Annotated in this window: 46 protein-coding genes (1 of these 46 running past the window's edge); 23 read left to right on the top strand and 23 right to left on the bottom strand. The window is 63.6% G+C overall.

What is annotated here, in order from left to right; genetic code table 11:
• A protein-coding gene (locus ACH2DG_RS11465) for a DEAD/DEAH box helicase (RefSeq protein WP_395026220.1) crosses the window boundary here: on the bottom strand, window positions 1–486 show its beginning. It extends 1,287 nt beyond the left edge of the window; only the first 486 of its 1,773 coding nucleotides appear in the window; it begins with the start codon at window positions 484–486; the stop codon falls past the left edge of the window.
• A gap of 254 nt (window positions 487–740) precedes the next feature.
• Between ACH2DG_RS11465 and ettA the strand changes: the two genes are divergently transcribed.
• From ettA to ACH2DG_RS11420, 9 genes are all read left to right on the top strand, one after another.
• A complete protein-coding gene (ettA, locus tag ACH2DG_RS11460; RefSeq protein WP_224152001.1) occupies window positions 741–2,402 on the top strand; it encodes an energy-dependent translational throttle protein EttA in 1,662 nt (553 codons plus the stop codon).
• A 63-nt stretch (window positions 2,403–2,465) separates the two neighbouring features.
• Complete coding sequence (locus tag ACH2DG_RS11455; RefSeq protein ID WP_395026218.1) at window positions 2,466–4,412, top strand: DUF1631 family protein; 1,947 nt, start codon at window positions 2,466–2,468, stop codon at window positions 4,410–4,412.
• 440 nt (window positions 4,413–4,852) lie between these two features.
• The gene (locus ACH2DG_RS11450) at window positions 4,853–5,875 is read left to right on the top strand and encodes a Bug family tripartite tricarboxylate transporter substrate binding protein (protein WP_395026216.1); all 1,023 of its coding nucleotides are present in this window, start codon (window positions 4,853–4,855) and stop codon (window positions 5,873–5,875) included.
• A gap of 195 nt (window positions 5,876–6,070) precedes the next feature.
• Entirely contained in the window at window positions 6,071–9,721 is a 3,651-nt protein-coding gene (gene recC, locus ACH2DG_RS11445; RefSeq protein ID WP_395026214.1) for an exodeoxyribonuclease V subunit gamma, read from the top strand.
• A complete protein-coding gene (gene recB / locus ACH2DG_RS11440; RefSeq protein WP_395026213.1) occupies window positions 9,718–13,641 on the top strand; it encodes an exodeoxyribonuclease V subunit beta in 3,924 nt (1,307 codons plus the stop codon). The genes recC and recB overlap by 4 nt, the downstream gene beginning before the upstream one ends.
• 38 nt (window positions 13,642–13,679) lie before the next feature.
• Window positions 13,680–15,917, top strand: a complete 2,238-nt coding sequence (gene recD / locus ACH2DG_RS11435) for an exodeoxyribonuclease V subunit alpha (protein ID WP_395026212.1) — start codon at window positions 13,680–13,682, stop codon at window positions 15,915–15,917.
• A 529-nt stretch (window positions 15,918–16,446) separates the two neighbouring features.
• Complete coding sequence (locus ACH2DG_RS11430) at window positions 16,447–16,776, top strand: hypothetical protein (protein WP_395026211.1); 330 nt, start codon at window positions 16,447–16,449, stop codon at window positions 16,774–16,776.
• Between the two features lie 230 nt (window positions 16,777–17,006).
• On the top strand, window positions 17,007–18,527 hold the full coding sequence (gene rlmD, locus ACH2DG_RS11425) for a 23S rRNA (uracil(1939)-C(5))-methyltransferase RlmD (RefSeq protein ID WP_395026209.1): 1,521 nt from the start codon (window positions 17,007–17,009) through the stop codon (window positions 18,525–18,527).
• 191 nt (window positions 18,528–18,718) lie between these two features.
• The gene (locus ACH2DG_RS11420) at window positions 18,719–19,126 is read left to right on the top strand and encodes a heme-binding protein (RefSeq protein WP_395026207.1); all 408 of its coding nucleotides are present in this window, start codon (window positions 18,719–18,721) and stop codon (window positions 19,124–19,126) included.
• 404 nt (window positions 19,127–19,530) lie between these two features.
• Here ACH2DG_RS11420 and hemP read toward each other — a convergent pair whose 3' ends face one another.
• Window positions 19,531–19,728 carry a hemin uptake protein HemP gene (gene hemP / locus ACH2DG_RS11415; protein ID WP_395026206.1) on the bottom strand — a complete coding sequence of 66 codons (198 nt, stop codon included), beginning with the start codon at window positions 19,726–19,728 and terminating at the stop codon, window positions 19,531–19,533.
• Between the two features lie 173 nt (window positions 19,729–19,901).
• On the opposite strand from hemP, the gene ACH2DG_RS11410 reads away from it, so the two are divergent.
• Window positions 19,902–20,591 carry an L-2-amino-thiazoline-4-carboxylic acid hydrolase gene (locus tag ACH2DG_RS11410; protein ID WP_395026205.1) on the top strand — a complete coding sequence of 230 codons (690 nt, stop codon included), beginning with the start codon at window positions 19,902–19,904 and terminating at the stop codon, window positions 20,589–20,591.
• A gap of 91 nt (window positions 20,592–20,682) precedes the next feature.
• On the opposite strand, the gene ACH2DG_RS11405 is transcribed toward ACH2DG_RS11410, so the two are convergent.
• Complete coding sequence (locus ACH2DG_RS11405) at window positions 20,683–20,814, bottom strand: hypothetical protein (protein ID WP_395026204.1); 132 nt, start codon at window positions 20,812–20,814, stop codon at window positions 20,683–20,685.
• Window positions 20,815–21,073: 259 nt separating this feature from the next.
• Between ACH2DG_RS11405 and ACH2DG_RS11400 the strand changes: the two genes are divergently transcribed.
• Window positions 21,074–21,253, top strand: coding sequence for a hypothetical protein (locus tag ACH2DG_RS11400; protein WP_224152015.1), 180 nt, complete (start codon window positions 21,074–21,076; stop codon window positions 21,251–21,253).
• Between the two features lie 97 nt (window positions 21,254–21,350).
• On the opposite strand, the gene ACH2DG_RS11395 is transcribed toward ACH2DG_RS11400, so the two are convergent.
• A complete protein-coding gene (locus ACH2DG_RS11395; RefSeq protein WP_224152016.1) occupies window positions 21,351–21,605 on the bottom strand; it encodes a hypothetical protein in 255 nt (84 codons plus the stop codon).
• Between the two features lie 281 nt (window positions 21,606–21,886).
• On the opposite strand from ACH2DG_RS11395, the gene ACH2DG_RS11390 reads away from it, so the two are divergent.
• Both ACH2DG_RS11390 and ACH2DG_RS11385 read left to right on the top strand, forming a co-directional pair.
• On the top strand, window positions 21,887–22,477 hold the full coding sequence (locus ACH2DG_RS11390; RefSeq protein WP_395026203.1) for a lipocalin family protein: 591 nt from the start codon (window positions 21,887–21,889) through the stop codon (window positions 22,475–22,477).
• Window positions 22,478–22,878: 401 nt separating this feature from the next.
• Window positions 22,879–23,772 carry a nitroreductase gene (locus tag ACH2DG_RS11385; protein ID WP_395026202.1) on the top strand — a complete coding sequence of 298 codons (894 nt, stop codon included), beginning with the start codon at window positions 22,879–22,881 and terminating at the stop codon, window positions 23,770–23,772.
• On the opposite strand, the gene ACH2DG_RS11380 is transcribed toward ACH2DG_RS11385, so the two are convergent.
• The 10 genes from ACH2DG_RS11380 to ACH2DG_RS11335 form a co-directional block, all read right to left on the bottom strand.
• Entirely contained in the window at window positions 23,769–24,797 is a 1,029-nt protein-coding gene (locus ACH2DG_RS11380; RefSeq protein WP_395026201.1) for a Bug family tripartite tricarboxylate transporter substrate binding protein, read from the bottom strand. The genes ACH2DG_RS11385 and ACH2DG_RS11380 overlap by 4 nt on opposite strands.
• Window positions 24,798–25,198: 401 nt before the next feature.
• On the bottom strand, window positions 25,199–25,612 hold the full coding sequence (locus ACH2DG_RS11375; RefSeq protein ID WP_395026200.1) for an ExbD/TolR family protein: 414 nt from the start codon (window positions 25,610–25,612) through the stop codon (window positions 25,199–25,201).
• Window positions 25,613–25,614: 2 nt separating this feature from the next.
• Entirely contained in the window at window positions 25,615–26,340 is a 726-nt protein-coding gene (locus ACH2DG_RS11370) for a MotA/TolQ/ExbB proton channel family protein (protein ID WP_395026199.1), read from the bottom strand.
• A 23-nt stretch (window positions 26,341–26,363) separates the two neighbouring features.
• The gene (locus tag ACH2DG_RS11365) at window positions 26,364–27,095 is read right to left on the bottom strand and encodes an energy transducer TonB (protein ID WP_395026197.1); all 732 of its coding nucleotides are present in this window, start codon (window positions 27,093–27,095) and stop codon (window positions 26,364–26,366) included.
• Between the two features lie 97 nt (window positions 27,096–27,192).
• A complete protein-coding gene (locus ACH2DG_RS11360) occupies window positions 27,193–27,465 on the bottom strand; it encodes a bacterioferritin-associated ferredoxin (RefSeq protein WP_184707353.1) in 273 nt (90 codons plus the stop codon).
• A gap of 217 nt (window positions 27,466–27,682) precedes the next feature.
• Entirely contained in the window at window positions 27,683–28,822 is a 1,140-nt protein-coding gene (locus ACH2DG_RS11355; protein WP_395026195.1) for an alpha-hydroxy acid oxidase, read from the bottom strand.
• Window positions 28,823–28,960: 138 nt separating this feature from the next.
• Window positions 28,961–29,647: a Fe2+-dependent dioxygenase gene (locus ACH2DG_RS11350; RefSeq protein WP_395026194.1), complete on the bottom strand. Its 687-nt coding sequence runs from the start codon at window positions 29,645–29,647 to the stop codon at window positions 28,961–28,963.
• A 22-nt stretch (window positions 29,648–29,669) separates the two neighbouring features.
• Window positions 29,670–31,958 (bottom strand): TonB-dependent receptor, encoded by a 2,289-nt coding sequence (locus ACH2DG_RS11345; RefSeq protein ID WP_395026193.1) that lies wholly within the window; start codon window positions 31,956–31,958, stop codon window positions 29,670–29,672.
• A gap of 456 nt (window positions 31,959–32,414) precedes the next feature.
• Window positions 32,415–32,714 (bottom strand): SWIB/MDM2 domain-containing protein, encoded by a 300-nt coding sequence (locus ACH2DG_RS11340; RefSeq protein WP_184707359.1) that lies wholly within the window; start codon window positions 32,712–32,714, stop codon window positions 32,415–32,417.
• Between the two features lie 390 nt (window positions 32,715–33,104).
• Window positions 33,105–34,028, bottom strand: coding sequence for a DMT family transporter (locus ACH2DG_RS11335; protein WP_395026191.1), 924 nt, complete (start codon window positions 34,026–34,028; stop codon window positions 33,105–33,107).
• A gap of 518 nt (window positions 34,029–34,546) precedes the next feature.
• Between ACH2DG_RS11335 and aceA the strand changes: the two genes are divergently transcribed.
• The gene (gene aceA / locus ACH2DG_RS11330) at window positions 34,547–35,878 is read left to right on the top strand and encodes an isocitrate lyase (protein ID WP_224152027.1); all 1,332 of its coding nucleotides are present in this window, start codon (window positions 34,547–34,549) and stop codon (window positions 35,876–35,878) included.
• 128 nt (window positions 35,879–36,006) lie between these two features.
• On the opposite strand, the gene fabF is transcribed toward aceA, so the two are convergent.
• The gene (gene fabF, locus ACH2DG_RS11325; protein ID WP_395026189.1) at window positions 36,007–37,302 is read right to left on the bottom strand and encodes a beta-ketoacyl-ACP synthase II; all 1,296 of its coding nucleotides are present in this window, start codon (window positions 37,300–37,302) and stop codon (window positions 36,007–36,009) included.
• Window positions 37,303–37,397: 95 nt separating this feature from the next.
• Between fabF and ACH2DG_RS11320 the strand changes: the two genes are divergently transcribed.
• The gene (locus ACH2DG_RS11320) at window positions 37,398–38,057 is read left to right on the top strand and encodes a TetR/AcrR family transcriptional regulator (RefSeq protein WP_395026187.1); all 660 of its coding nucleotides are present in this window, start codon (window positions 37,398–37,400) and stop codon (window positions 38,055–38,057) included.
• A gap of 100 nt (window positions 38,058–38,157) precedes the next feature.
• Complete coding sequence (locus ACH2DG_RS11315) at window positions 38,158–38,529, top strand: cupin domain-containing protein (RefSeq protein ID WP_395026186.1); 372 nt, start codon at window positions 38,158–38,160, stop codon at window positions 38,527–38,529.
• Between the two features lie 133 nt (window positions 38,530–38,662).
• Here the strand turns inward: ACH2DG_RS11315 and ACH2DG_RS11310 are convergent, their stop codons facing one another.
• A complete protein-coding gene (locus tag ACH2DG_RS11310) occupies window positions 38,663–40,078 on the bottom strand; it encodes a sigma-54-dependent transcriptional regulator (RefSeq protein WP_395026185.1) in 1,416 nt (471 codons plus the stop codon).
• On the bottom strand, window positions 40,075–41,922 hold the full coding sequence (locus ACH2DG_RS11305; RefSeq protein WP_395026183.1) for an ATP-binding protein: 1,848 nt from the start codon (window positions 41,920–41,922) through the stop codon (window positions 40,075–40,077). Before ACH2DG_RS11305 ends, ACH2DG_RS11310 begins: the two co-directional genes overlap by 4 nt.
• A gap of 125 nt (window positions 41,923–42,047) precedes the next feature.
• On the opposite strand from ACH2DG_RS11305, the gene ACH2DG_RS11300 reads away from it, so the two are divergent.
• Window positions 42,048–42,692, top strand: coding sequence for a DUF4166 domain-containing protein (locus ACH2DG_RS11300; protein WP_395026182.1), 645 nt, complete (start codon window positions 42,048–42,050; stop codon window positions 42,690–42,692).
• 1 nt (window position 42,693) lies between these two features.
• Window positions 42,694–44,163 (top strand): TIGR01777 family oxidoreductase, encoded by a 1,470-nt coding sequence (locus tag ACH2DG_RS11295; RefSeq protein ID WP_395026180.1) that lies wholly within the window; start codon window positions 42,694–42,696, stop codon window positions 44,161–44,163.
• Between the two features lie 92 nt (window positions 44,164–44,255).
• Here the strand turns inward: ACH2DG_RS11295 and ACH2DG_RS11290 are convergent, their stop codons facing one another.
• The 6 genes from ACH2DG_RS11290 to ACH2DG_RS11265 all read right to left on the bottom strand — a co-directional run bounded on the left by ACH2DG_RS11290 (window position 44,256) and on the right by ACH2DG_RS11265 (window position 53,490).
• Window positions 44,256–45,341, bottom strand: coding sequence for a metallophosphoesterase (locus ACH2DG_RS11290; RefSeq protein ID WP_395026179.1), 1,086 nt, complete (start codon window positions 45,339–45,341; stop codon window positions 44,256–44,258).
• A gap of 203 nt (window positions 45,342–45,544) precedes the next feature.
• Window positions 45,545–46,060: a dihydrofolate reductase gene (locus tag ACH2DG_RS11285; RefSeq protein WP_395026178.1), complete on the bottom strand. Its 516-nt coding sequence runs from the start codon at window positions 46,058–46,060 to the stop codon at window positions 45,545–45,547.
• A complete protein-coding gene (locus tag ACH2DG_RS11280; RefSeq protein WP_395026177.1) occupies window positions 46,057–47,142 on the bottom strand; it encodes an acyltransferase family protein in 1,086 nt (361 codons plus the stop codon). The genes ACH2DG_RS11285 and ACH2DG_RS11280 overlap by 4 nt, the downstream gene beginning before the upstream one ends.
• Window positions 47,143–47,312: 170 nt before the next feature.
• Window positions 47,313–48,707 carry a YdgA family protein gene (locus ACH2DG_RS11275; RefSeq protein WP_395026175.1) on the bottom strand — a complete coding sequence of 465 codons (1,395 nt, stop codon included), beginning with the start codon at window positions 48,705–48,707 and terminating at the stop codon, window positions 47,313–47,315.
• A 244-nt stretch (window positions 48,708–48,951) separates the two neighbouring features.
• Window positions 48,952–51,441, bottom strand: a complete 2,490-nt coding sequence (locus tag ACH2DG_RS11270; protein ID WP_395026174.1) for a hypothetical protein — start codon at window positions 51,439–51,441, stop codon at window positions 48,952–48,954.
• 231 nt (window positions 51,442–51,672) lie between these two features.
• On the bottom strand, window positions 51,673–53,490 hold the full coding sequence (locus tag ACH2DG_RS11265; RefSeq protein WP_395026173.1) for a glutamine--tRNA ligase/YqeY domain fusion protein: 1,818 nt from the start codon (window positions 53,488–53,490) through the stop codon (window positions 51,673–51,675).
• Between the two features lie 159 nt (window positions 53,491–53,649).
• Between ACH2DG_RS11265 and ACH2DG_RS11260 the strand changes: the two genes are divergently transcribed.
• The 5 genes from ACH2DG_RS11260 to ACH2DG_RS11240 all read left to right on the top strand — a co-directional run.
• On the top strand, window positions 53,650–53,988 hold the full coding sequence (locus ACH2DG_RS11260) for a hypothetical protein (protein WP_184707394.1): 339 nt from the start codon (window positions 53,650–53,652) through the stop codon (window positions 53,986–53,988).
• A gap of 147 nt (window positions 53,989–54,135) precedes the next feature.
• A complete protein-coding gene (gene aroQ, locus ACH2DG_RS11255; RefSeq protein WP_395026172.1) occupies window positions 54,136–54,597 on the top strand; it encodes a type II 3-dehydroquinate dehydratase in 462 nt (153 codons plus the stop codon).
• Between the two features lie 54 nt (window positions 54,598–54,651).
• Window positions 54,652–55,533 (top strand): alpha/beta fold hydrolase, encoded by an 882-nt coding sequence (locus ACH2DG_RS11250; RefSeq protein ID WP_395026170.1) that lies wholly within the window; start codon window positions 54,652–54,654, stop codon window positions 55,531–55,533.
• Window positions 55,534–55,560: 27 nt separating this feature from the next.
• Entirely contained in the window at window positions 55,561–56,583 is a 1,023-nt protein-coding gene (locus ACH2DG_RS11245) for an isoaspartyl peptidase/L-asparaginase family protein (RefSeq protein ID WP_395026169.1), read from the top strand.
• 271 nt (window positions 56,584–56,854) lie between these two features.
• Window positions 56,855–57,671: ABC transporter ATP-binding protein (locus tag ACH2DG_RS11240; RefSeq protein ID WP_395026168.1), on the top strand; the 817-nt coding region annotated here is incomplete at its 3' end.

Raw genomic sequence — 57,671 nt, 5'->3', positions numbered from 1 at the left:
GCGGTCAGCTTCGTCCAGTACCAGGATTTCCACGGTGGACAGGTCCAGAAAGCCTTGCTGCTGCAGATCCAGCAGGCGGCCTGGCGTCGCCACGAGTACATCGACGCCCTTCTTGATGCGGTCGATCTGTGGCTTCATGCCAACGCCGCCAAAGATGACGGTGGATTGGATGTCCAGATGCGTTGCGTAGTGGCGCACGTTCTCTTCCACCTGGGCTGCCAGCTCGCGGGTGGGTGCCAGGATCAGCGCACGGATGGCCTTGCCGCCCCATTTGTTGCGACCACCTTCGGATTGCGTGAGGCGGTGCAGCAAGGGCAGCGTGAACGCTGCGGTCTTGCCGGTGCCTGTCTGTGCGCCGGCCAACAGGTCTCCACCTTGGAGCACCACGGGAATGGCCTGGGCCTGGATGGGGGTAGGGGCGTCATAGCCCTGCTCGCGCACAGCCTGCACAATGGCTGGTGCCAGATTCAGTTCTTCAAATGTCATTGGATCAGATGCGTCCAACCTGGACGCTGGGTATCAGCCTTGTCTCAGCAATTTCTTGGAGTTATTGCCGCCAGTCAAAGGCAGATGGGTTCAAAGAGTGGAGCCTGGAACTGATGTCCGTCGTCCCCAGCATTAGCGCTGAAGTCCTAGGCAACTGGAGCCTTTGACTGCGGGTATTGTCGCATGCACCGATAATCCCAGGGTGGCCGCGATCAAAAATCGCATATTTTTTTACTGATTTACCAAAAGAACACATGGCTCAATACGTTTTTTCGATGAACAACGTCACCAAGACGGTTCCTCCGAAGCGACAGATTCTGAAGGGCATTTCGCTCAGCTTCTTTCCCGGTGCCAAGATCGGTGTGCTGGGCCTGAATGGCTCTGGCAAATCGTCGCTGCTCAAGATCATGGCGGGCGTGGACAAGGAGTTCGAAGGAGAGGCCATTCCCATGCAGGGCCTGTCCATCGGCTATCTGCCGCAGGAGCCACAGCTCAACCCCGAGCACACCGTGCGCCAGGCAGTGGAAGAGGCCATGGCCGAGGTGAACAACGCCAAGGCGCGCCTGGAAGAGGTGTATGCCGCCTATGCGGAAGAAGACGCCGATTTTGATGCGCTGGCTGCGGAGCAAGGCCAGCTCGAAGCCATCATTGCAGCCGCCGGAACCGATTCGGAACACCAGCTCGAAATCGCAGCGGATGCGCTTCGCCTGCCTCCTTGGGACGCTATTGTCGGCAAGCTCTCCGGCGGTGAAAAGCGCCGCGTCGCGCTGTGCAAGCTGCTGTTGTCCAAACCCGACATGCTGCTGCTCGACGAACCCACCAACCACTTGGATGCGGAATCCGTCGACTGGCTGGAGCAGTTCCTGCACCGCTTCAGCGGCACCGTCGTGGCCATTACCCACGACCGCTACTTCCTGGACAACGCCGCCGAGTGGATTCTGGAACTGGACCGGGGCCATGGCATTCCCTACAAGGGCAATTACTCCGATTGGCTTCTGCAGAAGGGCAACCGCCTGGAGCAGGAACAGAAGGGCGAGGAAGCCCGCGCCAAGGCGCTGAAGAAAGAGCTGGAATGGGTGCGCCAGAACGCCAAGGGGCGCCAGGCCAAGTCCAAGGCCCGTATTGCACGCTTCGAAGAACTGAGCGATTACGAATACCAGCAGCGCAACGAAACGCAGGAAATCTTCATTCCTGTGGCCGAGCGCCTGGGCAGCCGCGTGATCGAGTTCAAGAACGTCTCCAAGGCCTTTGGCGACCGTCTGCTGATCGACAACCTGAGCATGAACATTCCCGCTGGTGCCATCGTCGGCATCATCGGCCCCAATGGTGCGGGCAAGTCGACCCTGTTCAAGCTGATTGCGGGCAAGGAGCAGCCCGATTCCGGTGAAGTCGACATCGGCCAGACTGTGAAGATGGCCTATGTGGAGCAGAGCCGCGATGCCCTCTCCGATGAAAAGACGGTGTGGGAAGACATCTCCGGCGGCCTCGATATCATCAATGTGGGCAAGTTCCAGATGGCTTCGCGCGCATATGCCGGACGCTTCAACTTCAACGGCCAGGACCAGCAGAAGAAGGTCGGCAACCTCTCCGGCGGGGAGCGTGGCCGCCTGCACCTGGCAAAGACCTTGATCCAGGGCGGCAATGTGCTGCTGCTGGACGAGCCGTCCAATGACCTGGACGTGGAAACCCTGCGTGCGCTGGAAGACGCTTTGCTGGAATATGCAGGTACTGTGTTGGTGATTTCCCACGACCGTTGGTTCCTCGATCGCATCGCCACCCATATCCTTGCTGCAGAAGGGGATAGCCAATGGGTGTTTTTTGATGGAAACTATCAGGAATACGAAATTGATAAAAAGAAGCGGTTGGGTGAAGAAGGGGCGGCGCCAAAGCGTATGCGCTACAAAGCCCTGAAGTAAAGCCGACCACCGCCCGCCGCTTCGCGCAAGTGCCGGGCGTTTTACTTTGGGGGAGTAATTACCGTGGAACAGCGCGCAGCATCCGTATTCGACACCTGCCTGGAGCAGGCTTTGCAGGAGGCAGAGCCCTTGATGAAGGCCATGGGCAATGCCGCCCTGGCCTCTTTGCGGGCCAAGTTGTTGGATTCAGCCAACAGTCATCAGGAACCGGTTCTGCAAGATGCCCTGGAGCAGCTCAAGCGTCGCCGAGACACCTTGCCGGTCGGTTACGCCAAGCGGCTGCGTGAGCTGGCCTTTCTGATCGCCCAGGGAAAAACGGCCGATTACCACCAGTTGACGGGTGGTGACGGCATGGCCTTCGCTGGCGTGCTGGAGTCGGAGATGCTGCGGGCCCAGATCGAGTGGGGCCGTGCCCAGATCAGCCTGCTGCAGCAGACCGAGGAAAGCAGGACTGCACTGGAGCGTGTGTACCAGCCGCTGCGCAAGATCACCCGCTACTGGCGCAATGGCAATCCGCTGCACCACACGGTGTACCTGGACAGCCTGCAGGCGAGCCTGCAGGACCAGGGCATCTCCATCGAAGTGACTTCGCTCTTCCTCGCCGACATGGTGGGCGTGATGGCCGATCACCTGCAGATCAGCTACCGGCGCATCATGACCTTGGCGATGAACAGCTATGCCGAGCTGCTTGCCAAGGCCGAAGCCAAGCGCCAGGCGGACAAAGCGAATACCAAGGCGTTTGCGCGCAAATCGAAAAAGCTGTTCGAGATACCGGAACACTGCCCCGTGGGCGCCGTGCGTGCCTACAAGCGGCTGATCCCTGTGCTGGAGCGCCTGTCGGAGCACGATGCCAGCTTCTGGACGGATGCAGCGCATCCTGCGCGCCTGCTGGTGCAGGCCATCGTGGACAAGGCAACCACACTGAAAGAGGGCGGCAGCACCGTGTCTTACCCACAGTTTCCGGGCGTGGTCTCGGAGACGGTTGAGACCTTGTCGGCGCTCAAGCTACCAGCCAGTACGGATTTTGCGCAGGCGCTGGTGCGGTTGAATGCCGCCGCGCCAGTGGCGCCCCGAAAGAGCCTTGCCAGCACCAGGGTCGGCCTTGCTGGCGAGCCCAGCAGCATGCCCATGGAAAGCCAATGGGATGCCTCCGAGCTGATCAGCATCCATCCCGAATCAGAACTGGCGGCATTGGATGGCGTCGGCCCGGAATCTGCACTTGCACCGCTGGCAGAGCCATCGGCGCGTGCCACGCGGGTTGCAGGCAGTGCGCAAGCGGCGCACGCAGGCAGCCTGGATGCCATGGAGCAGGACGTCATGGCCATGGTGGCCATGCATGTGCGCAGCATTGACGTCGACCCGGCAGTGCTGGCGGTGCTCACCAATGCCTGGCCCCGGGTGCTGTACCAGACGGCGCAGCGCGCGGGCATGGAATCATCGAGTTTTCGCGCCTACCGCCAGGTGGTGCCCGAGGTGCTGGCGTTGGCTGATGCCCATGCTGGAGCCGGGGTGCGCATCGAGACGGACATGCTGATCCCGTCCTTGCTGACCCGCCTGAAATCGGGGCTGACCGGCATCGGCTGGATGCCGGAGCGGATTGCACCTGTGCTGACTGCATTGGCCCATATGGCGCCCAGTGCCATTGTGGAGCTGCAGGTCGTACAGGAAGATGAGGTGGCTGAGGCGGCGGCAGAGGTAGCCAGCGGCTTACCACTGGCGCACGCTGCCGTGGCGCAGGCACCCGCTGCCGCGCCTGTTTCGGTGGCTCAAGCCGTTCCGGCGGCCCCAGCCGCTTCGGCTGCAGCAGGCCTGCACATATGTGGCCGCAAGGTGCAAAAAGGGGTGCGTCTGGAGTTCCTCAGCCGTGGCGAATGGGTTGCCAAGGAGCTGAGCTGGTCCAACCCGCAGGCGACGATGTTCCTGTTCACGGCCAGCAATGGCGCCAACCAGTCCATCACCCGGCGCATGCTTGAAAAGCTTGAGCAGGAGCGGGCCGTACGCGCCACCTGATCTGTCTCCCCCGCTCTGGGGGGCGGGAGCCGGTCTTGCGCCGCAGTGCCTGCTCTCCTGCCCATCCATGCACGCATGGCTGCACGCCAAGGCCCCGATTCCGCCGGGGGGCCGTGGCACAATGGCGGCCATCGGTGGTTTCCGGACAATTACGACCGGCGCCACCTGCCGTCATGTGCGGCTGCGGGCAACGATCCTGCCGCTGTGCATGCAGCGCCACACCCGGTGAGCCTCTGCAAAAATCCCTGCCGTGGTCTGAGCGTGGTCTCGGGCGATCCGCTGCGTTGTCTTTTCGCCGATAGCGATGGCTGTTGGCTCCAGAAGACGCCTTGCGGCGAGTCCCGATCCACGTCCGGCCCGTCTGGCGAGGGTTCTGCAGGGGATCCCTGGCAAACAAACCGGCCTGCCGTGCTCAGCGGCAGGCTCTCAAGGGGACAAACATGAGCCATATTTCTCGCCGCGCCCAGGGCCTGGGCAATGCCGCATCGCGCCGTACCGTTCTGGCCGCTGCACTGCTGGGTGCCAGCGCCCTGGTGCCTTTAGCCGCGCAGGCAGCGGATGTCAAAAAATACCCGGAGCGCCCCGTGCGCGTGGTGGTCGGCTTTTCTGCTGGCGGCACCACCGATGTGGTGGCCCGCATCATGGCCAAGGAGCTGACGGCTGAGCTCGGCCAGTCGTTCGTGATCGACAACAAGCCCGGCGCTGGCAGCAACATCGCCACCGAACAGGTGGCGCGCGCCGAGCCCGATGGCTACACCTTGCTGTTTGTCGCGGTGACCAGTGCCATCAACCAGACGCTGTACCCCAAGGTGCGTTTTGACCTCGTCAAGGACTTTGCGCCGGTCGCCCTGGGCGCCAAGGTGCCCAATGTGCTGGTGGTCAACCCCAGCGTGCCCGTCAAGAACGTGCAGGAGCTGATCGCCTACGCCAAGGCCAACCCGGACAAGGTGTCCTACGCTTCTTCGGGCAGCGGCACCTCCATCCACATGGCGGGTGAACTGTTCAAGCTGCGCACCGGCCTCAAGACCCAGCACATTCCCTACAAGGGCAGCGCCCCCGCACTCACCGACTTGATGGCTGGCCAGGTGCAGTTCATGTTCGACAACATGCCCTCGTCGTGGCCGCATGTGATGAACGGCAAGCTCAAGGCCTTGGCGGTCACCACCAGCAAGCGCTCGCCCACGGCGCCAGACCTGCCCACCATGGAAGAAAGCGGCATTAAACCGTTTGATGTATCTTCCTGGTTTGGCCTGATCGCCCCCGCCGGCACGCCGCCCGAGGTGGTCAACAAACTCAATGCCGCCATGAACAAGGCCTTTGACAAGCCCGAGGTGAAGGAAGCCTATGCCAAGCTGGGCGCCGTGTCGGAAAAGAACACCCCCGAGCAGTTCGGCGCTTTCATCAAGTCGGAAGTGACCAGTTGGGCGCCTGTGGTCAAATCCTCGGGTGCCACGGTGGATTGATGGTGCAAGCCGCGCACAGCGGCTGCCACAACCTGTCAAAACGAGAGCTGTCGGCGCTTGTTGGTGTTGGGTTTCATGGTGTTTAAATTCTGAAATCAAGCAATGACATGCGCGGGCAGCTATTATTTTTTATAGCCAACCCCTGGGTGGTGTGGCGTGCCATGTTTTCCGCCCTGCAGGACTGATCCGCCATCGATGAACGCCCCCGTATCGCCAGCCATCACCCCCGGTTTGATGGTGATCCACAGCAACCACCCCGAAGCGCTGCGCGATCTGGTGGTGGCCTGGATGCGGCGCTACCCGCTTGCGCCGCTGGAGAGCGAAACCATTCTGGTGCAGAGCAATGGCATCGCGCAGTGGCTCAAGCTGTCGCTGGCGCAGCCCGTGGCGCAAGGCGGCTGTGGGGTGACGGCTGCCGTCGATGTGCAACTGCCCGCGCAATTTCTGTGGCGCGCCTATCGCACCGTGCTGGGCAAGCACCAGGTGCCCGAGATTTCGCCGCTCGACAAGCAACCGCTGACCTGGCGGCTGATGCACCTGCTGCCCCAGTTGCTACAGCAGGACACCTTTGCCGCGCTGCGCCGCTTTCTGCAGGACGATGGAGACCAGCGCAAGCGCTACCAGCTGGCCGAGCGCATTGCCGATTTGTTCGACCAGTACCAGGTCTACCGTGCAGACTGGCTCGAAGACTGGGCGCAGGGCCGCGATGTGCTGCGCACGGCCAGAGGTGGCGAGGCGCCGCTCGCGGCAGACCAGCGCTGGCAGGCCGTGCTGTGGCGCAGCCTGCTGGCTGACGTAGGCGCAGCCGGCATGAAGACCAGCCGTGCCGCCGTGCACCAGCAGTTTCTGGGCTTCTGGCAGGCGCCGCACGCCACCCCCTTGGGGTTGCCGCGCCGCATCGTGGTGTTCGGCATCTCGTCCATGCCTGCCCAGACCCTGCAGGCGCTGGCCGCCATTTCTGCCACCTGCCAGGTGCTGCTGTGCGTGCACAACCCGTGCCGCCACCATTGGTCGGACATCGTGGCCGACAAGGACCTGCTGCGCCACCAGTACCGCCGCCAGGCCCGCAAGCGCAGCATGGCCCATGCGCTGAGCGATGACGAACTGCACCAGCATGCCCACCCCTTGCTGGCGGCCTGGGGCAAGCAGGGGCGCGATTACATCCATCTGATCGACGAGTTTGATGACTCGCGCCAATGTGCAGCGCAACTGGCGCCCATCAACGGCGGCCGCATCGACCTGTTCAGCGACGACGAGCCCCGCCACATGCTGGCCCAGCTGCAGGACGACATTCTGGACCTGCGACCGCTCGCAGAAAGCCGCGCCCGCTGGCCAATGTTTTCGCCCGCGCAGGACGGCTCCATCCGTTTTGCGACGGCCTACAGCCCGCAGCGCGAGGTGGAAGCCCTGCACGACCAGCTGCTGGCGCGCATGGACGCCGACCCCGCGCTTGCGCCGCGCGACATCATCGTGATGGTGCCGGACATCAACGACTACGCGCCGCATATCGAGGCCGTGTTTGGCCGCATCGGCCGCGACGACCCGCGCTACATCCCCTACACCGTGGCAGACCAGGGCCAGCGCGGCCGCGCCCCGCTGCTGGTGGCGCTCGAGCATGTGCTGGCCATGCCGGAGAGCCGCTTTGCCGTCAGCGAAGTTCTGGACTTGCTGGCGGTGGACGCCGTGCGCCAGCGCTTTGGCATCGGTGAAAGCGATGTGCCGCTGCTGCACCGCTGGATTGAAGGGGCAGGCGTGCGCTGGGGGCTGGATGGCGCGCAGCGCGCGCGCATCGGCCTTGCGCAGGCGGGAGAAACCAACAGCTGGCGCTTTGGCCTGCGCCGCATGCTGCTGGGTTTTGCCGTGGGGCAGGGCGAGGCGCTGGCAGACATCGAGCCGTATGACGAAATTGGCGGCCTCGATGCCGTGGCGCTGGGCGGATTGGCCGCGCTGCTGCGCGCGCTGGAGCAATCCTGCACCCTGCTGGCCGAGCCGGTGTCGCCCGAGGAATGGGTGGAGCGCGCCCGCACGGTGCTCGAGCTGCTGCTGGCCCCCCGCCAGGAGCGCGAAAGCCTGCTGCGCGATCAGCTGCTGCAGGGGCTGGACAAATGGCTCACCCAGTGCGAGGCGGCGCAGTTTGCAGACGCGGTGCCGCTGTCGGTGCTGCGCGAGGTGTGGCTTGCGGGCATGGATGCCGGCAGCCTCAACCAGCGCTTCATGGCGGGCTCGGTGAGTTTTTGCTCGCTGATGCCGATGCGGGCCATCCCGTTCAAGCTGGTATGCCTGCTGGGCATGAACGACGGCGCTTACCCGCGCCCCGTCTCCGTGCTCGATTTTGACCTGATGCGCCAGGAATACCGGCCGGGCGACCGCTCGCGCCGCGACGACGACCGCTACCTGCTGCTGGAAGCCGTGCTCTCGGCGCGCGAGCAGCTCTACATCAGCTGGGTGGGGCGCAGCATCCGTGACAGCACCGTGCGGCCTGCCTCGGTGCTGGTGGGCCAGTTGCGCGACCATCTTTCACAAGGCTGGCGACTGGCGGCGGGTGGCGAGGCGCCGGACGGCAGCCAACCGCCCACCGACGCGGAACGTGCACGCATGCTTGCCGCCATCACGCAGGAACACCCGCTGCAGGCCTTCAGCCCGCGTTATTTCGCGCAGCCCATGGCAGGCGGCAACCCCACGGGCAGCCTGTTCACCTATGCGCAGGAATGGCACGGCGTGCATGCGCCTGCAATTCTTGATGAAGATCGAGAGGCGGGCGCGGGACTGCTGCCGATGGAGGCGCGCGATACCGCAGTGGGATTGCGCATGCTGCAGGACTTTGCCCTGCAACCCGTGCAGGCCTTCTTCCGCCAGCGCCTGCGCGTCTACTTTGCCGATGAAGACTTGACCAGCCAGGACGACGAAATGTTCACCCCCGATGGCCTGCAGGCCTGGCAGTTGCAGGCCCGTCTGCTGGCGGATGTGCAGCCCTGGCTGGAGGCGCAGGACGCCCAGGCCCTGCAGGGCCAGCACCTGCCGGGCGACCTGGCAGCGCAGCTGGCGCTGTCTGCAGCCCGCCTGCAACGCGAAGGCATGCTGCCGCTGCAGGGATTTGCCGAATGTGCGGTGCAGCCTGCCACCCAGGCGGCCCAGCGTGGCCTGCTGCATTACGCACAGGCGCTGCGCATCTGGCCGCAGCGGATGGATGAAGCCTGGGAGCTGCGCAGCAGCGATGCCGATGCCGGTATCGACGTGGCAGACTGGCTGCGCGGCCTGCGTGCTGCAGCTGGCGTGGCCGAGGCGGACCTTGCCCGGCCGGACCTCACCCGCCCCGAGCAATGTGCGCGCATCACGCTCTCCGCTGGGCGGCTGCATTCAGGCAAGGAAGTGCGGTATGACCGCCTGCTGCGCCACTGGGTGGAACACCTGGCCTGGCACGTGGCCGGGCGGCCGCTGGTGAGCGTGGTGTGCAGCGAATCGGGCATTGCCGTATTGCCGCCGCTGCCCGCTGCGCAGGCCCGCATGCACTGGCACGCCCTGCTGGCGCTGTGGGCCGAAGGCATGCGCGAGCCGCTGCCGCTGGCCGCACGCACCGGCATTGCCGCGGCGCAGGGGCTGCAGGCGCAGCAGATTGCCGGTGTGTATGACGACGCCTACCGTGGTACGGGCGAGGTGCAGCGCCTGCCCGAGCTGGCGCGCAGCTACCCCGATTTTGACCACCTGCAGGCCGATGGCCGCTTTGCGCAACTGGCAGCGCAGCTGTACGGCCCGATGCTGGAATGCGTGCGTCTCATCAGCAGCCACGACCCCGCAGCGCTGGGCCGCATCGCCCGTGGCGAGGCAGATACGGGAGGCGCGCCATGAACGGGCAGGGCAGCGTGCCGCAAGGCCTGGCAGACGTGGTGCAGGCCCTGCATCCTCTGCAGTTTCCGCTGTGGGGCAGCCGCCTGATCGAGGCGAGCGCGGGCACGGGCAAAACCTACACCATTGCCGCCCTCTACCTGCGGCTGGTGCTGCAGCATGGCGCAGGCAATGCCTATGGCCGCCCTCTGGTACCACCAGAAATCCTGGTGGTCACCTTCACCGACGCCGCAACCCAGGAGCTGCGCGACCGCATTCGCCAGCGCCTGGCCGAGGCGGCCGAGCTGTTTGGCCGCGACCCGGCAGACACCAGCGGGCTCGATGCGGTCGACCCCTTGCTGCTGGCGCTGCGTGCGGACTACCCCGACGCGCAGTGGCCCGGCTGCGCCCGCCGCCTGCGCGAAGCCGCCAACTGGATGGACGAGGCCGCTGTCTCCACCATCCACAGCTGGTGCTACCGCATGCTGCGCGAACATGCCTTTGACAGCGGCAGCCTGTTCCAGCAGCAACTGGTGACCGACCAGACCGAGCTGCTCACCCAGGTCGTGCAGGATTACTGGCGCACCCAGTTCTACGGCCTGCCCGCCAGCGCGCTGCGCAGCCTGCAGACCGTGGTGGCTTCCCCCGCCGCGCTGCAGGATGCGCTGCAAGGCATGCTGGCGCGGCAGGAGGCCGAATGGCAGTTCGAGGGCCAGGCGCTGCCAGCGTCCGCAGCGGTGGACGTTGCGGCGCTCCTGAACCAGGCCGCCGAGCAGGCCGAGCGCTGCGAGCAGCTGCAGGCGGCCGCTCGTGATGCGTGGCGTGCCCACCGCGCCGATCTGGAGCAACTCTTTGCCGCGCTGCTGCCGCACTTCAATGGCACCACCTACCCCAAGAAAGACGAAGAGGGCGTGTTCGATGGCTGGATGGCCGGCATGGCTGCCTGGAGCGAAGGGGCCGATGCACCCGCAAAGATCCGCGCCTTCAGCCAGTCGGGCATCCGCCTGAAAAAGGGCGCCAGTGTACCCACGCACACCGCGCTGGCAGCGCTGGATGACTGGCTGGCCGCCGACGGCGAAGCCGTGCCGGCTGCAGCGCAGATCAAGCCGCTTTTGCTGCGCCATGCGCTGGGCCACGTCAGGCTTGCGCTGAACGCCGAAAAGCAGCGCCGTGCCGAGCTGGGTTTCGACGACCTGCTGCAACGCCTGGACGCCGCCTTGCAGGCCGAAGGGGGCGAGGCGCTGGCAGCGCGCATCCGCGCGCAGTTCCCGGTGGCGATGATCGACGAGTTTCAGGACACCGACCCGCTGCAGTACCGCATCTTCGAGCGGGTGTACGCCATTGAGGCCAACGACGCCGCTTTGGGCTTTTTCATGATTGGCGACCCCAAGCAGGCCATCTATGCGTTTCGCGGTGCAGATATTTACACCTACCTGCGCGCCCGTGCGGCAACGGCCGGGCGCCATTATTCGCTGGGCACCAACTACCGCTCCACCACGGCGGTGGTCGACGCCGTCAACCACTGCTTTGCCCATGCCGAGGGGCATGACAGCGGTGCATTCCGCTTTCGCCAGGGTGCAGCCAACCCGGTACCGTTTGTACCCGTGGACGCCAATGGCCGCAGGGATGGCTTGTTTCTGGAAGGAGCCGCCCAGCCCGCCATGACGCTGTGGACCGTGTTGGCGCCGGAGCGGGAAGCGGATGGCGAAAGCGCGGAGGGGGCAGGCGGTGCAGAGGAGGCCGCCGCCAGTGCCGCATCCTCACGCACCGGCGTGCCCGAAGGCCAGTACCGCCGCCGCATGGCAGCGTCTGCGGCAGCGCAGATCACCGAATGGCTCAATGCGGCGCAACGCGGGCAGGCCGGGTTTGGCACCGGCCCCGATGCCCTGCAGCGGGCGCTGCGCCCGGCCGATATCGCCGTGCTGGTGCGCGGCCGTGCCGAGGCTGAGCTGGTGCGCGAGCAGCTCGCGTTGCGTGGCTTGGCCAGCGTCTACCTGTCCGACCGCGATTCGGTCTTCCAGACCCCAGAAGCCGCCGACATGCTGCGCTGGCTGCGCGCGGTGCATGCGCCGTCTGATGACGGCCTGTTGCGTGCCGCACTGGCCACCGCCGCCATGGGCTGGTCCTGGCAGGCGCTGGACCGGCTCAACCACGACGAACAGCATTGGGAGCAACTGGCCCTGCGCATGCGCGCGCTGCAGCAGCTGTGGCAGAAAAAGGGCGTGCTGCCCATGCTGCGCCAGTGGCTGCTCGATTTTGACCTGCCCGCGCGCTGGCTGGCGCAGGCCGGAGGCGAGCGCCGCCTCACCAATGTGCTGCACCTGGCCGAATGGCTGCAGCGCACCTCGGCCGCCGTCGATGGCGAGCAGGCGCTGATGCGCGCCCTGGCCGAGCAGATGGCGCGGCCCGAAGGCGACGAGGAAATCCTGCACCTGGAAAGCGATGCCGATCTGATCAAGATCGTTACCATCCACAAATCCAAAGGGCTGGAGTACCCGCTGGTGCTGCTGCCCTTCATCAGCAACTGGCGCGATTTCGATGGCAAGAGCCGGGGCTATGCCCAGTTTCACGACGCGGCCACGGGCGCCCTGGTGGTGGAGCTGAGCAACAAGCACGCGCCTGCCGTGGCGGGCCACAACGACGAACGCCTCAGCGAAGACATGCGCCTGCTGTACGTGGCGCTGACCCGCGCTCAGTACGCGCTGTGGCTGGGCATTGCGCCCATCGCCAAGGGCAGCAGCAAGGCCGGTACGCTGGAGAAAAGCGCCATCGGCTACCTGCTGGCAGGCGGCAACAAGCTGCCGGATGCAACCCTGGGCGCCACCTTGCAGGCGTTTGCCCAAGGCTGCACAGGTATTGCCGTGCAGCCGCTGCCGCCAGCGACCAGCCCAGCCGCTATGCGCTACACGCCGCCGCCAGCCCCCGCACTGCATGCGCCGCGCCAACCGCAGCGTCGCTACGACGAACACTGGTGGATCGCCAGTTTCTCGGCGCTGACCGACAAGCTCGGCCCTGTTGGAGCGGTTGGCCCTGTTGGCGACGTTGCAGGCCTGGCCCCGCAGCCAGTGGATGCTATTGATTTTGATGCCTTGGCGCAGGATGGACGGGTGCCAGAGCCCGAAACGGCCCAGGAAGACCAGTACCTGGAGCTGCAGGACGTGGCCCCAGATGCACCAGGCGTTGCACCGCCCGTGCGCCCAGCCGCTGCCGAGCCCGGCAGCCTGCACGCTTTCCCCAAGGGGCCGGATGCCGGTAATTTTCTGCACGGCATGCTGGAATGGTGCGCGCAGGAAGGCTTTGGCACCGTACTCGCACAGCCTGCGCAACTGGACAACCTCATCGCCCACCGCTGCAAGGTGCGTGGCTGGGCGGACTGGGCCGAGCCGCTGCAGGGCATCGTGCGCCAATGGCTGCAGGCGCCGCTCGTGCTGCAGGGCGACGCCGGGCCTTCGCTGGCCCAACTGGCGCAGTGGCAGGTCGAGATGGAATTCTGGCTGCCCGTGGTGGGCCAGGCATCGTCTGCCCAGCTCGATGCGCTGGTGCAGCAGCACATTGCGCCGGGCCAGCCGCGGCCCGCGCTCGCTTACAACCGGCTCCATGGCATGCTCAAGGGCTATATGGACCTGGTGCTGGAGCATGGCGGCCGCTACTACGTGCTCGACTACAAATCGAACTGGCTGGGCACGGACAGCGCGGCCTATACGCCAGCTGCCATGCAGGCTGCGGTGCTGCAGCACCGTTACGATGTGCAGTATGTGATCTACACCTATGCGCTGCACCGCCTGTTGCAGCTGCGCCTGCCTGGTTACGATTACGAGCGCGATGTGGGCGGCGTGGTGTACTGGTTTCTGCGGGGCGTGGATGCTGCGGGCGCTGGCATGTATGCCGACAAGCCGCCGCGCGCGCTGATGGATGCGCTCGATGCCCTGTGGGCGGCGCCGTGATGAAGAATGCAATGACACGAGAAGAACAAGATTTGACTGTGAACACCTCTGGCCAGGAGCACCGCCGGGAGGCGCAGGCGCGGCCTGCCGCGAAGGTGGCCGCCGACAGCGCCACGGCCACCTTGCTGCACACGGTGCAGCGCTGGACGGCGCACGGCTGGCTGCGCAGCCTGGATGAGGCGCTGGTGCTCTTTCTGCACGAGCTGGACCCTTCTGCATCGCCGCTGGTGCTGCTGGCCGCTGCGCTGGCCAGCCACCAGCTGGGGCGCGGCCACGTCTGCCTGGACTTGCGCGCCACCCTGGCTGGCAGCCGTTTTGTCCTCTCGCTGCCGCCCGACGCGGCCGACCAAGGCAGCGGCGCGGTGGAGGCTACGCCCCTGCCATTGCCCAGCGAGCTGCTGGCGAACGTGAGCCTGCCCCAATGGCAGGGCGCGCTGTTGGCCAGCGCACTGGTGGCGGGCGAAGGCAAGGCCACGCAGGGCGGTACGCCGCTGGTGCTGCAGGGCGACCGCCTGTACCTGCGCCGCTACTGGCAGCACGAGCAGGACGTGGCGCGCGCCATCGGCCAGCGCATCGATGCCAGCGGCCGCCTGCGCGCCGCCCGCACGCCCGCGCAGGATGCCGCGCTGCGCGAGGCGCTCGATGTGCTGTTTGCCCCGCAGGGCGCAGATGCCCAGGGTCCTGACTGGCAGAAGATGGCCTGCGCGCTGGCTGCCACCAGCGCCTTTGCCATCATCACCGGCGGCCCGGGCACCGGCAAGACCACCACCGTCGTCAAGCTGCTGGCGCTGCTGCAGCACATGGCCCTGCAGCCCGATGCGGCCAGCGGCAGGCCTGCGCGTCCGTTGCGCATTTGCCTGGCCGCCCCCACGGGCAAGGCGGCTGCGCGGCTGACCGAATCCATCGTGCAGGCGCTGGGCCGCATTTCCGACGCTGAAATGCCCCACACACCGCCGGTGGTGATGAACGGCGAGTCGCGCAGCCTGAAGCAACTGATTCCCGCTGAGGCGCAGACCCTGCACCGCCTGCTGGGCAGCCGGCCCGAGAGCCGCCACTTTCGCCACAATGCACAGAATCCGCTGGCGCTCGATGTGCTGGTGATCGACGAGGCGTCGATGGTCGATCTGGAAATGATGGCCGCCGTGCTGACGGCACTGCCGCGCGATGCGCGCCTGGTGCTGCTGGGCGACAAGGACCAGCTCGCATCGGTGGAGGCGGGCGCCGTGCTGGGCGAGCTGTGCGCGCAATCGGAGCGCGGCCTGTACTGGCACGAGACCGCGCACTGGCTGCACCAGGTGACCGGCCAGCAAGTGCCCGCGCAGCTGCAGGACATTGTGGGCAAACCGCTCGACCAGGCGGTGGTGATGCTGCGCGTGAGCCACCGCTTTCATGCCCAAAGCGGCATTGGCAGGCTGGCGCGTGAGGTCAACGCAGGCAACGGCAAGGCCATCAAGGGCCTGCTCAAGGAGCAGTACCCCGATGTGGCTGCCTACCCGGTGCCGGACATCACCCACTCGTCGCTGGCGCAGCTGGTGATCGATGGTGGCGGCAAGCGCTTTCCTGAAAGCGCGCAAAAGCAGCAGGGCGGCCCGGTGGGCTATGGCCACTACCTGCAAATGCTGCGCGCCATGCCCCAGGAGGGTGGCCAGGCCGCGCTGGACGAATGGGCCCACGCCCTGCTGGCCGCGCACAGCCGTTTTCAGGTGCTGTGCGCGCTGCGCAGCGGGCCCTGGGGTGTGGAGGGCATGAACGAGCGCATTGCCCAGCTGCTGGCCCACCGCGACCTGATTGCGCACAGCAGCGGCTGGTATGCCGGCCGGCCGGTATTGGTTACGCGCAACGACTACAGCCTGAAGCTGATGAATGGCGACATCGGCATCACGGTCGAAGTCCCGCTACACAATCAGGAGCTGATGGCGCATGCTGGGCGTCTGCAAGAAGCCAATCACGCCACAAACCCGTTGCGCGGCCTGCGCGTGGTATTTGCCACCAGCGAAGGCCTGCGCTGGGTGCTGCCCAGCCGCCTGCAGGCGGTGGAGACGGTGTACGCAATGACCATCCACAAATCGCAGGGCTCGGAGTTTGACCACGCCGCCGTGGTACTGCCGCCGCAGCTCTCGCCCATCATGACGCGCGAACTCGTCTACACCGGCATCACCCGCGCCAAGAACTGGCTCACCGTGGTGGCAGGCGGCACCAGCAGCTTTGCGGTGCTGGAGCAGGCGAGCCACCTGCAAGTCAAGCGCGCCAGCGGTCTGCGGCAGGGCGAGCTGTGAAGTGATGCACAAAGGCTGGCAGGTGGCGCGGGCAGAACCCCGCGCCCCTCGCGCAGCGACCGAAAAAGCAAAAAGCGCCAGCAGTGCAGACTGCGGCGCAATGGAAAGTGGTCGCCAGCCCATGCCTAAAGGGCAGGGTGCAACAGGCTGAGGCAAGGCATTCAGGGCCGAAATCGTTTCATCGAAAAAATGCGTGGCTACCCGACAAGTCGTTGGCTGGCTAAAACGACCCCGAAGCTGAACAGGCCCCGAGTGTCGCCCCACGATGAAACAATCACTTTTGCGTTGGCACAAGCGCTTTTTTGAGGAAGCGTCTGCGCCTTCTGCAGCGGCGATGGGTGAACTATAACATTGAATGAGAATAATTATCAATAAGAATGTGGATGAATTCTTTGCCAGACCTCAGTTTTGTGTAAGTGTTTGTTTTTGTGTTGGTTCCTGCCGCAAATTGCGCATAGGCAGAGGTGCGCGCGCTGCAAAATTTTGGTAACTTCTAGCTATCAATACAACAAGATTGCGGAGGATTGCAATGATGAACAACAGCGAGAGTTTTCGATCAAGTGTGGTGGCGCTTTTGGCGCTGACGGCTTCTGCATGGTCGCACGCAGCGTGCTACACCGTCTACAACGCCAAGAGTGAAGTGGTGTACCGCAGCGTGGAGCCGCCGGTGGACATGTCCAAGCAACTGCACCAAACACAGAACCAGCTGCCTGCCGGCAGCCAGATGGTGTTCTCGCCCAACAACAGCATTTGCGTGACCGAGGTGAACGAGCTGGAAAAGGGCAAGGGGTTCAAGTCCACCAACGCCAATATGGTCACCGATCAGTTGAATCTGGGCAGCATGATCACCGCCCAGTGATCCGGGTCGTAGAGTCATAGGCAGCTTGCCTGCCTGCAAAGCCAGCCTCGTGCTGGCTTTTGTTTTTTGGGGAGTAGCGCCGGGCCCGCCTTTTGCGCTCTGCGCCTGCCCATTCCGGCTGAAATTGCCAGAGGTTTGCTTTGGGCCATTGCCCGGCCTGCGAAAATAGCAGGATGAGTGAAGCGCAGACCCCACCAACACATCCCACCCCACCCCCGACAGCGGCCGAAATGGCTGCTGACATTGCTACGCGCGAAGCTGCGCAATTTCCTGCTGATGCCCTGTGCATCACCTCCATGGACATGGACGCCCAAGGCGTGGCGCGCCGCGCCGACGGCAAGGTCGTGTTTGTCGACGGAGCCTTGCCTACCGAATGGGTCAGTGCCAAGACCCGTCGCAAGAAAAACAACTGGGAGCAGGCCGATCTGCTGCAGATCCACCGCGAATCCTCGCAGCGCGTGCGCCCCGGCTGCCCCCACTTTGGCCTGCATGCCGGCGCCTGCGGCGGCTGCAAGATGCAGCACATGCATGTGAGCGGGCAGATCGCCATCAAGCAGCGCGTGCTGGAGGACAACCTCTGGCACCTGGGCAAGGTGGTGCCCGAGACCGTGATGCGCCCCATCGAAGGCCCGAGCTGGGGCTACCGCTTCCGGGCCCGCCTGTCGGTGCGCTATGTGGCCAAGAAGGGCAAGGTGCTGGTGGGCTTTCATGAGCGCAAGAGCCGCTACATCGCCGATATGGAAACCTGCAAGGTGCTGCCGCCCCATGTCGATGCCCTGCTGATGCCCATGCGCGAGCTGATCGCCAGCATGGACGCGCGCGAGACCTGCCCGCAAATCGAGGTGGCCTGCGGCGATGAGGTGACCGCGCTGGTGCTGCGCCACCTGGAGCCGCTGTCCGATGCCGACCAGCAGCGTCTGCGCAGCTTTGCCGCTGCCCACAACGTGCAATGGTGGCTGCAGCCCAAGGGGCCGGACACCGTGCGCCTGATGGACGAGGGCGGCACGCAGCTGGCGTACGGTCTGCCCGATTTCGGCATCACCATGCCTTTCAAGCCGACCGACTTCACCCAGGTCAACCCGCACATCAACCGCGTGCTGGTCACCCGCGCGCTGCGCCTCTTGGATGCGAAGAAGACCGAGCGCGTGATCGACTGGTTCTGCGGCCTGGGCAACTTCACCCTGCCGATTGCCACCATGGCGCGCGAAGTGCTCGGCATCGAGGGATCGGACACGCTGGTGCAGCGCTCGCACGAGAACTACGCGGCCAACAATGCTGCAAGGCCAGCTGGTCAGGTGCTTGCTGCTACTAGCTTTGTAGCACGTAACCTGTTCGAGATGACACCCGAGATGCTGGTGGCCGATGGCCAGGCCGACAAATGGCTGGTCGATCCGCCACGCGAAGGCGCGTTTGCCCTCTCCAAGGCGCTGGCGGACATCCACAAGGCGCGTCACCAGGTGCCCGATGCGCCTGTGCTGCCCGCATCTGCCAAGGAGTGGACGCCGCCCAGCCGCATTGTCTATGTCAGCTGCAACCCGGCCACGCTCGCGCGCGACGCGGGGCTGCTGGTGCACCAGGGCGGTTACCGCTGCGTGGCAGCGGGCGTGGTCAACATGTTCCCGCATACGGCCCACGTCGAGAGCATGGCCGTCTTCGAATGGGATGGCCATCCGCCCTCCGTCAAGACAGACGCAGAGGCAGACCTGGCCGCGCTGGCTGCAGAGAGCGAAAACAACCTCATGGACGCCTGACAAGGCGGATTACCACCTTTTCAGGCACAAATGCTGTGATGACGGCGACAGATTCCATCTGTTCATAGCCGGTTATGCTAGTGGAACGAGGAATGTGCGCAAAGTCCCCTCCTGCCCGGAAAGTGGCTTTGGACACATCCTTTCCATCTGAACTGAACTGAACTGAACCGATTCGATCGAGGAGAGACACCATGAAAACCAAACCCGTGCTGGAGCTGGCCGATGTCAAGGCCATCCTGAACGCTGCCGAGGCCGAAGCGGCCAAGAACAACTGGGTTGTCAGCATTGCCGTGGTGGACGACGGCGGCAACCTGCTGGGCATGATCCGCCGCGACGGCGCAGCCCCCGTCTCTGCCCACATCTGCCAGGCCAAGGCGCGCACCGCTGCGCTGGGCCGCCGCGACACCAAGGGCTACGAAGACATGATCAACGGTGGCCGTACCGCATTCCTGAGCGCGCCCGTGATCGACGGCATGCTCGAAGGCGGCCTGCCGGTCATGAAGGATGGCGAATGCCTGGGTGCTGTGGGCGTGAGCGGCGTCAAGGCGAGCGAAGACGCGCAGATCGCCAAGGCCGGTATTGCTGGCATCGGCCTGTAATCACCAGCATTACCAGCCGGAGAGCAATCTCTGTGTGCAAGGCGGCCACGAGGCCGCTTTTTTCATGCGGGGGGACCACGGCAACCCGCCGCAAGCAACAATTCATTCAGGGGCAGGGCGCGGGGCAGGAGTTCTTCGCTCATGGTTGTCTCTCCGACCTGTGTGTGGCGTAACAGAGGCCGAAGGGGCAGGTGCCGTCGGATGACCTGCGTCAAGTGTTGCCGGTTCTGCAGTACCCGCCGTACTGCAGGAGAGGGATCACCAAAAGCAAAACGGCCACAATGGCGGCCGTTTTGTGTCTGTGACGGTGGGAAAAAAGTGCCTGGCTACGTGGCAAGCCTCTGGCTGGCAAATACGACCTTTGGAGGGTGTGTTGGCCTCCTAGAGTCGCCCCACGATGAAACCTATTTCGTCAAAATGAGCTTGCCCAGCTTGGTGGCCTGCAAGCGGTAGATGGCGCCATTGTGCAGAATGGAAACGGCCTTGGCGCCTTGCAGCAATTCGCTGCTCTCCAGGGTACCTGCAGGGCACGCGGGCTGGGCCGTGCTGGCAGTGCTGAGCGGAGCAGTCGTTGGAAGGGCAAGAGGTGCGCTGGTTTGCATGGCAATCGCTTGTTGATTCAAAACTTGATCAAATGATAACGATTCTTATTTCCATAGTCCAGAGAATCTTTCGAATAACCATACAGAACGTCAGAATTCGATGGGCAGCAGGCTCTACCAACTCTCAAACGGCAGCCTGCTCACCTGCTGCATCTTGATCCGAAAGGCATCCCATGGCTCACTCCACCCATCCGTACTATGAAGAAAACCGTGACGCCATGGTCTCCAGCATGGTCCAGCGCATGGCTTTGGCAGCGCCGTTGATACGTGAACGCACGCCGCTGACCGACACCGATGGCATTCAGCACGAGGTACTGGCCGAGTTTGATGTCGTGCTCACGCAATTGCCGTATGTGGGCGGCAGCGCCAATCGCATGAGCCACTTTTTCATGAGGCTCATCGGCTTTTTGGCACTGGGCCGCGTGCTGCAGCGGCATGGTGTACCGCTGCAGGTCATCAGCGATATAGGTCGCCTGACGCTGAAGGAGCAAGGTCTTTTGCTACCAGAGGCACAGAGGCTTGCCGCTGGGCGTCATTATCTGTCGCCGGAGAACCAAGCCGCGATCAAGGAACAGGCGGCAATCAGCATGACGCAGGCGCATCGCCAGCAGTTTCCGGATGACTTCGCCTACGAGTTTGTGGAGCCAGGCCCTGGCGAGAACTTTGAGTTTGGCATCAACTACAAGGCCTGTGGTTTTTGCAAGTTTGCGGCGAAACATGGAGACGGGGAAATCCTGTCGAGTATCTGCGGCCTTGACTTCGACGACTATGCGACGCGCGGCGTGTACCTGGAAAGAACCCAAACGCTGGCAGGCGGGGCAAGCCATTGCAACTTTCGCTTCTCCAGGATGAACCGAGAGTAGGACAGGTGGAGCAGGCAGTACGCCCTGGGCGCAATGCAACCCGCAGGGCACCCGCCCATGCGGGCATGTATTCCTCAGGGGGGTGAGGCAATTACATCTGCTTTTTCTGCGGGTCCTGCTTCTGCTGATCGGTCTGTTGACCGGGCTTCTGAGGATTCGATTGGTCTTGCTGTTTTTGACCAGGCTTCTGGTCATGCTGGTTGGGCTGCTGTTGGTTGGTCATGTCGATCTCCTGATGAACGTGCGGTGGATGGAGCAGCATCTGCGCTGTTTCGCCCTATGGAGGGCTGGCGGACACTGCAAGTTCAGAGTACGCCTTGCCCGGACATGCAGCTGTAGTCCGCCGGGCCGCACCGACGTAGTGCCATCTGGTCAGAACAGCTGTTCGAAGTTGAAACAATTGATGCCTCCGCGCGCAGATAGGCGTACAGTGAATGGGTCATTTGCCCAAGCAGGGGAGTCCTGCAGCAAAGGGGGACAAAATGACAAATCCAGACAGAACAGGAATCAAAGTCTTCCAGTACCTGCAACGCTTGCAGGAAGAGTTCAGGCAATTGCAGGTCTTGGAGCCTTTGGTAGGATCTTTACAGCATGATCGGATGAAAATAGTTGAGCGAGAGCTCTCTGAGTTGAAAGCAGAGCAGCCAGTACCAGCGTTGTAAATCGAAATTGCGAACCAAGCCGCCCACATGGGCGGCTTTTTCAATGTCGGCGTGCAGCTCGCAGCGTTCTGCATTGAGTGCGGACGGATTCCTTCACCTATCCTTCAGTGGGCTTCTTGCTGCCCAATGGGCGTCCATCCGTGCCCCTGGCGTCGGTGTTTTCGAGCCCACGCTTGACATCCTTGAATGCCTGCTGGACTTCCGGATGCGGGTCCTTGCGGGTCGCGCCGATCGATTGGTCGCGCTCATGGGGAAGCTTTGCAGACGAACCGGGGTTGGATGGTGTCTGCTGCGAGGTTGTATCGACTTCAACTTCTGGCGTGGTCGTGCCTTTGACTGGTTTTCGAGTCATGGAGCCTCCTCAAAAGAACCATTAGGCCGGGGCCCGGGCGCAAGGGGCGTAGGTCTATCGCTCAGTTGCTTGGCTGGATATCTCGATGAATTGCAACTCCACACGCCATCCCGCATGGGACGCACTTGCGTTGCAGCGAGCCTTGATGAGGGCTACAAAATCCGCTGGTACCGGCTTGTTTTCTTGATTGCCGGGCAGGCTTGCACAGAGATCTTCTGGAAGATTTCCTACCTGAAACTGCCTGTGGAGCACCTATAAACAAGGTTTCGAAAGGGAGTTCCATGGAAAGAAAGCTGCCTTCTTCGCGTCACTCCACATCCTGCGCTGCAACGTGCATTCTCACGGGAGGCGCCGCTATCGCCGCCGGATGGTATTTTGCGCAACGTGTGTCGGTACCGGACGATGTGCTCCCGGTCGAGGATTTTGATGTTGAGCGCTACCTGGGGCACTGGTATGAGATCGCCCGGATCGACTACTTCTTTGAACAGGGGCTGACATCATGTACTGCAGACTACCGCCTTGGCGCTGATGGCTCGCTGCGTGTATTCAACCAGGGTTTTGACCCCGGGAAGGGCGTATGGAAATCGGCAAAGGCCGTAGCCCAATTTATCGGGGCGCCAACGGATGGCTCGTTGAAGGTCTCGTTCTTTCGTCCGTTCTACTCCGGGTACTACGTGGTGCATGTGGACGATGACTATCAGCACGCGGTTGTCGTCGGAGATGGATGCAGGTACTGCTGGGTGTTGTCGCGCACCCCAGAAATGGGCGACAAGCTCTATACAGGTCTGCTCTCAGTGGCTGCGGCCAATGGAGTGGATATCAGCCGCATGCACCGGGTTCCGCATGGGGCCTTGCCAGACGATAGCCGCTGAGCGGGCCGGCCATTCAGTCTGGGAGCCAGACACACCCAGGCAGCCCCCTGACGCCGAAAGACGCGGCCTGTTTCAAGAGCCCGGTTCTCTGAAAGATGCAGTGCCGGTTGGAGGTATTTGCCGCTTGCGCATCGTCAAGGGGCAGGCCGTCCCAACTCAGCGTGCTTGGATACATTGACTGGAATCAAGAGATGGCAGGGTCAAGCCTCATAGCTGATTGGTCATGGGTCATGGGAGGCATTTTTCTTGAATCGCTATTCCAAAATATAATAGCGACTACCCAACGGTTTACTGCCGGCCTCATGCAAAGACGGATTCTGTTGCAGGGGGCGGCGGAGCTCGGCCTTGCGCTGAGGTTTCGTCGGTGAACCACACAAGCAAGTTCCCATGCTGGAGATGCCATGCCCCCGCGCGCAGAATCGTTGTCCTCAGATTTCCACCTGGCGGATGTTGCGCCCCAGTTGCTGGCCTTGCAGCGCACGCTCGACTGGGGCGGTGCGGCACGCGTCTGCGCGCTCTCTCCCGAAGGGTTGCAGGAGTCAATTGCCCGCGCGGAAGCGGAATATGGGCAGAAACTGGTGGTCTGGGGAGACCCATTTGCAGGGTTCACCGCGACGGGTCTCCAGGTGCTGGAATGGGCCCGCAGCCTGACCGATTCCGTCGAAGAGCTCAAGCAGGTCTTCGCGGCATCCAGAAAAAGAGCGGCGCTGGCCGCGCTGATGGGGCGCAGATCCATTTCGCCGAAGCGCCTGGGTGAACCTGGGCCTTCGCAGGAGGACATGGATCTGATGATTGAAGCGGCGCTCTGCGCCCCCGACCATGGCAGCCTGCATCCCTGGCGCGTGCTCACGTTCGAGCCGGATCAGCGCCAGGCATTGGCCTGTCTGTTCATGGAGGAGAAGCTGCGCCGCGACCCGCTCGCCTCCCGGGCCGATCTTGACCGCGCCATGGAGCACGCGACGCGCAGTCCCGTTCTGCTCGCTTTCATCGTGTCGCTGCAGGAGCGCAGGAATGTTCCCTTTCGTGAGCAATGGCTTGCCGCCGGCGCTGCAATCGGCAATTTTCTCAATGCGGCGCACCAACTGGGCTTTGGCGGCATTTTGCTCAGTGGTGATCGGTGCTTTGACCCCACGCTCAAGGCGGCCCTGGGTGTCGGGCCCCATGAGTTTCTTGCGGGGTTCATCAGCCTGGGGAGCATCGCTGCAGCACCTCCGGCACGCCGCAAGCCGCAGGCGCAGAGCATGCGCAGCCAGTGGGCACCTGTTTTTCCTGGCCCGTCCTGCGCCTCGGCCTAGGTGGGCTGTACGCCCGCGTCCTGCAGCAGTTGCTTCCAGATCGGTAGCTCCCGCTTCCAGTCGGCCTGGTACTTCTGCGGACTGTCGTCGGTCAGTGGCACAAAGCCGGCCATCAGCACGCGGGCGTTGACCTCGCGGGTCTGCAATGCCTTGCGAATCTCGGCGCCCAAATGGTCAACCACGGCTGCCGGTGTGCCGCCGGTGGCCGCCACGCCCAGCCAGCCCGAGACGGTGAACGCATCCTGCTGGTGGCCCAGTTCGGCAAAGGTGGGCACGTCGGGCAGGGCGGGCACGCGGTTGCGGCCGGTGAAGGCGATGGCGCGCAGCTTGCCGCTGTCAATGTGCTGCTTGAGCGAGAGGATGCTGCCGATGCCGATCATCAACTGGCCGCCCACGAGGTCCTGCACCATGGGGGCCTCGCCCTTGTAGGCGATGTGGGTCATGTCCGAATCCGTGACCTTGCTCAAGGTGGCCAGCGCCAGATGGCCTTGCGAGCCGATGCCGTAGCTGCCGTAGGTGAGCTGACCCTTGTTGGCCTTGGCATGGGCCATCAGCTCCGGCAGGTTGCGTGCGGCCATCTTGCTGTTGACCACGAGCACGATCGGCGCCCAGCAGATGCGTACCACCGGCACCAGGTCCTTTTGCGGGTCATAGGACAGTTTCTTGAACATGAACTGGTTGGACAGCATGGTGCTGGTGGTGCCCAGGGTCAAGGTGTGGCCGTCGGGCGCCGCCTTGGCGACGGCGTCGCATGCGAGCAGGCCTGCGGCGCCCGGGCGGTTGTCCACGATGGATGGCTGGCCTATCTGCTGCCCCAGCTTGTCGCAGACGGCGCGGGCAAGGACATCGGTGGCGCCCCCCGCGGCAAAAGGCACGATGACACGCACAGGCTTGGTGGGGAACGCTGGTTTGTCGCCCGAGGCCAGGGCCCAGTTGGTGGTGCCTGCAGCGGAGGCGACCGTTGCCAGGCGAAGCAACTGGCGGCGGCTCAGGGAGGGGAATGGATGGCCGGATTCAGTCTTCAAAATGTCTCCTCATTGCACGGTAACAGGTCAGGGGAGGCGCTGGAGAGTGAATGCCCGCCGCTGCTTCGGCCAGTGCCGCTCGCCCAGGATCCTGAGACCAGTGTAGAGGCTGGTCCGACAGGCTGTTTTTGGGGTAAACCTGAGGGCACGGTGTCGTGGAACGAGCTGCATTGACGGAGCGCAATGGCATTGTTTGCTATTGAAATAATAGCTTGTCGAGTATGCTGCACCGGCACAAATGGCAGAAAATGGTTGAAGTTCCCTGCGGACTCCTCATGGGTGTACACAGGGGCAGGGCGTGGGCAGGATGCGGGGGGCAAGAAAGGGCTGCTGCGGCTGTGGTGCAAAACAGAAAAGGGCTCCTGCAGGAGCCCTTGTTGTGGTTGCGGTGCCAGATAAGCTTACTTGGCAGCCTGGTCGGTGATGAAGCCGATTTTCTTGATGTTGCTGCGCTGGGCAGCGGCCATGGCTTGCGCCACCTTTTCGTAGAGCACATCGCGCGCGCCACGGATGTGCAGCTCGGGCTGCGGCTCCTTGGCGGCTTCTGCCTGCAGCTTCTGCTCCAGCTCGGTGTCGGTGATGGCCTGGCCATTCCAGTTGTAGCTGCCGTCCGAGAGGATGGCCAACTGGATGGTTTCGGGCTTGGTTTCCTCGGGCACGTTCTCGGCGCGCGGCAGGTCCACGTTCACCGAGTGCTTCATCACCGGCACGGTGATGATGAAGATGATCAGCAGTACCAGCATGACGTCGACCAGCGGCGTCATGTTGATCTCGTTCATCACCTCATCGGATTCGTCTTGGGTTCCAAAGGCCATGTTCAGGCCCCTTTCTTCAGCGGCGTCACCACGGCACGGGCGCCGCCACCTTCCACATTGAGGCGTGCACCGGTCACGAAGAAGGCGTGCAGGTCATGGGCAAAGCTGTTCAAGCGGTTGAGCACCGACTTGTTGCCGCGCACCAGTGCGTTGTAGCCCAGCACGGCGGGGATGGCGACTGCCAGGCCCAGGGCCGTCATGATCAGCGCTTCGCCAATGGGGCCGGCTACCTTGTCGATCGACGACTGGCCCGACAGGCCGATGGCGACCAGCGCGTGGTAGATGCCCCAGACGGTGCCGAACAGGCCGATGAAGGGGGCAGTGGAGCCGACGGAGGCCAGCACAGCCAGACCCGATTGCGCGCGGGCGGTGAATTCGTCGATGCCATTGCGCAGGCAGCGCGTTACCCAGTCGCTGATGTCGAGCGAATCGTGCAGGTGCTCGGCCGTCTTGCGGTGGTGCGAGGTGGCTTCACGGCCTTCCAGGGCCAGTTGGCGGAAGGGGTTGTCCACCTGCGCGCCCAGCTTGTCCAGGCCGGCAGCAAAGTCGGCGCTGTGCCAGAAGTCCTGGGCGCTGCGGGCGTACTTCTTGAAGCGCATGATGTCCAGCGCCTTGATGATGATCACGATCCAAGAGGCGAGCGACATGCCGACCAGAATCAAGGCGACTGCCTTGGTCACGAAATCTCCCTGGGCCCAGACGTGGGCGATGCCGAATTGCGAGTCCATAGCTTTTCCTGTTTCCGAAATATTTAATTGAGTTCCCACTTCATGGGCACATTGACCCACATGGGTTGAGGGGTTCCGTTGGACGTGCCGGGCTTGAAGCGCCACTTGCGGATGCCGTCAAGCGCAGCCTGATCCAGGCGGTCATAGCCGCTGGATTTCTTCAACTGAATATCGAGCACCTTGCCTTCTTCGTCAATGTGGACGCGCACGATGGTCGTTCCCGTCTCGCCCATGCGCTTGCTGATGCTCGGGTAGGACGGCAGTGGATTGCTCAGGTAGGCAGCATTGACATCGGGCGGGCGGATCACCGGCTGGGCGGGCGGCGCGGGAGGCGCTGGCGGCGGAGACGGTGGGGTCGGCGGCGCTGGCGGCGTCGGCGCCTCGATGGGCGGCGCTGGCGGCTGCGGCTCTGCACTGCCCTTGACGGCGTTTGGCGCTGGCGTCGGGTCCTTGATCGCCTGCGGCTTGGGCATGGGCTTGGGCGCCGGTGTGGGTTTGGGCTGAGGTTTGGGTGCTGGCGCGGGAGGCGGCGGCTTGGGCGCAGGCGGCGGAGGCGGGGCCACCACAGGCATGGGCTCGGGCGCGATCAACTGTACCACCACGGGTTCAGGCTTGGGCAATTCGACGGCAGCGCTCTTGAGCAAGCCTGCCTGCAAGGCCCACAGGCCGGCAACGTGTGCTGCCAGCACCGATCCCGCGACCACGATGTTTCGCCCCGTATTCTTGGGGGGGCTGGTAGGGTCTGAAGGATGCATAAGGCGATAAAAAGTGCTGCCGGCAGAGCGCCGCAGCACGGCAAATCAATGGCGGTTTACTTCTGAAAGACCCACCAGATGGAGGCAGCGACCAGGATCAGGCTGCCTGTGACAGCGGCGAGGAGTTCCATGCTTTGCTTTCCGTAATGGCTTTGGCAAGCTGGACCGGCTGTGTCATCGCTTCGTTACGCAAAGCGGCAACCGGGCGCGACGCGCTGCACTGCTCGACCACATCGCGGGCGCAGCCTTCGCAGCAACCGCATTGCAATCCAACACCCAGTTCAAACTGGATTTCATCAAACGACATGCCTGCATGCGCGTGGCGTGCAATCTCTCGATCCGAGACCCGACGGCAAACACAAACGATCATGGTGTGATGAACAGCGTGGTGGCTGGCTAGTGATAAATGTTGGATGAATTATAAATAAGAATTTGTCGCATTCGCAATAATCACATGAAAGCGATAGGGATGCTGTGTTGCGGTAATGCGCATTGGTTATGAAATTTTGGAGGTGAAATTGATATCAATTTCAATCAGAGTAAGCGCTGTTAGCTCCTTATTTTGTAGTGAAAAAAGTCCTGCTTTTCTAGCCGCGCCAGTCCCCCGCCAGCAGGGCAGGGCCGATATCGGCGATGCTGCGGCAACCGGTGAGCGCCATGGCGGCCTCCAGTTCATCGCGCAGCAGCCGGATGACATGGGCCACACCGGCTGCACCGGCAGTGGCCAGGCCATACACCAGGGGGCGGCCCACCAGCACGGCCGAGGCACCCAACGCCAGGGCCTTGAAGACATCGGTACCGCGCCGGATGCCGCCATCCACCAGCACGGGAACGGCACCGCCCACGGCAGCCACCACGCCCGGTAGCAGGCGGGCGGTGGCGGGCATGGTATCGAGGGTGCGGCCGCCATGGTTGCTGCAGATGATGCCGTTTGCTCCCAGCTCCACGGCCTGCTTCGCATCGAGCGGGTGGGTGATGCCTTTGAGCAGAACCGGCAATGTCGTCTGATTGCGAAGCCAGGCAATGTCATCCCAGGTGGGGGCATGGCGCAGCAGGTCGTCAAACAAGGGGCTGTCGGCGGGGGTGAGCTGCACGGCATCCACGGCAGGCAGGCTGGCGAGATTGACTGCGCCGATACCCGCCGGGCGTTTGAAGCGTGCACGCCGCTCACGGTCGCGCACGCCGCTGGTCGGGGCGTCTACCGTGACCACCAGTGCCTGGTAACCCGCCGCTTCTGCGCGGCGCAGCAGGTCGATGTTGAAAGCGCGGTCATGCTGCAGGTAGAGCTGAAACCACAGCGGGCCGTGGGCAGCGTCCTGCAGGTAGCTGGCGGCAATGGCATCGAGCGGCTGGCTGGCCTGGGTGCTGACGACCATCCCCGCTCCCATGGCGGCACAGGCATAGGCCATGCCGATTTCGCCCGATTCCTGCGCCAGGCACTGAAAGGCCATGGGGGCTGCCAGCAAGGGGTGAGCCAGGCGCTGGCCCAGCAGTTGCATCTGTGTATTGCCGTGGGCCAGCGGGCGCAGCACGCGGGGCGCGAGCTCGATCTGCTGCCAGGCGCTGGCATTGGCGCGCAGGGTGATTTCATCGCCTGCACCGCCGCTGAAATAGGCCCAGGCATTGGCATCCATGCGCGCTTGCGCGTGGCGTTCGTAATCGGCCAGGTTGATGGTATCTGCGGGAATGGGGAGCAGGGTAGGGGTAGGCAGCTGCATGGAGGGCATGTTACCTGCTTCCACCCGCTGGCTGCAGGCGCTTGCCAGGCCAGGGGGATGATGATTTTTGCATGGCAAGCAGCTTGCGTAGTTCGCTAGCAGCTATGCTTTTTGAGAAAGTCTGGTCTTGGGCAAAGCAGAAGTTGCTCAGACATCTGCCCACATTCGCAACAGGTTGTGGTAGGTGCCTGTCAGGCCCACGATGGCGGGGTCGGTTTCACCAAGGTGGGTGCGCAGGCGCATCAGGTGCTGATCCATGTCGTAGAGCAGGCGGCGTTGCTCGTCGCTGCGCACCATGCTCTGTATCCAGAAAAAACTTGCCAGGCGCTCGCCGCGTGTGACTGGCTCCACGCGGTGGATGGATGTGCCAGGGTAGAGCACGGCGTCGCCGGCGTCCAGCTTGATGCGCTGGGTGCCAAAGGTGTCTTCGACGACCAGTTCACCACCGTCGTAGCTGGTCGGATCACTCAGGAAGACCGTGCACGAGACGTCGGTGCGCACGCGCCCCTTGCCATCGGGCAAAAACCGCACCGCAGCGTCGACATGATTGCCGTAGGTATTGGCATCGCCCGCGTAGCGGTTGAACATGGGCGGGGAGATGTGTTTGGGCAGTGCTGCAGAAAAGAACTGCGCGCTGTTTTCAAGCCCGCGCAGCACCAACTGGCGCAGGCTTTGCGCGGTCGCGCTGGATTCGGGCAGTTGCGCATTGCGTTTGACTTGCGCGGCCTGGGGCCCCGCAGTGCGCCGACCGGCCTGCCATGGCGCATCCACCAACTGTTGCCGAGCTTCGGCGACCTCTGAAGGCGATAGCAATTGATGGATGTGCAGGAGCATGGCGATGGCAGGCGTGGTCAGGTTAGAAGCGCCACTTTACCGTTGCGCGGACATTGCGTGCTTCACCCAAGGTGACGAAACCAGGGTAGAGCTGATCGCCATAGCTGCGGTTGAAGGCATTGGTCACGTTGAGCTTGGCTGACACGTCTTCGGTGATCTGGTACTCGGCCATCAGGTCGACAGCCACGTAACCGGGAGCACGCGCCGTTTGCGATGCGGCGCCGGTGGTGCCGCTGACGGGGCGGTTTTCGCTCACGCCGCGCACACCGCCTGCCAGACGGAACTTGGGTGTTGCCTGGTAGCCGAGCCAGATGCTGCCCGAATGCTTGGGCGTCAGACCCACGCGCTGACCCACCGTGTTGGCTGCGGCGCTGCCGGTCTTGTCAATCTTGGCCGTCGGGATGTAGGTGTACGAGGCATACACATCCCATTGCGGATTGAGGCGGCCAACCACATCCAGCTCCAGGCCCTGAGCGTGGCGCTTGCCGTTGAGCAGATAGGCGTCGCCGGCAAAGTCTGCGTCGGTGGTGCGTTCGTTGTACTTTTCGGTACGGAACAGGGCCGCACGGGTGGAGAGCTTGCCATCGAGCCAATCGAGCTTGGCGCCAATTTCAAAGTTACGGCTCTTTTCCGGATCGGTATTGGCCGTTTGCTGGTTGGTGTACTTGTAGGTATCTGCCGAAGAGTTGAACGAGGTGCTGTAGGCGATGTGGTACGACGCCCAGTCATTGGGTTGGTACAGCAGGCCCAGGCGTTGGCTCCAGAGGCTGTTGTAGCGCAATTCGGAATTCTCGTGGCCCGTCAGCACCCCTGAGGTGTAGACGTCGCGTCCCTGGTTGGACGAGACGCGGTCCCAGCGCAGGCCGCCCAGCAGCTTCCAGCCAGGAGCGAATTCCACCAGATCCTGCACATAGGCGCCAACCGAGTGGGCACTGTAGTTCTGGTCGTAGCGGTAGTTCGGGGTCAGCGCGGTTTCACCGACCGAATCCGGGTTGCCGATGGTGGTCTGGCCCTTGTTGTAGTTGGTGCCCGGCTGGCCATTGGCAACCCAGAAGGTTGCCATTTCACGGCTGTAGTCCACACCCATTTGCAACTGGTGCTTCAAACCACCCCAATCGGCCTTGGTGCTGTAGTCGGACTGCATGTACAGGCCTTTATGGCGGTCCTTGCGCGGACTCAGGCCCGAGAGGTTCAGGATCGTGTTGTCACCAATATTGGCCCAAGTGGTAGGCTTGCCATCGGTGGTCCCGAACGATGCCGTGGTACCCCATTGCGAGCGGTCAAACACACCTGCACGGGCCTGGGTGCGCCATTCTCCACCGTCGTCAAAGCGGTGAATCCACGACGCGTTGGCGTACGAGGCCTCACCCTTCATGTAGTCGCTGTCGGTGCCGTAGTAGTTCTTGGGATTGAGATGAGGCACAGATCCTTGCAGGTAGCGGATGTTGCTCATCGGCTTGTTGTCGTTCTTCAGGTAGAACGCACCAACGGTGAACTCATCGCGTGTGCCGATGCCCCAGCTGTAGCTGGGCGCAATACCATACTTGTCGATCTCCGCACCATGGTTGTCACCATTGGTGCGCATCAGGTTCAGGCGGAAGGCGGCGTTCTCGCCCATGGTCTTGTTCAGATCAGCGGTGGTGCGCAGCACGCTGTCGGTGCCGTAGGTGGCTTCGAGCTCGTACTGGTCGATCAGCAGCGGTTTTTTGTTGACCTGGTTGACCACGCCACCGGTCGAGCCACGGCCAAACAGCAGCGATGCCGAGCCGCGCAATACTTCGATGCGGTCATAGTTGAACGTATCTCGGTCGTATTGCGAGGGGTCCTTCATGCCATCGATCATCAGGTCGCCCACAGTCGCAACGGGAAAGCCGCGGATGCGGATGTCCTGGTCGGTACCGTTTTCGGTGGCGGCAAAGCTCACACCAGAGGTGTAGTGCAGGGCCTGCTTCAAGGTGTCGAGTTTGGCATCGTCAATCATCTTCTCGGTCAGCACCGAAAGAGATTGAGGAATGTCACGAATGTCCTGGTTGCTGCGACCGATATTGGTCTTCTTGGTCTGGATCGTGTCCTTGCTCTGCACTTCGGCTGCGTCCTTGACCGTCACCGTGCCCAGCGTGGTCTCTGGGGCTGCGGCCTGGGCTGCAGGGGCGGGCTGCGTCTGGGCCCAGCTGCTGACAGAGGCGGCCAGCATCAGTGCGCCGAGCGGCAGTATGGCTTTGTCAGCCACAGTGGAGGCTGGCGCTGCAGAGGCACGCGCAGCCAGGCTCGCCTGTTGTGCGCGCTGGCGATTTTGGCGTTTCTTGGACAAGTTTTTCTCCTAAGACAGGATGTTATGAAGCTCTCAAACGGGAATGCCAGCGCCCCCAAAAAGACGCTGGCATGACAGATGTTGGCTGGCAGAGGGAAAAGGCGAAGGCGGCGCCATCAGTGCGCAGCGCAGACCCTCGCGCTCTTCTTCACTCGCTCGGGTCGTAATGCTACGCCAAATGAGTCTGATTCTTATTTTGAATTTTGCACAAAAGCAACAAAAACCCTGAAAATCTTCACAATTGTGCGCCGCGGAATGGAGCTATCGAGGGGAGTGTGCGCAAGTTGCGCTGCCCATATGTAACCGAAACGGGAAGGTTGCAGGCCGAAACGGCAGTCGCAAAGCGGGTGCACCCTGAAAGAGCGCATAAAAAAACCAGCACGCATGGAGCGGCTGGTTTTCTGGCAGAACCTGCGCTTATGCGGCAGGACTGCGGGCCGGTAACTGGTACAGGACTTACTTGACGTGCTTGCCGATCAGGCCAGCCATTTCGAACATCGAAACCTGTGGCTTGCCAAATACCTTCTTGAGCTTGTCGTCGGCATTGATCATGCGCTTGTTGCTGGCATCTTGCAGGTTGTGCGCCTTGATGTAGACCCACAGCTTGCTGATGATTTCGGTGCGTGGCAGTGGAGCGGTGCCCACCACGGCGCCCAATTCAGCGCTGGGAGTCAGCGGCTTCATGAAAGCAGCATTAGGGGTGCGCTTCTTGGCAGGAGCAGCAGTCTTTGCAGCGGTCTTGGATGCAGTTGCCATGTGTTGGTTTCCTTGTATCAATATCTTTGTCTGCCAGACAGAGATTCCCTCCGCTGGTTACAGCCATGCTAACGGTAAAAAAAGGGCTTTCCAAGGGAGGGGAGCAATTTTTTGCCTCGAAATGTTGCTTCTTTCAGGCCCGCTGACCTTTGTTGATGGATTACAGCTATCAATCAAAAGCAGTTTTTATTTGATTTCAATAAAGAATTGCGTTTTTTTCGCATATTTCCTGCAATACCGGCTGCTGGCGATGAAAACCTTGCCAGGTAACAACACCATGCTGGCCCATGGGGTCATGCCAGGGGCATTAGCAAAACGCCCTTGCCATGGTCTGAACGTGGTCTGGCATGATCCATGCCCATTCCATTGGGCGTGGCATGCAAAGGAGGCTCAACCCGGGCTGCGTTCACGCCCGGGCAGCGGAGCCGTGGCCAGCACGAGGCTCGACACCGCGATCCCAAACGCCAGCAGCTGCAGGCCCGCGAGCGTTTCGCCCAGAAACACCACGCCCACCAGCGCCGTGGAGGCCGGCAGCATGACAGTGAACACTGCGCTTTGCGATGCAGGCACCGCCTGCAGGCCCGTCATCCATAGCCACACGGTGAACACGCAGGCTGCGAGCGCATAGCCCAGCAGCAGCAGCCAAAGCGATGCAGCCACGCTGCCGAAGTCGAAGTGCCAGGCCAGGTACAGGCCAAATGGCATGGTCAGCACAAAGCCCCACAGGTTGATGAGCGCGGCAATGCGCTTGGGGCTCAGGCTGGCCGTGAGCTTCTTGCCGATGACCGCGTAGCTGGCTTCGCAGAACACGGCGGCAATCAGCAGCAACTGACCGATCCAGCGGTGCTGGGCGGCCTCACCCTGTGCGGGTGTGTGCGCAGGTTTGGCAAAGGCAAACAGGGCAATGCCCAGAACAGCCAGGCCAATGGCGCACAGCACGCGGCCGGTGATGTGCTCCTTGAGCAACAGCCAGCTGAACAGCGCAATGGCCGCCGGAATGGCCGCCATGGTCACGCTCGCCGCCACGGCGCCTGTCATCGACACGCCGGTGATCATGCAGATGGTGAAGAGAAAGTTGCCGAAGAAGGATTCCAGAAACAGCAGGCCGCGCTCTCGGCCCGACAGCCGTGGCTCGCCGGCCGGGCGCCGCAGCCAGCCCGCCATGGCCACGACACCGATGCCAAACCGCAGCCAGGCCAGCAGCAGCACCGGCAGTACCGCTGCCAGTGGTTTGGAGAGCGCGACATAGGCGCCCACCAGCGACATGCTCAGTGCCAGGTAGGTATAGGCCAGCGGTTTGCTGATATTGCTCATAAATCAATAGCTGAAAGGAATAGTGCGGCAGCCGCTGGAGGCTCTTTCTGCGGGATATGCAGGGACGGTTGTCACCGACCTGCCATGGGGCCGGGCGATCATCATGCCAGAGCCCGCTGTGGCAGAGGCGCTGCGCAGGTGACCGGTGCGGCCTGCGTGGTGGTGAAGAGGCGGTGTTCTGCGGGAGCCCGCCTGCCGCAGATGCCCGGTTGCTGTCGGAATTGCTGCGCAGCAGCATGATTTTTCAGCAATGAAAATGGCTTTTTGCATTATGAAATTTGAAAATGCTGCATTGCGCAAAAATTTCTCAATACGAGAAATTTGATTTCACAATATGGTTTCAAATGAATAGATAATTGATTTTCAATGATTTAATTTTACTCTTATATAAGACATAAGACAAAAAATAGTGGACGATCGGGCGTACAGTTAAAGCCATGGACAGCACAGCGGTCCTCCGGTTCTTCTCACAGTTCCACAGTTGTCGACTACCTCACCTTTTTTGATAGGAGTTCCCCATGTCTCAGAAACTGAACCAACAACTCAGCCGCGAACAGCAAATTGCCGCCCTGGAAAAGGACTGGGCACAAAATCCTCGCTGGAAGGGTGTCAAGCGTGGCTATAGCGCAGCCGATGTGGTGCGCCTGCGCGGCAGCCTGCAGCCAGAGTACACACTGGCCCAGCGCGGCGCCGATGTGCTGTGGGAAAAGATCAATGGCGGTGCCAAGAAGGGCTATGTGAACGCCTTTGGTGCCATCTCTGCCGGCCAGGCCATGCAGCAGGCCAAGGCCGGACTGGAAGCGGTGTACCTGTCGGGCTGGCAGGTGGCTGCCGACGGCAACAGCTCCGAAACCATGTACCCCGACCAGTCGCTGTATGCCTACGACTCAGTGCCGACGATGGTGCGCCGCATCAACAACACCTTCAAGCGCGCCGATGAAATCCAGTGGGGCAAGGGCGTCAATCCTGGCGACAAGGAATTCATCGACTACTTCCTGCCCATCGTGGCCGATGCGGAAGCCGGTTTTGGCGGCGTGCTCAACGCCTTCGAGTTGATGAAGAACATGATTGCCGCAGGTGCTGCAGGCGTTCACTTTGAAGACCAGCTGGCCGCCGTCAAGAAGTGCGGTCACATGGGTGGCAAGGTGCTGGTACCCACCCGCGAAGCCTGCGAAAAGCTGATCGCCGCGCGTTTTGCCGCCGATGTGATGGGCGTGCCCACCATCATCCTGGCCCGCACCGATGCTGAAGCCGCCAACCTGATCACCAGCAACCACGATGCGAATGACCAGGCTTTCCTGACCGGCGAGCGCACGCAGGAAGGTTTCTACCGTGTCAAGAACGGTCTGGAGCAATCCATCAGCCGCGGTGTGGCCTACGCGCCATACGCCGATCTGGTGTGGTGCGAAACGGGTGTGCCTGACATCGGCTTTGCCCGCGAGTTTGCCCAGGCCGTGCATGCGGCTGCACCCGGCAAGCTGCTGTCGTACAACTGCTCGCCTTCGTTCAACTGGAAGAAGAACCTCAACGACAGCCAGATCGCATCCTTCCAGGAAGACCTGTCTGCGCTGGGCTACAAATTCCAGTTCATCACGCTGGCCGGTATCCACAGCAACTGGTACAACACCTTCAAGTTTGCCCACGAGTACGCTCGCGGCGAAGGCATGAAGCACTACGTGGAAATGATTCAGGAACCCGAATTCGCCGCTCGCGACAAGGGCTACACCTTTGTGTCCCACCAGCAGGAAGTGGGCGCCGGTTACTTCGACGATGTGACCACCGTCATCCAGGGCGGCAGCTCCAGCGTGAAGGCGCTGACGGGCTCGACCGAGGAAGAGCAATTCCACTGATCTGCGGGTCTGCAAGACACACCGGGGATTGGTCTCCCCGGTGGGCAAAAGAGAAAGGGGCGGTCTGCGGACCGCCTTTTTCATGGGCTTTTGGCGTTTGCGCGCGTGGCAAACCCAGGCGCGAGGCCTCAACCCGTATAGCGCTTCAGAATCAGCGTGGCATTGACGCCGCCAAAACCAAAGCCGTTGAGCATGGCGTGCTCGATGTGCTGCGGCCGGGCCTCGCCCCGGATCAGGTCCAGGCCTTCTGTCAACGGGTCCGGGTTTTCGAGGTTGAGCACGGGCGGTGCGACCTGGTCGCGCAGCGCCAGTACCGTGAAGATGGCCGCTGCACCGCCCGCCGCGCCCAGCATGTGGCCCAGGGCAGATTTGGTGGCGGTGATGGACGGGCCTGTACCTGTGTCCGCACTTGCACTTGCCTTCGCTCCAAATACTTCGCGGATGGCCGCCAGCTCGCCCCTGTCGCCCACGGGCGTGGAGGTGGCGTGGGCGTTGAGATGCTGGATGTCACCGGGCTGCAGGCGCGCACTGCGCAAGGCGTTGCGCATCGAGCGCGCGGCGCCCGCGCCATCTTCCGGGCCGGAGGTGATGTGGTAGGCGTCTGCCGACGTGCCGTATCCCACGACCTCGGCCAGCGGCGTGGCTCCGCGCGCCAGCGCATGCTCCAGCGATTCCAGCACCAGAAGGCCTGCGCCTTCGGCCATGACAAAGCCGTCCCGTGCCTGATCGAAAGGGCGGGACGCGCGCGCCGGGTCATCGTTGAAGTGGGTAGCCACCGCCTTGGCCGCAGCAAAGCTGCCCAGGGCCACGCGGTCGATGGTAGCTTCGCTGCCGCCGCACAAGGCCATGTCGGCTTCGTCGTTGCGAATGAGGCGTGTCGCGTCGCCAATCGCCTGGATGCTGGCTGCGCAGGCAGTGACCGGCGCGCCGAGCGGGCCCTTGAGCTGGTGCCGGATCGACACCTGGCCTGCTGCCAGATTGGCCAGAAAGGCCGGCACTGTGAAAGGCGAGAGGCGCTGCGGGCCCTTGGTATCTGTGGTGCGCACTGCTTCTGCAATGGTGCCAAACCCACCCACGCCGGAGCCGATGATGGTCGCTGCGCGCTCCTGCTGCTCGGCACCGCCCTGCGTCCAGCGCGCATGCGCCAGCGCCTGGTCTGCCGCGCCCAGGGCAAAGGCGATGAAGCGGTCCATGCGGCGCAGCTCCTTGGCGGAGATGACGGCCTCGGCATTCCAGCCGGCCTGCGGGTCTTCGTCCAGGCCGGGAACCCGCCCGGCAATGGCCACCCCCGTGCCTTCTCCCACGTCGCTGGCGAGGGCGCGCACGCCCGACTGGCATGCCAGCAGCCGCTGCCATGCCGTCTCCACATCGCACCCCAGAGGGGAGACCAGGCCCAGGCCTGTGATGACCACCCGTCGATTCATATCGCACCTTTCGTCTGCAGCGGCCAAAGCCTGTTTTGCAGTATTGATGATGATCGTCATCATACTGAGTTTTGATGATGGTTATCATCTAACGCATGAAAGTCAGCAAAGCCCAGGCCGCCGAAAATCGCGAAGGAATCGTGGACGCCGCAGCGCGCCTGTACCGACAGAAGGGCCTGGATGGCGTGGGCGTGGCCGAGATCACGCGCGACGCTGGGTTGACGCATGGCGGGCTGTACCGGCACTTCGAATCGAAGGACGCTCTGGCGCGTGAGGCCTGCCTGCGCGCCTTTGACTGGACGATCACACCGCTCGATGGCCTGGGCGGGCCGGAGAATGCGAATGCAGCACCCACTGACAGGCTCCACTGGCTGGTGCAAGGCTATCTTTCTGCAGACCACCGCGATCACCCCGGCGAAGGCTGTCCTGCCGCTGCGCTGGCAGCGGATGCCGCACGCGCCGGGCCGGAAATGTCGGAAGTGTTTGCCCAGGGCGTGGAGCGCAATATCGCGCGTTTCATGGAGGTACTGCCGGGCGACGACGCCGCCGCCCGCCGCACCCAGACCATTGTCACGCTCAGCAGCATGGTGGGTGCCCTGGTGCTGGCGCGCGCCACGGCAGCGGGCAACCCGCAACTGTCGGAAGAGATACTAGCCACCTTGCGCGGGCACCTGACGGCACCTTCCAATGCTCCGAGATCAACTGCGGAGGGCGGATCTGGCTCGGGGCAGTCGACAGCGGTCAAAAAACGCTGATGGCCTTACGTCGGTTGATGAAGTCGGGGCAACTACCGCAACGAATCATTGGGCTGCCCTATCGATAATCGCTTCTTTTCCCTTGTGAACTTTCGCGATCATGTCCGGCACCTCTGAAAAATCCGTTTCCATCATTCATTGGCCTGCCAAGACGCTGGTCAACCCCGTCATCGGCAAACCCAGCCGTCCGATCAGCGGCGATACCGAGTACCAGACCATGAATGTGTTTGAAGGGCTGGGCGGCAAGGTGAGCGCTGGCACCTGGCAGTCGAGCGCAGGCACCTTCCGCTCCAACATCGTCGGCTATATCGAGTTTTGCTACATCGTCGAAGGCGCGTGCCGCCTGGTGGACCCGGACGGCACGGTGCATGCGTTTGGCGTGGGCGACCATTTCATCATGCCCGAAGGCTGGACGGGCCACTGGGAGGTGGACGAGTTCGTGAAGAAGGTCTACATGGTGGCCGAGGCCTGAATCCGCAAAGGCTTGGTGAAAATGGCTGGCAGCGCATGTTCAGTAAGCGCTATATGCTATCGATTTCGTAGTTAATGGCCGCGCGCATGTTGCCGCGCCATTGCCGCAGGCGGCTTGGACCGCAGACACGTCCTTACTTCAGACCCAGCCGGCCCAGCTTTTTGATCAGCCCCACGCGCGAGATGCCCAGGCGCCGCGCCGCCTCGGACTGGTTGCCGCCAGCCTGCGCCATGGCATCGCGCAGCATGCGGGTCTCCAGCTCCAGCATGGCGGCATCAAGCGCGCCGTGGCTATCGGCGGCAGTGCCCTGGGTGCCTGCTGCGTCGGCGCCGGGGGATTCGGGCAGGTGGGTGGTGTCGCCGTTGGCAAATTTCAGCAGCTCGGCATCTACCAGGGTGCTGCCCGGCGCGATCAGCGCCCCAGCGGATTCCACCACCGCGCGCAGCTGGCGCACGTTGCCCGGCCAGTCACGCGACTGCAGCCACTGCATGGCGTCGGCAGACAGGCGCGCCTGCGGTGCCACATGCTTCAGAAAACGTGCTGCCAGAACAGGAACATCTGCCGCGCGCTCGGCCAGTGCAGGGGTGCGCAGCACCATGCCTTTCAAGCGGTAGAACAGGTCTTCGCGGAAGGTGCCAGCCTGCACCATGGCTTCCAGATCGCGGTGGGTGGCGGCAATCACGCGCACTTCGGCGCGGCGCAGTTCGCGCCCGCCCACCGGCAAAAAGCTGCCTTCCTGCAAGAAGCGCAGCAGCTTGACCTGCATGGGGGCGGGCATTTCGCCCACTTCATCAAGAAACAGGGTGCCGCCGTGCGCGGTCTCCAGCAGGCCGGGCTGGTCGCGGTGGGCTCCCGTAAAGCTGCCCTTGAGGTGGCCAAAGAGTTCGCTCTCCAGCAGCTCGGCAGACAGCGCGCCGCAGTGGATCACGGCAAACGGCCCGTCGGCGCGCGGGCTGCATTGGTGCAGGGCGCGCGCCACCAGTTCCTTACCGGTACCCGTGGGGCCCAGCACGATCAGGTTGACCGAGGTCGCGCCCACGCGCTGCACCAGCGCGCGCAACTGCTGCATGGCTGCCGTCTGGCCAATCAGGCCCATCTCGCCCGGGTCCTGCCCCTGCTGGGCACTGCGCAGGGCGCGCACCTGCTCGTCGAGCCGGGCCTTGTGCATGGCGCGCGTCAGTACGAGGCGCAGCACATCGGGGTCGATGGGCTTGGTCAGAAAATCCCAGACGCCGCGCTCCACCGCCTGCAGCGCAATGTCGCGCTCGCCATGGCCGCTCAGCACCACCACGACCGATTGCGCAAAGTGCGGAATCAGCGACAGCCCGGCCTGCGGGTCCATGCTGGGCGGCATGGCCAGATCGAGCAGCACCACATGCGGCCGGTCGTCCGCAAAGGCCTGCAGCGCGCTGTCCACATCGCCCGCCACCGACACGCGGTAGCCCAGCTGACGCAGAAAGCTCGCGCCCAGGCGCTGGTAGGCAGGCTCGTCGTCCACCAGCAGCACATGGCCGGATGCCGAGGGTGTGGATGGGGCGGCAGAAGTCATGGTGCAAGCAGGCCGGAGGCCGAAGAATCAGTGGATGCAATCCGTGGAAAGCGCAGGGTGAAGCAGGTTCGCCACGGCGCGCGCTCGGTGACGGAGGCCGCGCCGCCATGCGCGGCCATGATGCGCGCCGCAATGGCCAGGCCCAGGCCGGTGCCACCGGGGCTGCGCGAGGCAAAGGGCTCGAAGAGGCGTTCGCGCAGATCGGCAGGAATGCCCGGGCCGTCGTCACACACATGCACGAGCACCGCATCGGGCAGCAGTTCGGTATCCACCAGCACCCGCCGCTCGCCAGCCGCCGTGCAGGCATTGGAGAGCAGGTTGCCCAGCGCCTGATCAAACCGGGCCGGGTCGATGGTGGCCATGCGTGGCTCCTGCAGTGCGGCGCCCAGCTCTACCTCGGGGCGGTGGCGCACCTGGGCCTGGATGCGGGCGTGCAGATCGGTTGCCACCGGTGCAATCTGCCAGGGCTTGGCGTAGTCGAGCAGATCGCTGGTCAGGTGCGAGATGCGGGCAATCTGCTCGCCCACTTCCTGCCGGGTTTCGGCCGGGGCCATCGCCACGGCCATGGCGATGATGTTGAGCGGATTGCGCACATCGTGGGCCACCGTGGCCGCCAGCGAGCCCAGTTCTGCCAGGCGCGCCTGCAACTGGCGCTCGCGCTCGCGTTGCTGGGCCAGTTCGGCCAGCTCGACCTGTGCTGCCGCATCGGCCAGGGCATCGCCAAACAGCGCAGCCAGATGGCGCTGGCCGGGTGGCGCTTCTTCAAAACCCAGCAAGTGCGCCTGCCAGTCGCCCTGAGGGCCCTTGTGGCACAGCAGGCCTGGCTGGCTGCGGTCGGTGGTGGCGGGCGGCGCGCCATCGGCCTGTACCCGCATCTGCAGCGGCGTGCCCATGCGGGTGGACAGCAGGGGGGCGGCAACCGCCTCCAGTGTTGCCATGGATTCGGCCTGTCCCATGGCACTGCGCCACTGGCGCAGATCGCCCGCAGAGGGCGTGCCGCCCGGGTACACCAGACGCGAGGCAAACTGCCACACCGGACCGCTGAGGATGAAACACGCTGTTGCCACGGCGGCGGCGTTGAGCCATTTCGATTCGACCGGCAGCAGCACGGTCAGCGACACCACCGCCAGCCCCAGCACGATGAAAATGGCCGACGCCAGCGCGCGCCGCGCCCAGACGTTGACGACAAACACCCGGTAGCGCAGCACGCCATACACCAGCAGCAGCGGAAAGACCGGCATGGTCAGCACCGGCCAGGGATAGTGCTCGATACCGAGTGCGGCAAAGGCAAAGCCGGAAATGGCCAAGAGCCCCCAGGCGCACGAGATGGCAATCGACGCAAACTGCTTGCGGCGCAGTGGCGAAGGCGCATGCAGCCAGCCCCAGCCCAGCACCAGCAGGCCCGCAGTGGCGAGGATGCCCCAGGCCAGACTGTGAACCCAGCCCACCGCATTGGGCACCACCACCCATTGAAAGCCAGTAAATGGCGGAAAGTGGACGAATTCGCCCGGTGAACGCACAAGTGACAACAGCGCCACCAGCATTGCCATGGCGTAGCCCGCGCGCACCCAGTGCCGGTGCAATGGCGCGGTGCAGAAGATCACGCAGAAGTGGAAGAAGGCTGCAGAGGTGAATGTGAGTGAGGACAGCAGCGCCATGGCGACCGGCACGCTGCCCAGGCCCGCCCAGTTGGGCAACTCGTTGCCGACAATCCATGTGGCCACGCCCAGCAAAAACACCACCAGCAGCCGGGCACCGGCCACCTGTTTGGCCCACAGCAGCAGGACGCTGCCTAGGGCCAGGATTTCGAGCAGGGTGAGCAGCAGGGCAAGGTGGATGACCATGGCAGGACTGTATACGGCGTTGACGCCTCCGGCAACGGTGCTGTATCTGGCGTTTACAGGTAAAAGAAAAATTCCAATCAAATCAATATTTTTATGAGTGGCACGGATGCTGCATCGGTGTAGGCATGAGCACCTTGCACTCCCTCCATCCGAACACCCATCCGGCCCATGCCGATGCGCTGGATATCAGCGCGCTGGTCGGGCCCGCTGCCTGGCAGCAGCTCTCACCCGCCATCCGCCGCCGTTTTGCCAGCCAGCATGCGCCAGTGACCTATGCGGGGCACATGGAGCTGCGCACATCGCGTGTCGGCCGGTTGTTTGCCTGGGCGGCACAACTGCTGGGCAGCCCGCTGTCTGGCAGCCGCGCTGGCCTGGTGCCCACGCAGGTGCGGGTGGCAGGCGATGGGCGGGGCGGCGTGGTGTGGTCGCGCCAGTTGGGCGAGTGTGGCAGTGCGGGCAGCCAATCGGTGCAATCGACCAAGCGCCTGGGGCCCGGTGGCCAGCTCGAAGAGTGCACCGAAGGCGGCCTGTCGATGGCGCTGCAGGTGCGTGTGGAGCAGGGCGCGCTGGTGTTCTACAGCCGCCGCTACTTCTGGCTGCTGGGCGGCTGGCGGCTACCGGTGCCAGCAGTGCTGACGCCCGGTGTGTGCCGTGTCGAGCACCGCGACGAAGGCGCGGGGTGCTTTCGTTTCACGCTCGAGATGACGCACCCGCTGTGGGGCCGCACCTTCTACCAAACCGGCGTTTTTTCCGATCCTCTGGAGTCCTGAGATGACCATCGTATTTGTATTGCTCACCGTGCAGTCGCTGCTGGGTGCGTTTGACAACTTCTGGCACCACGAGCGCGAGGCGCGCCTGCCGCAGCGCACATCGGCGCGCTACGAACTGCGTCTGCACGCCGCCCGTGAAGCCATCTACGGCCTGCTGTTTGCCAGCTTTGCATGGCTGCAGTGGCGCGGATGGTGGGTGCTGCTGCCTGCGGGCCTGCTGGTTGCCGAGATGTTCATCACCATTGCCGATTTTCTGGAAGAGGACCGGAGCCGCAAACTGCCGCCGCTGGAGCGCGCGCTGCACACGGTGCTGGCAGTGAGCTATGGCCTGCTGGTGGGGCTGGTGGGGCCGCTGTTCTGGCAGGCGGCGCAACTGCCTGCGGGTGTTTCAGTGGTGACGCATGGCGGGTGGACAGCGATGTTCAGCGTGGCATCGGTCTGTGTGCTGGCCTGGAGCCTGCGCAATGCATTGGCGGTGCGCAAGCTGGGTGCGGCCGTGCAGCAGACCGGCTCGGTCCCTCACGTCCAGGGCGCCGCCCTGCAGGGGCTTGGGCAGCAGACGGTGCTGGTGGCCGGTGGTACCGGCTTTGTCGGCCAGGCGCTGGTGCAGCGCCTGCTGCGCGAAGGCCGCCGGGTGCTGGTGCTGAGCCGTGACCCCTTGCAGGCGCGCGCAGCGCTGGGTGAGGGCGTGTGGGTGGTGGACAGGCTGGACGACATTCCCTGTGAAACCCGCATCGACGCCGTGGTGCACCTGGCGGGCACGGGCATCCTTGGAGCGCCTTGGACGGACGGCCGCCGCCGCCTGCTGCTGCAAAGCCGCCTGCAGGTGATGGCGCAATTGCAGAAGCTGATGGAACGCCTGTCCCATAAGCCCGAAGTGCTGGTCTGTGCATCGGCCGTGGGCTACTACGGCGTACCGCTGGATGCCGCGCCGCTGGACGAGGCTGCGCCACCGCAGCCGGGGCGTTTTCAATCCGATCTGTGCAGGCAGGTCGAAGCCGCCGCCTTGCGCAGCAGCGCGCTGGGGGTGCGCGTGGTTTGCCTGCGCCCTGGCATTGTGCTGGGCCGGGGCGACGGGGCCTTTCCTGCGCTGGCGTTTGCAGCGCGCTGCGGCCTGGGCGCCGTGCTGGGCGGCGGCCTCCAGCCCATGCCCTGGATCCATCTGGACGACGCGGTGGGCCTGGTCTGCCATGCCTTGGCAGAGCCCGCGCTGCATGGCCCGCTGAACGCCGTGGCCCCGCAGGCTGTCACGCAGGGGCAATTTGCCCGGCGCCTCTCGGCAACGGTGGGACGCCCCCTGTGGCTGCGGATGCCCGGCTGGCCACTGCGCCTGCTGCTGGGCGAGATGTCGGAGCTGCTGCTGTGCGGCCAGAATGTGGTGCCCGCGCAGGCCCTGCGCAGCGGCTACCGCTTTCGGCATGCCAGCCTGGCGGCGGCGCTGGCACAACTGGCAGGAGGGTCAGCGGCTTGAGAGCCCATGGAGCCATGGAGTCTTGGGGCCATGGTGGCGAGACATGGCGTGGCGATTGCGTGGACGCGTTTCTGGTTGCTGCCGTATCAGTATCAGGCTGCGATGGATTCGGGGCTGGTCATGAAGCCGGTGGTGGTGTGGCAGCTGCCGTCGTCAAGCACCAGTTCGCGCTCGGGCCAGCGCATGGCGGCCAGTTTGAAGTCGTCTTCGGGGCGCGTGCCTGCGAGGCGCGCCGTCCAGCGGGCGCCGACGGAGAAATCGACGCAGAACACGTTGTGGCGCAGGCCATGCCAGGACGTGGGTGCGATGTCTGCAAACAGGTCCTGGTCGCCCTTGCCCAGCACGGCACGGTCGACCGGCGTGATGCGGCGCCAGTAGTGGCCCACCAGCACGGGAGTGGCATCGGCATAGCGGTCCCACCATGCCACGCGCTCTACAAAGCGCCATTTGCCACCGGCAAAGAAGGGTTCGGTACCACGGCGTTCCACGCCACAGGTCAGTACCTTGAGCGGGTTGTACTGCGATTTGTTCAGTTCGCTGTCGGCATGGGCGGGCATGAAGGGGGGCTGGTGCGCGCCATCTTCCAGGCTGTAAGGCCAGGCGGCACTCTCGGCAGCGGAGCGTGCCGGAATGCCCTGGGCGCGGGCATGGACGGCAGCGCCTTCCTCCAGCCGGTCGTAGTCGTCTGCCACCTCGCCGGTCTGCATCTGGCGGGCCTGGGCGATTTTCTCGTCCATCCACGCGGCATGCACGATGCGGATATCGTCGCGCTCCAGTGCCAGGGGGAGCTGGCGCAGGAACGGGAACATGGCCTGGGGAAAATCACGGCCCGCGCGCTGGTAGGGGGCGTACTTGCGGTTGTCGGCCTCGATGCGCTCGTCAAAGAACCAGCCCGAGCCGTCCTTGGCGTCGTCGCGCAGCAGGTTGATCTCGTGGTTGCCCAGCACGGCGTAGGCATGGCCTGCCTCGACCCAGCGGCGCACCAGGGCCAGCACGCCGGGGCTGTCCGGGCCGCGGTCGCAGAAATCCCCGACGAACACCAGCTTGCGGCCTGCCGGATGGCGGCCGTCGTCGTCATAGCCCAGATGCCTGACCAGCTGCTCCAGTGCCTGGCGCTCGCCATGCACATCACCGATCACATCCAACGGGCCGGGGGGCAGGGTATGTACCAGGCTCATCGTCGCTGTTCCATCAACAGTGCAGCGCGAACTCATGCATGCGCTGCGGCGTATTACAAACGGATGACCCATTGTGCCCGATTATGTTGCGCTGCACCAGAGAGGGTGCGCGCAATCCGCTGTAGGACGAAAGCAGGCTTTGGCACTTTACCTGTAAGCACTATCAGCTATCAATTTTGATAGCCTCGTTTTGCCCGAAGTATCTAGGCGACAGCGCGGCGATAGCAAACAAAGCTGAACGGCAATCCGCTGGCGCTGGTGTGTGCTTCGCGCGAGGCTTGCTGCCACTCGGCGCCCAGGCTGGGCGCGTAGGCGTCACCGGCAAAATCCTGTGCGATCTCGGTCACCCACACTTCATCAGCCAGGGGCAGCGCCTGGGCATAGATCTGCGCGCCACCGATCACCCAGACCGGTTTGCCGATGGCACGGGCGGCATCCAGGGCCTGGGATACATCACCCGCGACGGTGACCTGCGCGGATGCCGGGTCTGGCTGCCAGTCTGCCTGACGCGTCACCACCACATTGTGGCGGCCCGGCAAGGGGCGAAAGCGCGGCGGGAGCGAATCCCAGGTCTTGCGGCCCATGATGACGGTGCCGCCAGCGGTCTTCTGCTTGAAGAAGGCCATGTCCTCCGGCAGGTGCCAGGGCAATTGGTTGTTGATGCCGATCACGCCATTGGCGGCACGGGCGTAGATGAGGTGGATGTGTGGTGTGGTCATGCTGAGGGGCCCAGCCAGCGGGCGATCTGGCGCCGGCAGGCCTGGTAGAGAGGACGTTCGATGGCGTGATGGTACAGCGCGGCAAAGGCGACCAACAGCAGCAGCACGACCACCGCTGCGCCTGCGCGGGGCAGGGCGCCCAGCGCCTGCAGCGCGCGGCCCGCCAGCAACAGCACCAGAGGATGCAGCAGGTAGATGGCAAAGGAATAGTCGCCCAGGCGGCCCAGCCCGTGCTGCAGCGATTGGAGGCCAGGGCTGCGCGGCACGGGCGCCAAGAGGGCAGCACCGACAAGTGCCACGGCGGCAGAACCCGCCCACAGGGCGCGTTCGGGCCAATGGAAGAAACCGCTCATTCCCGGCGCGTGCGGGCTGTGGAACCAGGCCACATAGGCGGCCATACCGGCCAGCACGGCTGCCGCCAGCAACCACCAGCCCCAGTGCTGGCGCGGAAAGCGCTGCACCAGCAGGTAAAGAAAATAACCGGCAAAAAACTCCAGCATCAGTGGCGCTGCGTAGAACCACACGAGCAGCGTGGCGCGCTCAAATGCGCCGGGGGCATAACGGCCCGTGAACCAGAAATGGAGCACCAGAGCCGCGATTGCGCCTGCCAAAGCCGCCATGGCACGCTGGCGCCATGGCGGGGCCAGCAGAAGGCTGGCAGCGACCAGCAGGTAGAAATACAACTCGTATACCAGCGTCCAGATCACATTGCTGATATGTAGCGAGAAATTGCTGGGGTAGAGCAGGGCCGATGACAGCAGATTGACATCGGCCGGCAGGCTGCCGATTGCGGCAAGCGTCAGCAGACTGATGCCCATTACCGGCCACCAGCCCGTGTAGACGCGGCCAAAGCGCGTCAGTGCAAACTGGCTGGCGGCACGGATGCCGGGCGCGCTGCGTGCCGTGCCCAGCGCCATGATCACGCCGCTGATGACAAAGAAGATATCCACCCCGGCATAGCCCCCCGCTGCAATGGCCTGGAACCATGAGGGCGCATGGGGAAACCAGCCCCACAGCTGCGCATGGTAGACCGCAACCCACATGGCCGCCGCAAAGCGCAGCATTTGGATGGACTGGATCATGGCGGGGCGAGGGCAGTTCGGCGGGGGGAGTGAAGGTGCACGATGATAGCGTTTTGATGGAGTTTTGATAGCGGCATGCGCGCTGCGGGCGTGCGCTGGCGGCCTGAAACACATGAAAAAGGCCTGCGAGGCAGGCCGGTGCAAGCAGTGTGTGTCCGCCAGGCAGGCACTTATGGCATGGCCGCCATCACTCCCATCATTTCCTCGCCGCCCAGCTTCTTGCCGTTGGCCTTGACTTCGCCGCCTGCGTATTCGATCAGCGCGCTCATCTGGTTGTCCTTTTCCTGCAGCACGCCCGCCTGCATCAGGGTGTCGATGCGCAGCTTCACATCGTCCTGCACCAGGGTGGCCAGTTGCTGCACGTCGTAATCCTCATCGCCTTCATTGTCGGCAATCAGGGCATCGCGCACCCTGCTGCTCATCAGCGACTCCAGCACGGGTTTGGGCATGTTCAGCTTGGCATGGGCCTTGATGTCGGTGGCCGGGTTCAGCCCCTTGGTGGCGTCGCCCTGGTAGGACACACCGGCCGACAGCTCAGCTGCGCCTTCATCCGAGCGCCAGGCAAGGCGCTTGATCTCCAGCTCCGGCTTGCGCGCCAGCAACTGCTGCAGTCCGCCCATCATCAATGCCTGCAGCGCCTGCGGATTGCCCTGGGCTTGCTGCGATTGCTTGGTGAACTGGTTGAGCCAGGCAGCATCGAGGTTGCGCAAGGCCAGGTCCACGGCAATGTCGTTGATCTTCTTGCCCGGAATCGTCACCAGCTTGACGGCGGTATTGACGCCGGTGTTGACCACATCACCTTCTTGCTTGGTATCGATGTCCATGGTCAGGCCATCGATCTGCACGGGCTCGCCGCCATTCTTGGGCTCGGTGTTCAGGCTGTCGAGCTTCCAGTTCACGCTGCCCACCATGAATTCCTGCCCCTGGGGCTGGAACAGGTCAAAGCGCATGCTGTTGCCCTTGAGCAGCATCTTGGCCGGGCCGCTGCTGTCGCCTTCTTCATCGTCCACGGGCGGCGCGGTCGCTTCCAGCTGCAGGCTGGGCATGGTGGCTGTGCCCTTCATGCCCTTGAGGTCGGCAGACATCTCGAAGTCGGCCGTCAGGCCTGCAAAGCTGACCTTGTCCTTGTCGAACTGGCCGTCGACCGCGGGCGAACTCATCTGGTGCTTTGACGTGTGGGCCCAGCCGACCTGGGTGTTCCACTCCAGGGGCGACTTGTCCTTGTACAGGCTGAGCAGCTCGGGGGGCGCATCGTCATTCCAGGCAAAGCGCGAGACGATCTCTGCGGCGTGGCCGCGTGGCCAGGGGCCGTGCGAGATGTCGTGGCTGGCGGTAAAGCTCAATTGCTCCTCGCCGGTGTTCACCGTCCACAGGGTCTTGGCGGTGGAGCTGAACAGGCCGCGCTCATAGCTCTGCACCTGCACCGTCAACGGCGGCTTGCTCCACTCCTTGGCGGTCGACTCAAACCCCTCCTGTACCTTGCCGCCCATCACGTAGCTGGTGGCAACGCTGCCCGCCAACAGCACAGCCACAGCGGCTGCAATCCCGATTCCAAGCTTTTTCATGTGTTTTCCACTGGTGTCGCACGCCTGCTTTGTTGTGTGAGTTCTATTGCGGCGCAGCAATTGATGAAGCGGGAATTGTATGCGGAGGAAGGGCGAATTCCACGGCGTGCACGCCAAGGTGGGCAAGTGGTGACCGGCAAGGTGCGGCTGTGATGCATCGGCGCGGCCCCGCATTCTTTTGCGGCCATGAAAAAAGGCCATGTCATGTTGACATGGCCTGTCGCAGGAAGGAAGCAGGGCGCGCCTAGCCTCGCTGCCGCTGGCGCAGAACGCCTGCCAGCAGCACCACGGACAGCAGCAGCAGCGCCCAGGGCTTGTCCATGGGAACGGGTGCAGCCCCGCCCGGCAGTGTGGATTTGGTGGACACCGAGGCGCTGGCCTTGCAGGGCTGGGGCGTACCGCCTTCGCACTGCGTGGCGGCGGCTGCGCTCGCTGCGCTGGCTTCATTGACCAGAGTGGTGCCTGCAGGCGCCTGCGCACCGATCTTGGCGGCCAGCGTGTACACCAGGCTTGTGCCGGCAGGCAGCAAGGCAACGGACTGGTTCAGTGCGCCGCTGCCGCTTGCAGCAGGGCAGGTCGCCGCGCCGGTGGCGGTGCAGGTCCAGGCGCCCAGTTCGATGTTGGGCGGCAGCGGGTCCGTGATGGTCACCTGCGACAGGTCGCCAGCACCGCTGTTGCGCACGGTCACCGTGTAGGTCAATGCGTCACCGGGGCTCAAGGGTGCTGTTGCATCGACGGTCTTGCTGATGGCCAGAACGGGCAGGGCGGCGGTCTGGATGGTCTGGGCGGCCTGGCACGGCACGGTGCCTGCAATGGCCCCGCCCTGCTGGCACTGGCTATTCTTCGCATCTGCATCCAGGGTGGCGGTGTTTGTGATGCTGGCTGGCGGCTGTGCGGCCACGGTTGCCGAGACGGTGAACACGACGGAGTCGCCAGCGGCCAGCGCGGGCAGCGTGGCATCGAGAGGCGCCGACCCGCTGGCTGACGGGCAGGGGGTGGATGCACCTGGCGCACAGGTCCAGCTACCGTTGACAAGGCCTGCTGGCAGCGCATCGGCCACCTTCGCATTGGAGACCGGAACCTGGCCGGCATTCTTTGCCGTGATGGTGTAGACCACGGGTTGGCCGGCATAGAAGGTGCCAGCACCCGCCACGGTCTTGGTCAGCTCCAGCACCGGAAGCGGCCACAGCGTGACAGGGGCGCTGGCGCTGCAGGGCTTGGTGCTGGACGTGGTGCCATCCGGGTTGACGCACAGCGCATCGGCCTCGCTGGCCGTCACCTGCGCCGTATTGACGACGCCGGGAGCCGGACTGGTGATGTTGGCGACCGTAGCGGTGATGGTGTAGACCAGGCTGGCATTGGCCTTCATGGCTGCAATCGTCTGGCTCAAGGTGCCGCCCGCAGCCAGGCTGCCGCTGGCAGCCGGGCATACGGCCTGACTGCCCACGGGAGACTGGCAGGTCCAGGCGGCAGAAGCAAAGCCCGCAGGCAAGGTATCACTCAGTGCCGTATTGGCGAGGTCGGCGGCGCCTTCATTCTTCACGGTAACGGTATAGACCGCTGTGTCGCCAGGGTAGAGCGGCCCGGGTGACGCGACGCTCTTGCTCACCCTCACCAGGGGCGCCGTACCTACCGATGCAGATGCCGAGCAGGGAGTGGGAAAGCCATCACGCGGGTCGCAGGTCAGCCCGCTCGCTGCCGGTGGCTCAATGGTCGCGGTGTTGGTGATCAGCGCCTGGCCAGCGGGCAGCGGATTGCTGAATCGGGAGTTGACGCGAAAGACCAGCGAACTGCCTGCGGGCAGGTTGGGCAGGCTGGTATTGATCGGCAGTGTATTGGGCGTTGGTGCCGGACACACTGCGGCGCTGCCTGCCGGCACGCTGCAGCTCCAGGAACTGGCTGCAGACTGCAATCCTGCAGGCAGGCTGTCCTTGAGCACCGTGCCGCTGGCATTGCCACTGCTGGCATTGGTGACCGTCACGTCGTAGTAGATGAGGCCATTGGCAGTGGCGCGGCCCGTGAAAGGTGTGCCGTCCGCGTTCACTGCTTTTTTCTGCACGTTCAGTGGCGGGGCACACGAGGCCGTACCCGTAGATTGAACCAGCAGGCCCGATGGATCGCCCTGGTTGCCGGTGACGACATACAGGGTGTTCAGACCGGTCTTCCAACCTGCATTGAGAACGAGCGAGACCTTGCCGTTGGACTGAAAGCCACCAATGCCCAGGCTGGTGCCATTGTTGGTGTAGTCATTGACGGCATCGTTGACCAGGATGCGGGAGACCTGGTTGTCGGCGTACATGCTCAGGTTCAGGTTGAAGCCAGCCGGATCGACGCTGGGATCCAGATTGAACTGGTAGCGGTACACGTAGTAACTCTTGCCCCAGCTCACGCCAATCCATTCTGCATTGTTGAATGGCGACGGGTACCAGGCCGGGTGGCGGTACAGGGGCCCCTGGGTGTAGCTCAGGCCCGCCGCCGTGGACGCATTGGTGACCGGGCCGTCGGCGGGTGCGATGAACCAATGGGCATCCGTGGCTCCGAGCGGCAGCTTGGGGCTGTTGATGCTGTAGCCATTGGTGCCGTCGATGCCGGTATTGAAGATGGCCGGATCCGTCGAGCAGGAGACGGTGGGAGTGGACTGCGCATGGGCGCTTGAAAGCACCGCCAGGCCAGTGGCCAGGGCGGCGCTTGCGCCTGCTGAGCGGCGCGCCAGTTGATTCAGGAATCGGATCATGGATGCTTTCCTCCCTTGCCGCTGTCAGACGCCCGAGAGGCGCTGTGGACGGCTATCTGTTGGTTGATCTGGTTTTTCTATGATAGAAGATATTTTTAATATTATATTAATACTTTATTTTTGATAAATTTAATCTATTTTTAAGAGCGCGAATGACCATGCCGAAGCCATGAAAAAAGGCTGCGTGAGCAGCCTTTGGTTTTCCGACGTTGCAGCGTTGTGACGCGGGCCTTATTTGCCCCAGCTGTCCTTCAGCCCGGTGATCTTGTTGAACACCGGCTTGTCGGCCGTGTGGTCCTTGCGGTCCGCCACAAAGTAGCCAAAGCGCTCGAACTGGTACTTGTCATCGGTCTGGGCCGACTTCAGCGACGGCTCGACATAGGCAGTGACCACCTTCAGGCTGTCGGGGTTGAGCAGGGCGAGGTAATCCTTGCCGCCGGCATCGGGTTGGGGATCGGTGAAGAGGCGGTCGTAGAGGCGCACTTCGGCCTCAATGCCGTCCTGCACGCCCACCCAGGTGATGGCCGCCTTGACCTTGACGCTGTCGGCGCCGGGCGTACCGCTCTTGGTATCGGGCACCACAGTGGCCAGTACCTTGGTCACATTGCCGTCGGCATCCTTTTCGCAGCCCGTGCACTCGATCACATAGCCGCCCTTGAGGCGAACCTTGTTGCCGGGGAACAGGCGCTTGTAACCCTTGGGCGGCACTTCGGCGAAGTCCTCGCGCTCGATCCAGACCTCGCGGCCCAGCGTGAAATGGCGCTCGGGCACCGTTTCACCTTCGGCGTGGTGGGGCAGGGCCGGTAGCGTGCATGGTTCCAGATGGTCCGCATTGCCAAATACTTCGGCCCAGTTGGTCAGCTCCAGCTTGACGGGCTCCAGCACCACCATCGCGCGGTGGGCCTGGTTCTCCAGGTCTTCGCGCAGGCAACCATCCAGCGTGCCGTAGTCGATCCAGGCGTAATCCTTGGTCACGCCGATGCGCTCGCAGAAATTGCGGATGGACGCTGGCGTGTAGCCCCTGCGGCGCAGGCCGACGACGGTCGGCATGCGCGGGTCGTCCCAGCCGGTCACGAAGTGGTTGTCCACCAGGTGCTTGAGCTTGCGCTTGCTGGTGATCACATAGGTGAGGTTCAGGCGCGAGAACTCGTACTGGCGCGGCTGGGGGGCGTCGATCAGGCCGCCCGTGCGCAGGTTGTCGAGCAACCAGTCATAGAACGGGCGCTGGTCTTCGAACTCCAGCGTGCAGATGGAGTGGGTGATGTGCTCGTATGCGTCCTCGATGGGGTGCGCGAAGGTGTACATCGGGTAGATGCACCATTGGTTGCCGGTGTTGTGGTGCTCGGCATGGCGCACGCGGTAGATGGCCGGGTCGCGCAGGTTGATGTTGGGCGCAGCCATGTCGATCTTGGCGCGCAGCACGGCGGCGCCGTCCGCCAGTTTGCCGTCCTTCATGTCGGCAAAACGCTGCAGGTTCTCGGCCACCGAACGGTCGCGGAACGGGCTGTTCACGCCGGGGCGGGTGAAGTCGCCCCGGTTGGCCTTCATCTCGTCGGCAGACTGCTCATCCACATAGGCCAGGCCCTGCTCGATCAGGTAGACCGCGCAGCGGTGCATGAAATCGAAGTAGTTGCTGGCGAAATACAGGTTCTCGTGGCCGTCCGGGTCCTTCCAGTCAAAGCCCAGCCATTTGACGGCGTCGATGATGCCGTCCACGTACTCCTGGTCTTCCTTTTCGGGATTGGTGTCGTCAAAGCGCAGGTGGCACACGCCGCCGAAGTCGCGCGCCAGACCGAAGTTCAGGCAGATGGACTTGGCATGGCCCACGTGCAGATAGCCGTTGGGCTCGGGCGGAAAGCGGGTGCGCAGCCGGGCTTCGTCCACCTGGCCTTGCTGGTGGTGCTGGGCGTCGCCTGGCGAGCCACCCCAGTGGCGGCCGGCGTAGGTGCCTTTGTCCAGGTCGGACTCGATGATGTGTCGCAGAAAATTGGTGGGTTTGACCACTTCGTCACTACCACTGTGCGAAGCGCTCGAGACAGGTGCATTCATAAGGGGTTATTCTAAGGGACTACCCTGGTGTTTACGATTGGCAACACGATATCCTGTCTTGAAACCACAATTTGCAATCGCTTTGGTATCTTTTGAGGGTTGGCGTACGTTAAGGTTGTGATGACAATCTTTCAAGGTCACCCTCGCAAGGAGAAACAAATGACCAATTCAACGCTGAAACAGTGCTCTCGCTGGGCTGCCGCCGCAGCATTGGCGGGCTTGGGCCTGGTGTCCGGCGCCGCACATGCCAGCCGCGTTTCTTGGTCGGTGGGCATCAATGTGCCAGCGCCCGTGTATGTGGCACCGGCTCCCGTGTACATGCCGCCACAACCTGTGTATGTGGCACCGCAACCCGTCTATGTTGCGCCGCCGCCACCGGCTGTGGTGTATCGCCCGGCACCGATCTACCGTCCCGCGCCCGTGTACTACGGCCCGCCTCCTGGCCACCGCCGTCACCACCGCCACTGGGATCGCGACCGCGATTACTACCGCTACTGATCCCGCCCCCATCCGCGCCTGTGCCGCGCGGGTGTGCACCAGCCCCGGCTTGCCGGGGCTTTTTGTTGGCTCTCCTGTCGCCTCCAGCAATGAGGACGGCCGCTTTTGCTCTGATAATCGATAGCAAAGACCGCTTGTGGAGCCTGCATGAAAACCGTCTTCGTACTCAATGGACCCAACCTGAACCTGCTGGGGCTGCGCGAGCCTGCCATCTATGGCGCGCATACCCTGCAGGACGTGGAGCGGCTGTGCGAGCAGGCGGCCGCGCGCAACCAGCTGGCCCTGCGCTTTCACCAGAGCAACCACGAGGGCGCGCTGATCGACTGGCTGCATGAAGCCGGTCAGATGAAGCGCGACGGCCAACTGGCCGGTGTCGTGCTCAATGCAGCCGCCTACACCCACACCAGCGTGGCGCTGATGGATGCGATCAAAGGGGCCGATCTGCCGGTGATCGAGCTTCACATCAGCAATGTGCATGCGCGTGAGGCTTTTCGCCACCATTCCTACATCGCCCCGGTGGCCAAGGCGGTGATCTGCGGCCTGGGCGTACAGGGCTACAGCATTGCCATCGATGCCGTGGCGCAGGTGCTGCTGGCGCAGCCTGTCTGAAAGCGGCCCATGGTGGACCATGCGCCAACGTCGGCAGAGCCTATGCCTGCTGCCATGCCCTCTGAGATGCCTGCGGATTACACAGCCTTGCTGGCGCGCGCAAACCGCCTGACCACGCCTTGCGGCGACGGCGAGATGGTGTGGCACATGTGGGGCACGCGCCAGCCGGGCGCCTTGCCGCTGGTAATGCTGCATGGCGGCAGCGGCAGCTGGACGCACTGGATTCGCAACATCGACGCGCTGGTGGCTGCGGGCCACCAGATCTGGCTGCCCGATCTGCCGGGTTTTGGCGATTCTGCCGCGCCCCCCGCCGGTTTTGATGCCGATGCCATGGTCGAGCCCTTGTACCAGGGCATGCAGCAGCTGGGCCTGCTGCCCTGCAAGCTGATCGGGTTCAGCTTTGGTGGCATGACCGCCGGCATGCTGGCGGCAGCCCATCCCGATGCGGCCGAACGTCTGGTGGTGGTGGGCGCCCCCGCCATGGGCGTGGTGCCGCAGAAACAGTTTGTGCTGCGCGGCTGGCGCCACCTGCCCGATGCGGCCGAGCAGCGCGAGGTGCACCGCTACAACCTGGGTGCCTTGATGCTGTGGGACGCCACCCGCATTGACGACGAGGCCCTGGCCCTGCACCAGAACAATGTGCAGCGCGACCGCCTGCCGCGCAGGCGCCTGGCCAATACCGATATCCTGGCGCAGTCGCTGCCGCTGATTGCGGCTCCGGTGGCTGCCATCTACGGCGCGCACGATGCGCTCTACAAAACCTATATGGGCGCGCTGGGCGACAAGTTTCGAGCGGTCACGCCACAGCTGCTGGATTTTGTGCTCGTGCCCGACAGCGGCCATTGGGTGCAGTACGAGCAGCCCCGCGCATTCATGGCGACCCTGTTGCCGCTGCTTTCCTCAACTATTGATGTAAAAAATGCCTCTGGCGCTTGATAGTAAAGCGCTGGCAGCTATCAAAATATGAGTTCTACCAAGTTCACCCCCGTCATTGCCATCCATGGCGGCGCAGGCACCATCACCCGTGCGTCGATCACGCCTGCGCAGCAGCAGGCGTACCGCAATGCATTGCGCGATGTCCTGCTGGGCGCCCAACGCAAGCTGGCAGAAGGCGCGCCAGCAGAGGCCGTGGCGGTGGAGGCCGTGCGCCTGCTGGAGGAATGCCCGCTGTTCAATGCCGGGCGCGGCGCCGTGTTCACAGCGGACGCCACCCACGAGATGGATGCCTGCGTCATGCGTGGGCACGATCTGGCCTGCGGCTCCATCGCAGGGGTCAGCACCGTGCGCAACCCCGTCATCGCTGCCAAGGCGCTGATGGAGGCGGGCGGGCCGGTTTTCATGATCGGCGCGGCCGCCGAGCAGTTTGCCCAGCGGCAGGGCTGTGAAATGGTGGCCAGGGACTGGTTCTCCACCGAGCAGCGCCTCGCGCAGCTGCGCACGGTGCAGGAAGCTGCCCGGGCATCGGGCAGCGACACCGTGGCGTTGGACCACACCGCGCAGAGCCTGGCTGCGCCGCAAGGCAAGGGTGATGCCCCCCTGGATGAACGCAAGAAGATGGGCACGGTGGGCGCCGTGGTGCTGGATGTGCATGGCAACTTGGCGGCCGCCACATCGACCGGCGGCCTGACCAACAAGAAGCCCGGCCGCGTGGGCGACTCGCCCGTGGTGGGCGCTGGCACCTACGCCAAGAACGGCGTGGTGGCGGTGTCATGCACCGGCGTGGGCGAGGCTTTCATTCGCGGAACGGCCGCGCATGCCGTGGCCGCGCGCATCGAGCTGCTGGGCGCCGGTGTGGACGACGCGGCAAGCGCCGTCATCCACCGCGTGCTGCCGCCACTGGGGGGCGACGGCGGCCTGATTGCCGTGGGCGCGAGCGGCGAGGTGTCGCTGTGCTTCAACTCCGAAGGTATGTACCGCGGCCAGGTCGGCGTTGCGGGTGAGCCACTGGTGGCGATCTATGAGAGCGATCAATTGCTAACGGCATAAACGATCCAGGTTCCGCCGGTGCACCAAGGCTGCCGCAGGCAGCCTTTTTGTATGCAATGACGGGTTTTACTTAGGTGAAAACACTAGGGTAATTTCATATGAAACCGCTTTCGGCGCTTTCTACAATGCGAGGACTGTCACCGAAGTGAGTGCGCAGATCCGTGCGATCTTGCCAAAGTGGAACCCAGTCTTCGGGGTGCCGCATCTGCTGCGGCTATTCCTTTTTTCATAGCACATTGCGCTTGCTGCTTGTGCGCTAAAGCCCAATTTTATGTCCACCCTTGCACACTCCTCCGCCGAGAATGCTGCGTTGCCCGCGGTGTTGCAGGTTCGTGACCTGTCGGTCAGCTTCAAAACCGAGCAGGGCCGGGTGCAGGTGGTCAAGAACCTGAGTTTTGACGTGCATGCGGGCCAGACGCTGGCGGTGGTGGGTGAATCGGGCTCGGGCAAATCCGTCACCTCGCTGGCGCTGATGCGCCTGGTGGAAAACGGGGGCGGCCAGATCGACAGCGGCTCCATGCTGCTGCGCGGGCGCCACGCGGGCCAGCTGGATCTGGCCAAGGCCAGCAACGCGCAGATGCGCCAGGTGCGCGGCGCGGACATGGCCATGGTGTTCCAGGAGCCGATGACATCGCTCAACCCCGTCTTCACCGTGGGCGAGCAGATTGCCGAATCCATTCGCCTGCACCAGGGAAAATCGCGCAGCGAGGCCATGGCCGAGGCGCTGCGCATGATGGAGCTGGTACGCATTCCCGAGGCACGCAACGTGCTCACGCGCCACCCGCACCAGCTCTCGGGCGGCATGCGCCAGCGGGTGATGATTGCGATGGCGCTGTCATGCAAGCCGTCGCTCTTGATTGCCGATGAACCGACGACGGCGCTGGATGTGACCATCCAGGCACAGATTCTGGCGCTGATCCAGGAGCTGCAGCGCGAGATGTCGATGGGCGTGATCTTCATCACCCACGACATGGGCGTGGTGGCCGAGGTGGCCGACCGTGTGCTGGTGATGTTCCGGGGCGACAAGGTGGAAGAGCAGGACTGCGTGCAGCTGTTTGCCCACCCGCAGCAGGCCTACACCCGCAACC

It is taken from the genome of Comamonas odontotermitis (genome assembly GCF_040396735.1).
Taxonomy (GTDB): Bacteria; Pseudomonadota; Gammaproteobacteria; order Burkholderiales; family Burkholderiaceae_C; genus Comamonas; species Comamonas odontotermitis_C.
Note: the sequence above shows the minus strand (reverse complement) of the source record. Positions and strands in the feature narration are given on the sequence as shown.

Bases quoted from the DNA above. Each gene is read 5' to 3' on its own strand.
- ettA (WP_224152001.1), top strand. From the start codon at position 741: ATGGCTCAATACGTTTTTTCGATGAACAACGTCACCAAGACGGTTCCT.
- ACH2DG_RS11450 (WP_395026216.1), top strand. From the start codon at position 4,853: ATGAGCCATATTTCTCGCCGCGCCCAGGGCCTGGGCAATGCCGCATCG.
- recC (WP_395026214.1), top strand. From the start codon at position 6,071: ATGAACGCCCCCGTATCGCCAGCCATCACCCCCGGTTTGATGGTGATC.
- recB (WP_395026213.1), top strand. From the start codon at position 9,718: ATGAACGGGCAGGGCAGCGTGCCGCAAGGCCTGGCAGACGTGGTGCAG.
- ACH2DG_RS11430 (WP_395026211.1), top strand. From the start codon at position 16,447: ATGATGAACAACAGCGAGAGTTTTCGATCAAGTGTGGTGGCGCTTTTG.
- rlmD (WP_395026209.1), top strand. From the start codon at position 17,007: ATGGCTGCTGACATTGCTACGCGCGAAGCTGCGCAATTTCCTGCTGAT.
- ACH2DG_RS11420 (WP_395026207.1), top strand. From the start codon at position 18,719: ATGAAAACCAAACCCGTGCTGGAGCTGGCCGATGTCAAGGCCATCCTG.
- hemP (WP_395026206.1), bottom strand. From the start codon at position 19,728: ATGCAAACCAGCGCACCTCTTGCCCTTCCAACGACTGCTCCGCTCAGC.
- ACH2DG_RS11410 (WP_395026205.1), top strand. From the start codon at position 19,902: ATGGCTCACTCCACCCATCCGTACTATGAAGAAAACCGTGACGCCATG.
- ACH2DG_RS11405 (WP_395026204.1), bottom strand. From the start codon at position 20,814: ATGACCAACCAACAGCAGCCCAACCAGCATGACCAGAAGCCTGGTCAA.
- ACH2DG_RS11400 (WP_224152015.1), top strand. From the start codon at position 21,074: ATGACAAATCCAGACAGAACAGGAATCAAAGTCTTCCAGTACCTGCAA.
- ACH2DG_RS11395 (WP_224152016.1), bottom strand. From the start codon at position 21,605: ATGACTCGAAAACCAGTCAAAGGCACGACCACGCCAGAAGTTGAAGTC.
- ACH2DG_RS11390 (WP_395026203.1), top strand. From the start codon at position 21,887: ATGGAAAGAAAGCTGCCTTCTTCGCGTCACTCCACATCCTGCGCTGCA.
- ACH2DG_RS11385 (WP_395026202.1), top strand. From the start codon at position 22,879: ATGCCCCCGCGCGCAGAATCGTTGTCCTCAGATTTCCACCTGGCGGAT.
- ACH2DG_RS11375 (WP_395026200.1), bottom strand. From the start codon at position 25,612: ATGGCCTTTGGAACCCAAGACGAATCCGATGAGGTGATGAACGAGATC.
- ACH2DG_RS11370 (WP_395026199.1), bottom strand. From the start codon at position 26,340: ATGGACTCGCAATTCGGCATCGCCCACGTCTGGGCCCAGGGAGATTTC.
- ACH2DG_RS11365 (WP_395026197.1), bottom strand. From the start codon at position 27,095: ATGCATCCTTCAGACCCTACCAGCCCCCCCAAGAATACGGGGCGAAAC.
- ACH2DG_RS11360 (WP_184707353.1), bottom strand. From the start codon at position 27,465: ATGATCGTTTGTGTTTGCCGTCGGGTCTCGGATCGAGAGATTGCACGC.
- ACH2DG_RS11355 (WP_395026195.1), bottom strand. From the start codon at position 28,822: ATGCCCTCCATGCAGCTGCCTACCCCTACCCTGCTCCCCATTCCCGCA.
- ACH2DG_RS11350 (WP_395026194.1), bottom strand. From the start codon at position 29,647: ATGCTCCTGCACATCCATCAATTGCTATCGCCTTCAGAGGTCGCCGAA.
- ACH2DG_RS11340 (WP_184707359.1), bottom strand. From the start codon at position 32,714: ATGGCAACTGCATCCAAGACCGCTGCAAAGACTGCTGCTCCTGCCAAG.
- ACH2DG_RS11335 (WP_395026191.1), bottom strand. From the start codon at position 34,028: ATGAGCAATATCAGCAAACCGCTGGCCTATACCTACCTGGCACTGAGC.
- aceA (WP_224152027.1), top strand. From the start codon at position 34,547: ATGTCTCAGAAACTGAACCAACAACTCAGCCGCGAACAGCAAATTGCC.
- fabF (WP_395026189.1), bottom strand. From the start codon at position 37,302: ATGAATCGACGGGTGGTCATCACAGGCCTGGGCCTGGTCTCCCCTCTG.
- ACH2DG_RS11320 (WP_395026187.1), top strand. From the start codon at position 37,398: ATGAAAGTCAGCAAAGCCCAGGCCGCCGAAAATCGCGAAGGAATCGTG.
- ACH2DG_RS11315 (WP_395026186.1), top strand. From the start codon at position 38,158: ATGTCCGGCACCTCTGAAAAATCCGTTTCCATCATTCATTGGCCTGCC.
- ACH2DG_RS11310 (WP_395026185.1), bottom strand. From the start codon at position 40,078: ATGACTTCTGCCGCCCCATCCACACCCTCGGCATCCGGCCATGTGCTG.
- ACH2DG_RS11305 (WP_395026183.1), bottom strand. From the start codon at position 41,922: ATGGTCATCCACCTTGCCCTGCTGCTCACCCTGCTCGAAATCCTGGCC.
- ACH2DG_RS11300 (WP_395026182.1), top strand. From the start codon at position 42,048: ATGAGCACCTTGCACTCCCTCCATCCGAACACCCATCCGGCCCATGCC.
- ACH2DG_RS11295 (WP_395026180.1), top strand. From the start codon at position 42,694: ATGACCATCGTATTTGTATTGCTCACCGTGCAGTCGCTGCTGGGTGCG.
- ACH2DG_RS11290 (WP_395026179.1), bottom strand. From the start codon at position 45,341: ATGAGCCTGGTACATACCCTGCCCCCCGGCCCGTTGGATGTGATCGGT.
- ACH2DG_RS11285 (WP_395026178.1), bottom strand. From the start codon at position 46,060: ATGACCACACCACACATCCACCTCATCTACGCCCGTGCCGCCAATGGC.
- ACH2DG_RS11280 (WP_395026177.1), bottom strand. From the start codon at position 47,142: ATGATCCAGTCCATCCAAATGCTGCGCTTTGCGGCGGCCATGTGGGTT.
- ACH2DG_RS11275 (WP_395026175.1), bottom strand. From the start codon at position 48,707: ATGAAAAAGCTTGGAATCGGGATTGCAGCCGCTGTGGCTGTGCTGTTG.
- ACH2DG_RS11270 (WP_395026174.1), bottom strand. From the start codon at position 51,441: ATGATCCGATTCCTGAATCAACTGGCGCGCCGCTCAGCAGGCGCAAGC.
- ACH2DG_RS11265 (WP_395026173.1), bottom strand. From the start codon at position 53,490: ATGAATGCACCTGTCTCGAGCGCTTCGCACAGTGGTAGTGACGAAGTG.
- ACH2DG_RS11260 (WP_184707394.1), top strand. From the start codon at position 53,650: ATGACCAATTCAACGCTGAAACAGTGCTCTCGCTGGGCTGCCGCCGCA.
- aroQ (WP_395026172.1), top strand. From the start codon at position 54,136: ATGAAAACCGTCTTCGTACTCAATGGACCCAACCTGAACCTGCTGGGG.
- ACH2DG_RS11250 (WP_395026170.1), top strand. From the start codon at position 54,652: ATGCCCTCTGAGATGCCTGCGGATTACACAGCCTTGCTGGCGCGCGCA.
- ACH2DG_RS11245 (WP_395026169.1), top strand. From the start codon at position 55,561: ATGAGTTCTACCAAGTTCACCCCCGTCATTGCCATCCATGGCGGCGCA.